Source organism: Streptomyces sp. NPDC005794 (genome assembly GCF_042871445.1).
Taxonomy (GTDB): Bacteria; Actinomycetota; Actinomycetes; order Streptomycetales; family Streptomycetaceae; genus Streptomyces.
The window spans coordinates 1-46,579 of the sequence record NZ_JBIAIN010000035.1 but is presented as its reverse complement, the minus strand read 5'-3'; the positions used below and the strand labels follow the sequence as shown (position 1 = coordinate 46,579).

The window sequence follows — 46,579 nt, the reverse complement described above, 5'->3', positions numbered from 1 at the left end:
AACACCGGGAACGCCTCATACAACTCACGCCCCATACCAACCCGCTGACTACCCTGACCAGTGAAGACCACACCCAGGCGACCCTCGACAACCGAACCCTGAACGACACCCGGCCCACCCGACGCCACGACCTCAAGACCGGCCAAGAAATCGTCCCGCTCCCGGCCGAACACCACCGCACGATGCTCGTGCAGAGCCCGGCCCGACAGCAACGACCAGCCCACATCGACCGGCTCAAGCTCGTCACGCCCGGCCACGTGCTCCCACAGACGGTCTGTCTGCCCTCGCAGTGCCTCAGCGCTGCGGCCCGACACCACCCACGGCACCATCACAGCCGTCGACGGCACATCCACAGGAGACCCGACCACCGCAGGCACCTGCTCCACGATCACATGCGCGTTCGTACCGCTCACACCGAACGACGACACACCCGCACGACGCGGCGTCCCATCCTCCCGGACAACCCACTCACGCGCCTCCGTCAGCAACTCGACAGCACCCGCCGACCAGTCCACATGCGAACTCGGCTCATCCACATGCAAGGTCCGAGGCAACACACCAGCCCGCATCGCCATCACCATCTTGATGACACCCGCGACACCAGCCGCCGCCTGCGTATGACCGATGTTCGACTTGATCGACCCCAGCCACAACGGCTGCTCAACAGAACGCTCCTGACCGTACGTGGCAAGCAACGCCTGCGCCTCGATCGGATCACCCAACGTCGTACCCGTACCATGCGCCTCCACCGCGTCAACGTCACCGGCCGACAGACCGGCACTGGCGAGAGCGGCACGAATCACACGCTGCTGCGACGGACCATTCGGAGCCGTCAGACCATTGCTCGCACCGTCCTGGTTGACGGCAGAGCCGCGGACCACGGCCAGGACGTCGTGACCATTGCGACGCGCATCCGACAACCGCTCCAGCAACAACAGACCAACACCCTCACCCCACCCCGTACCATCCGCAGCCTCCGCGAACGCCTTGCACCGACCATCCACCGCAAGCCCACGCTGACGACTGAACTCCACGAACGTGTCGGGCGTCGACATGACCGTGACGCCACCCGCAAGGGCGAGGTCGCACTCGCCCTGCCGGAGGGCCTGGGCGGCCAAGTGCATGGCCACGAGGGACGACGAGCAGGCCGTGTCCACCGTCACCGCCGGGCCTTCGAGCCCGAAGGAGTAGGACAGACGGCCGGAGACGACGCTCGCCGCGTTGCCGGTGCCGAGGTATCCCTCACCCCGGTCGGGGGCGGTGCGCAGGACGTCCTCGTAGTCCTGACCGTTGGTGCCGGAGAAGACGCCGGTTCGGCTGCCGCGCAGGGCGACCGGGTCGATGCCCGCCCGCTCGAAGGCTTCCCAGGCGGTCTCCAGGAGGAGTCGCTGCTGCGGGTCCATCGCCAGGGCCTCGCGGGGCGAGATCCCGAAGAAGTCCGCGTCGAAGTCGGCCATGTCGTGCAGGAAGCCGCCCTCGCGAACGTAGCTCGTCCCCGGGTGGTCGGGGTCGGGGTGGTAGAGGGATTCCACGTCCCAGCCGCGGTCCTCCGGCATGTTCCCGAGGGCGTCCCTGGCGTCGCCGAGGAGCTGCCACAGGTCTTCGGGAGAGCGGACGCCGCCGGGGAAGCGGCAACTCATCGAGACGATCGCGATCGTGTTCCCGTCGGCGTCGGAATCGGTTCCGGCGGTGTCCGTGGAGCTCGCCATGACCGACCCGGCCGCCGCGACGTCGCCGTCCGGGGTGAGTCCTCCGAGGAGTTCACCGCGCAGATATCCGGCGAGCGCCGCCGGGGTCGGGTGGTCGAAGATGAGCGTCGCCGGGAGGCGGAGTCCGCTTGCCGCGCCGATGAGGTTGCGCAGTTCGACTGCGGTGAGCGAGTCGAAACCGAGGTCCTTGAAGGGACGGCTCGCGTCCACGGGCTTGGTGGCGGGATAGGCGAGGACGGTCGCCACGCGATCGCGAACGAGGTCGACGAGTTCCCGCTCGCGCTCCGCCGCCGGAAGCGCCGCGAGCCGCTCCGCTAGGGAGGACGAGGGATCAGTGGCCGGCTTCGTCGCCCGCGCTTGCCCGGGGCCCCCGGCCGTGGCCGCAGTGCTGTTATCGAGGCCGGTGGCGGTGCCAGTGAGCTGGTCGAAGAGGTGGCAGGGGCGTACCAGGGCGTGGCTCGGTGCGTACTGGTCCCATTCGACGTCGGCGAGGGTGACCGCTGCCGTGCTCGCGGACTGAGCCGTGTCCCCTTGCGCCGCGGCCGCGAGCACGGTGGCCATCGCGGCGACGGCCAGGCCGGGCTCCATGGGCGGCATGCCGCTGTCGCGCACCCTCTGTTCCACCACGCCACTGTCGACGGCCATGCCGCCGCCGGCCCACGGCCCCCAGGCCAGGGACACCGCGGGCAGCCCGAGCGACCTGCGGTGCTCGGCGAACGCGTTCAGGAAGGCGTTCGCCGCCGCATAGTTGCCCTGTCCGCCGATGCCGAGCGAGCCGGCGACAGAGGAGAAGAGCACGAAGTCCGTCAGGTGTTCGCTGTCACGGGTCAGCTCGTGAAGGTTCAGGGCCGCCCGGACCTTGGGCCGGAACACGGTGGCGAACCGTTCGGCCGTCAGACCGTCGAGCACCCCGTCGTCAAGCACACCGGCGGTGTGGAACACACCGGTCAGCGGCGCGTCTGCGGGGATTCCGGCCAGAAGTCCCGCCAAGGCCTCGCGGTCCGCCGCGTCGCAGGCCGCGACGGTCACCCGTACACCCGACCCCTCCAACTCCGCGCGGAGTTCGGACGCGCCGGGAGCGTCAGGGCCGCGGCGGCTCGTCAGGACGAGATGCTCGGCGCCCGTACGCGCCAGCCAGCGCGCCACGTGTGCGCCCAGCGCGCCCGTGCCGCCGGTAACCAGGATCGTGCCCCGCGCGGACCACTCCCCCACCGGCCTTTCGTCGAACGCAGCGCGGACCAGTCGCCGTACGAACACGCCGGACCCGCGCACCGCCATCTGGTCCTCACCGGACGCCGATGCGGAAACTGGTGCCGCGCCCAGGATATCGGCGAGCCGCAGCCGCGCCCGCTCGTCCGGTGTCCCGGGCAGGTCCACCAGGCCGCCCCAGCGCTGGGGCTGCTCCAGGGCGGCGACCCGGCCCATGCCCCACACCGCGGCCTGCGCCGGCGACGTCAGGCGATCCGAGCGGCCCGTGGCCACGGCACCGCACGTTGCGGCCCACAGGGGCGCTGCCACATCCGCGTCGCCCAGGGCCTGGAGGAGGGCGAGTACCCCTTCGACCCCGGCGGACAGGGCCGGGTCCGACACGCCTGCGGAGTCGTCAAGGGCCAGGAGCGAAAGGACGCCCAGGGGCCGACCGTGGTCCGCGTCGCGCCCGCGCAGCTCGCGGGCGAGGGCGTCGCGGTGTGCTTCGGACCGGTTCACCGTGATCCGGACGACGCGTGCACCGCGCTCCTCCAGGCCAGCGACGGCCGCATCGATCCACGGATACGTCGTGGCGGCCTCCGGGTCGTTCTCCGAGAGTTTCTCGGGGACCACCACCCACCACGTGCCGTCGAAGGCCGCCGGGGCGAGGCCCGTCAGCGGCTTCCACGACTCCCGATACAGCCAGCGCCCGACCGTGGAGGTCTCGCGCCGCTGACGTCGCCACGACGAGAGAACCGGCAGCACCTCCCCCAGCGCCCCACCCTCAGCACCCAACTCGGCACTGAGCGACTCCAGGTCCTCCCGCTCCACCGCTTCCCAGAAGCGGGCCTCCACCTCGTCAACAGCGAACCCGCCCGCCTGCATCACGGGCAACGGGGCCGACTCGAGCCAGTAAGGCTCACGCTGAAAGGCGTACGTGGGCAGCTCCACACGGGTACGCGCCTCGGCCGGGGCAAACAACGGCGCCCAGTCGACCCCCACACCACGCACATGCGCCCTCGCCAAGGCAGCCAGGAAGCTGTCCGCCTCGGGACGGTCCTTGCGCAGAGCCCCGATCAGCCCCGCCTGGACAGCCGAGTCGGTGAACGTGTCATGCGCCATCGCCGTCAACACGGAATCCGGGCCCAGCTCCAACAGCGTGGTCACACCAAAGCCGGTCAGCGCACCCAAGCCGTCATGGAAGCGGACAGCCTCACGGACATGCCCGACCCAGTACCCCGGGTCCTGAAGCTCAGCTACGTCCGCCAGCTCACCGGTGACGTTGGAGACCACCGACAAGACCGGCACCCCATACGACAAACCCTCCGCGACCTCACGGAAATCATCCAGCACAGGATCCATCAACGGCGAGTGGAAAGCATGCGACACCCTCAACCACCGCACCTTCCGACCCCCACCACGCAAGACCTCCTCCAGGCCCTCCAGAACCACACGATCACCGGAAAGCACCACCTGAGAAGGCCCGTTCACAGCCGCCACACCCACACGATCCGACAACCCCTCAAGCAACGGCAGCACATCGGCCTCCACCGCCTGAACCGCCAACATCCCCCCACCCTCAGGCAACGCCTGCATCAACCGACCACGCGCAACCACCAGCCGAACCGCATCCTCCAACGACCACAGACCGGCCACAAACGCCGCAACCAACTCACCGACCGAATGCCCACCCACAACATCCGGCCTCACCCCAAACCACTCCCCAAGCCGATACAACGCCACCTCGACAGCGAACAACGCAGGCTGCGCAAACTCCGTCCGCTCCAACACCCCCGCATCCCCACCGAACATCACGTCCTTCAAAGGACGGTCAAGGAGGGCGTCCAGATGCGCACACACCTCATCCAACGCATCCGCGAACACCGGGAACGCCTCATACAACTCACGCCCCATACCAACCCGCTGACTACCCTGACCAGTGAAAACGATCCCGAGACGACCCTCCGCCACCGACCCCGCGACCACCCCAGGCCCACCCGACGCCAGCGACTCCAAACCGGTCAGGAAATCTCCACGCTCCCGGCCGAACACCACCGCACGATGCTCATGCAGAGCCCGGCCCGACAGCAACGACCAGCCCACATCAACGGGTTGAAAAGCCGATCCCCCGGCCACGTGATTCCGCAGCCTCTCGGCCTGCGCCCGCAGCGCCTCAGCACTCCGGCCCGACACCACCCACGGCACCATCACAGCCGTCGACGGCACATCCACAGGAGACCCGACCACCGCAGGCACCTGCTCCACGATCACATGCGCGTTCGTACCGCTCACACCGAACGACGACACACCCGCACGACGCGGCGTCCCATCCTCCCGGACAACCCACTCACGCGCCTCCGTCAACAACTCGACAGCACCCGCCGACCAGTCCACATGCGAACTCGGCTCATCCACATGCAAGGTCCGAGGCAACACACCAGCCCGCATCGCCATCACCATCTTGATGACACCCGCGACACCAGCCGCCGCCTGCGTATGACCGATGTTCGACTTGATCGACCCCAGCCACAACGGCTCCCCAGCAGAGCGCTCCTGACCGTACGTGGCAAGCAACGCCTGCGCCTCGATCGGATCACCCAACGTCGTACCCGTACCATGCGCCTCCACCGCATCGACGTCACCGGCCGACATTCCGGCACTGGCAAGAGCGGCACGAATCACCCGCTGCTGCGACGGACCATTCGGAGCCGTCAGACCATTGCTCGCACCGTCCTGGTTGACGGCCGAGCCGCGGACCACGGCCAGGACGTCGTGACCATTGCGACGCGCATCCGACAACCGCTCCAGCAACAACAGACCAACACCCTCACCCCACCCCGTACCATCCGCAGCCTCCGCGAACGCCTTGCACCGACCATCCACCGCAAGCCCACGCTGACGACTGAACTGCACGAAGGTGTCCGGTGACGCCATGACCGTGACGCCGCCCGCGAGTGCCATGTCGCACTCGCCCTGGCGCAGCGACTGCGCCGCCAGATGCAGGGCGACCAGGGACGCCGAGCAAGCCGTGTCGACCGTGACGGCGGGGCCTTCGAGGCCGAACGCGTACGACAGGCGGCCCGACATGACGCTCACGGCGTTGCCGGTGAGGACGTGGCTCTCGATGTCCTGTGGGACGGTGGACATGCGGGGGATGTAGTCGTCGCCGTTGGAGCCGACGAAAACACCCGCGCGGGCGCCGCGCTGGGTCGTCGGGTCGATGCCCGCGCGCTCGAACAGCTCCCAGGAGGCTTCCAGGAGGAGCCGCTGCTGCGGGTCCATCGCCAGGGCCTCGCGCGGCGAGATCCCGAAGAAGTCCGCGTCGAACTCGTCGGCGCCGTGCAGGAAACCGCCCTCGCGCACGTACGACTTGCCCGCGCTGTCGGGATCGGGGTCGTACAGCTCGGCAAGGTCCCAGCCGCGTTCGGCGGGGAAGTCGCCCATGGCGTCGCGGCCATCGGCGACCAGGCGCCACAGCTCCTCGGGTGAGCCGACGCCACCGGGGAACCGGCAGCTCATCGACACGATCGCGATGGGATCGTCGTCGTCCGCCGCGGCGGCCGGCGCGGGCGCGGCGGCGTCGGCGGTGACGCCGAACGCCTCCTGCGCCAAGTGGGCGGCGAGCAAGTCGGCGTTGGGGTAGTCGAACACCAGCGAGGGCGGCAGGCGCAGGCCCGTGGCCGCCTTGACGCGGTTGCGCAGTTCCACGGCGGTGAGCGAGTCGAAGCCCAGTTCGCGGAACGCACGGGCCGAGTCGATCGCCTCCGGCGTGGCGTGGCCGAGGACGGCGGCGGCCTGGGCTCGTACGAAGGCGACCAGAACGGCGGTGCGTTCCGCGGCAGGCAGCGGGGCGAGCCGCCGCATCCAGTCGGGACCGGTGACGGTGGCGGCGCCGGAGGTGTCCGTGGGACTGGCCGCGGGGCCGGCGGTCAGCTCCCGCACTTCGGGGATGGACGTGAAGAGCGGGTTGGGGCGGGCCGCGACGAAGCCGGGCAGGAAGGTGTCCCAGTCGAGGGCGGCGATGACCACGTTGGCGTCGCCGCGCTCGACGGCGTCGCGCAGGGCGGCCACGGCAGGCTCGGGCGGCATCGGGGGCATGCCGTCGCGCCGGGCCCGTTCGGACCGTACGGCGGTGTCGGCGAGGCCTGCGCCGTCCCAGGTTCCCCAGGCGATGGATGTCGCGGGCAGGCCGTCGGCGTGGCGCTGTTCGGCGAGGGCGTCGAGGTAGGCGTTGGCCGCGGCATAGTTCGCCTGGCCCGCGCTGCCGAGGGCCCCGGATGCCGACGAGTACAGGACGAACGCGTCCAGCTTCAGGTCGCGGGTGAGCTCGTGGAGGGCTGCGGCCGCCGGGGACTTGGGGCGCAGGACGCCGTCGAGACGGTCGAGGGTCAGACCGTCGAGGACTCCGTCGTCCAGGACACCCGCGGTGTGGACGACGGCCGTGAGGGGTGCTTCGGCGGGGATGTCGTCGAGGACCCTGGCCAGCGACGCGCGGTCCGCCACGTCGCACGCGACGATGGTCACGCGTGTGCCCGACTCCTCCAACTCCGCGCGGAGTTCGGGCGCGCCGGGCGCTTCGAGGCCGCGGCGGCTGGTCAGGACGAGGTGCGCGGCGCCCTCGCGGGCCAGCAGGCGCGCCACGTGCCCGCCGAGCGCGCCCGTGCCGCCGGTGACGAGAACCGTGCCGCGCGGCGTCCATCGAGCCTGCCGGGCCGGGTCGGCGCCCGCCGCCTCGCCCCTCAGGAGACGGCGTACGAAGACGCCGGAGCCGCGGACGGCGAGCTGGTCCTCCGCGCCGGGTCCCGCCGGTGCGTTCTCGGCGGGACCCGCCAGGATGGCGGTGAGGCGAGCGCCCGCGCGTTTGTCGTGGGTGGAGGGTACGTCGACGAGGCCGCCCCAGCGGTCGGGGTGTTCGAGTGCGACGGCCCGCCCGAGGCCCCACAGGTGGGCCTGGACGGGGTGGTCGAGGCGGTCGCTGCGTCCCGTCGACACGGCCCCCTGGGTGAGGGCCCAGAGCCGGGCGTCGGTACCGGTGTCGCCGAGCGCCTGCACCAGCGCCACCGTGGCCGCGAGCCCCGCAGGCACGGCTTCGTGGCCGTCCAGGGGTGCCTCGTCGAGGCCGAGCAGGGAGATGACGCCGGCGAGAGGGGTTGCGGGCGTCCCGGCGGCCTCCGTCACCCCCCGCAGCCGGTCCACCAGCGCCTCCCTGGTCGACTCTCCCGCGCCCAGGCGCAGGGGGACGGCCTCGGCGCCGGACTCGGTCAGGGCTTCATCGACCCCCGTGGCCCACGGGTGGTCTCCAGCGCTGTCGGGCAGGACGACGAGCCACCGGCCCGACAGACGCGCCGCCGGCAGTCGGCCGGCCGGGAGCGGCTGCCAGGCGATCCGGTAGCGCCAGCTGTCGATGACGGCACGCTCGCGCCGCTGCCGCCACCACGCGGACAGACCGGGCAGCACCTCGCTGAGCGCGCCCTGCGCCACGTCCCCGAGCGTGGACATCAGCTCGTCGACGTCCTCGCGTTCCACGGCCTCCCAGAACCGCGCCTCGTCCGCGTCGGGGGCGGCGGCCGTCGGCGCGCCGGCGGGGGCCCGGTCCTCGGTCAGCCAGAAGTGGGTGCGCTGGAAGGGGTACGTGGGCAGGTCGACGACGGTCCGGCCGGGCAGGAGCGCCTGCCAGTCGAGTTCGGCGCCGTGGGCGTGGGCGTCGGCGAGCGAGGCGGTCAGCCGCTCGGCTCCGCCTTCGTCGCGGCGCAAGGAGCCGAGCGTGACGGCCGGACTGTCGGTCGCGTCGATGGTCGCCTGGACCGGGACGGTGAGCACCGGATGCGGGCTCATCTCTATGAACAGACCGTGGCCTTCGGCCAGCAGGCCGCGGGTGGCCTGTTCGAAGAGGACCGTCCGGCGCAGGTTGCGGTACCAGTAGTCGGCGTCCATGAGGACGTCCTCAGCCAGCCAGTCGCCGACGAGGGTGGAGTACAGCGGGACGTCGGGCGAGCGGGGCGCTACCGGGGCGAGGACCCGCGCCAGGTGCTCCTCGATTGCTTCGACGTGGGCGGAGTGCGAGGCGTAGTCGACCGGGACGGTACGGGCGCGAATGTCGCGGGCCACGCAGAGCGCGACCAGTTCCTCCAGCGCCTTCGTGGCGCCGGAGACCACCACGTGCGCGGGGCCGTTGACCGCGGCGACCGAAAGATCGTCGCCCCACTGGGCCAGCATGGGCCGCACCTGTTCCTCGGGCAGCGGCAGGGACACCATGCCGCCGCGGCCGGAGAGTTCGAGGATGGCCTGGCTGCGCAGCGCCACCACCCAGGCCGCGTCCTCCAGGGACAGCGCACCGGCGACGCACGCGGCGGCTATCTCACCCTGGCTGTGGCCGACCACGGCGGCGGGCTCCACACCCGCCGCCCGCCAGACGGCGGCCAGTGACACCATCACAGCGAACAGCACGGGCTGGACGACGTCCACCCGGTCGAAGTGCTCGCCGCTCAGCTCGGCGAAGAGGTCCCAGTCCACGAACGGGCCGAGGGCGTCGGCGCACTCGTGCATGCGGGCGGCGAACACCGGTGATTCGCCGAGGAGTTCGTGGGCCATGCCCGCCCACTGCGAGCCCTGCCCGGGGAAGACGAACACGGGCCGGACCGTGCCGTCCGTGGTGCGTCCCGTCACCACGTTCCTGGCGGTCGTATCGCCCTGTGCCAGCTGTTCGAGCCCGGTGAGGATCTCCTCGCGGTCCCGGCCGATGACCACGCCCCGGTGTGCGAAGCGTGAGCGCGCCACGGCCAGCGACCAGGCGACGTCACCCACGCCCAAGTCCTCCTGGGCGCACAGGAGTTCATGCAGTCGCGTGGCCTGGGCCCGCAGTGCTGTCTCGCCCTTCGCCGACAGGGCCACCGGGACGACACCTGGGGCGACCGACGGCGTGACGGTTCCGGAGGACTCACCCGCGAAGGTTCCGGAAGGCCCGTCGTCAGCCGCGTCGACGCCTGCCTCACCGGGCGGCTGCTCGATGATGACGTGGGCGTTCGTACCGCTCATGCCGAACGACGAGACGCCCGCGCGGCGCGGTGCGCCGTCCGCGCGCTCGGGCCACGCGCGTGCCTCGGTGAGCAGTTCGACGGAGCCCGCCGACCAGTCGACGTGGCTGCTCGGTTCGTCCACGTTGAGGGTCTTCGGCAGGACGCCCCTGTCGATCGCCTGGACCATCTTGATGACGCCGGCGACTCCGGCCGCCGCCTGTGTGTGGCCGACGTTGGACTTGAGCGAGCCGAGCCAGAGCGGTTCGTGGCCCGCGGGCCCTCCGGGGCGGTCCTTGCCGTACGTGGCGATGAGGGCCTGCGCCTCGATCGGGTCGCCCAGCGTGGTGCCCGTACCGTGCGCCTCGACGGCGTCGACGTCGGCGGGCGACAGGCCCGCGTCCGCCAGGGCCGCTCGGATGACGCGCTGCTGGGAGGGGCCGTTGGGGGCGGTGAGACCGTTGCTGGCGCCGTCCTGATTGACGGCGGAGCCCCGTACGACGGCCAGAACGCGGTGGCCGTTGCGGCGCGCGTCGGAGAGGCGCTCGAGGACGAGCATGCCGACGCCCTCGCCCCACGCCGTGCCGTCGGCTGCCTGCGCGAAGGGCTTGCAGCGGCCGTCGGGCGCCAGGCCGCGCTGGCGGCTGAAAGCCAGGAATGAGCCCGGCGACGCCATGACCACGACGCCGCCCGCGAGGGCGAGGGCGCATTCGCCCTGCCGCAGCGCCTGGACGGCCAGGTGCAGGGCGACCAGCGACGACGAGCAGGCCGTGTCGACCGTCATCGTCGGGCCCTGAAGGCCGAGGGTGTAGGCGATGCGCCCGGAGGCGACGCTGGCGGCGGTGCCGGTGACGAGGTAGCCCTCCAGGCCGTCGCCGGCGTCGCCGAGGCGGGGGCCGTACTCCTGGGTCTCGGCGCCGACGAAGACGCCGGTGCCCGAGTCGCGCAGGGCGGCGGGGTCGATGCCGGCGCGCTCCAGGGCCTCCCAGGAGGTCTCGAGGAGCAGGCGCTGCTGCGGGTCGGTGGCGAGTGCTTCGCGGGGCGAGAGGCCGAAGAAGTCCGCGTCGAAGTCGCCCGCGTCGTGCAGGAAGCCGCCCTCGCGGACGTAGCTGGTGCCGGGCCGGTCGGGGTCGGTGTCGTAGAGGGCCGACAGGTCCCAGCCGCGGTCGTCGGGGAAGCCGGAGATGGCGTCCACGCCGTCGTCGACCAGCTGCCACAGCTCTTCGGGGGTCTGTACGCCACCGGGCAGCCGGCAGCTCATGGCGACGATGGCGATGGGCTCGTCGTCGGCGCGGCGGGCAGCGGCGGGGACGGGCGCGGTGTCGGCGCCGTCGAAGAGCTCGGCACGCAGATGGCGGGCGAGCGCGTCGGTGCTCGGGTAGTCGAAGACGGCGGTGACGGGCAGTCCGAGGCCGGTGGACCGCTGGAGGCGGCGGTGCAGTTCCACGGCGGTCAGGGAGTCGAGCCCCAGCTCCAGGAAGGGCCGTGACAGATCTCCGGGGCGTCGGTCGCCGTCGGGACCGCCGAGGACCGCGGCCACCTCCTGCGCCACCACGGCACGCAGACGCCGTTCCTGTTCGGCGCGTGGACGGGCTTCGAGGGCGGCCCGCAGGTTCTCGGGACCGGACCGGGACTCCGCGTCGGGCCGGACCTCCGAATCAGGCCGGGCTTCCGAGTTCGGCCGGCTCTCCACGTGAGGCCGGGCCTCCGGATGAGAATGGGCTGCGAATTCCTCGAAATCGCTCAATTTTCCACTCCGTAGCACCGGCCATGATGGCTTTCAGGATTTCCATGACTGCACTTCGGGTAAATTCCCTGACGCGCACCAGAGTTCCTGAACGCCCCGCAGAGAAATCTGCCCACAATACCGCCGCAGGCTAGCAGCGGGCCGCTGAGCACCCCTACCCCTAAGCAGCCCCTATGGGGCCCGCTCAGCGGGCAGATATAGGGGTGTCCCGGATTACTGCCCGCCTCTAGGGTCGGGATCGTGGAAAACGCTGTACGGGTTGAGAATCTGGTGAAACAGTACGCGTCCGACGCGCGCCGCGTGGTCGACGGCCTGAGCTTCGATGTGTACCGGGGCGAGGTGTTCGGCCTGCTCGGTCCCAATGGCGCGGGGAAAAGCACCACGGTGGGCATGATGACCACCCGGGTGCGGCCGACCTCGGGCAGCGTCGTGATCGACGGTGTGGACGTGGTCGCACGGCCGAGGGAGGCGAAGCGCTTGCTGGCCGTGGTGCCGCAGCGCAACAACCTCGACCGGTCGTTGTCGGTGCGGCAGAACCTGCTGTTCCACGCCACCTACCACGGCATGCCGCGCGCCGAGCGGCGGAAGCGGGCCGATGAGCTCCTGGAACAGATGGGCCTTGCGGACTACCGCAAGGCCAAGGCCGACGACATGTCCGGCGGGCAGGTGCAGCGCGTGATGATCGCCCGGGCGCTGATGCACCGGCCGAACGTGCTGTTCCTCGACGAGCCCGCGACCGGGCTCGATCCGCAGGCCCGTCTCTTCGTGCACGAGCGGGTCGCCGAGCTCGCCGAGCGCGGCGTTACCGTGGTCGTCACCACGCACGACATGGAAGAGGCCGCCAAGCTCTGCGACCGCGTCGGCATCGTGGACCGGGGCGCCCTGCTCGCGCTGGACACCCCGGAAGGCCTGGGCAAACTGCTGCCCGCGCACTCGACACTCGCCCTCACCGTGCAGTCGTCGCAGGGCGCGGCGCCCGTGGCGAAGCTGTTCTCCGGCCTTCCGGGGGTGCGCCAGGTGGACGAGGTGGACCCGGAGAACCCGCCCGCGGACGGCGGTTTCCGCTTCCGTATCTACACGGACACCGAGCCGGTGGCGGCGCTGCGCCCCGCACTCACGGCGCTGGCCGCCGAGGACCACCACGTGACGGATGTCGGCGTCGGAAAGGTGTCCTTGGAAGACGTCTTTCTCCACCTCACCGGAAAGAACCTGCGATGACTGCGACGACTTCGCGAGCCCCGGTATCGCCGGCCGGACGGCAACGGCAGATACACACCTTCGGCGCCATCCTGTGGCGCGACGTCTTTGTCGCTCTACGCCAGTTCCCGACGTTCATCGGGCAGGCCATCATCCAGCCGTTCTTCACCCTGTTCGTGTTCGGTGTGCTGCTGAGCGACGCCGGCTACGTGGACGGTGACTACAGCGCCGTCCTGCTGCCCGGAGTGCTCGCCCTGAACGGATTCCTCGGCGGCATGCAGAACACTGCGTTGCCACTCGTGGTCGACTTCTCCTACACGCGCGAGATCGAGGACCGGCTGCTTTCGCCCGTCTCGCTGCGTCTGGTGGCCGTCGAGAAGATTCTTTTCGGCGGGCTGTATGGCTTCGTGGCGTCGCTGATGATGACGCCGGTCGGCATGGTCCTCCTCGACCTGTCGTGGCCGATCAGCAAAACCGTGCCGGCTCTCGGCATCGCCGGGCTCGGCGCCCTCGCGGGCGCCTCGATCGGCCTGTGCCTCGGCACGTCGGTCAGCAGCGACAAGGTGGACGTGATGTTCACCCTCGTCCTGATGCCGTTGCTGTTCACAGGGTCGACGCAGTTCCCGCTGGGCGCCCTGGACGAGGTGCGCTGGTTCCAGGTGATCTGCGGCGCCAACCCGCTGTCGTACGCGAGTGAGGGGATGCGTGCCGTGACGTCCCCCGCTGTGGAACACGTGCCGCTGGCCGTCGCCCTGACCGTACTCGTCGGCGCCATCTGTCTCTTCGCCGCCATCGGTATCCGCGGGTTCCTGCGGCGCGCACAGTCCTGAGCCCTGGTCCACGGGCCGCGTACGCGCAGGGGCCCCGGAGTGGCTGCTCCGGGGCCCTTTCCGTATGCCCCTCTCGCCCGTCCGTCGTACGACCTCGGCGAGGTCAGTCCTCGGGCAGATCGATCGGTGCGAGTTCGGAGAACTGGTCACCGGGGCCGGGGTTCAACGGCATGGTGGCGCCGCCGAGGTGGGCCTGGACGCCCCAGACGGCGTTGAGTCCCGTCGTCACCGCGCCCTCGGCGAAGCCCGCGGTCCAGGAGACGTCGTCACCGGCGAGGAAGAAGCCGCGCTGGCCTCGTGTCAGGTCCTGCTGCATGAAGTGGGTGAACAGTCGTCGCTGGTAGCGGTAGTGGCCCGGCAGGTTCGCCTTGAACGCGCCTTGGAAGTGGGGGTCGGTCTCCCAGGTCACCGTGCGCGGGGGCGCGATGACGCGGGAGCGGACGTCCACGCCGGGATAGATGTCGGCGAGAACGTCGAGGACGCCGTCCAGGCGCTCCTCGGGGGACAGTGGGGCCATCTTCAGTGAGTCGTCGTTCCAGGTGTACGACAGGCACATCACGCCGGGGCGGTCCGGTCCCTCGTCGAAGAGGTAGACGCCGCGCGGCATGCGGTCGGTGAGGGTCGTACTCATCACCTCGCGGCCGGTGCGCGGGTCGCGCTCGCGCCAGAAGGGGCGGTCGACGAGGACGAACAGCTTGGACGAACCCATGTAGTGGCTGCGCTCCACCGCCGTCCACACGGGCGTGGGCAGCAGCGCCTGGTCGCAGCGGACGTTGGTGACCAGCGTCCGCTTGTGCGGGGTGAAGACGGCGACCGGGAAGGCACGGGCCGTGCCGTCCTGTTCGTGGACGACGATGCCGCGGGTGCTGCGCTCGATGCGTGCGACGCCGCCCCGGGGGCCGCCGCGGTGCAAGGATTCCAGGGAGGTGCCCGCGGGCCAGTGTGCGAGATCGTCGGGCGTGTGGGACCAGAGGCGCAGCGGCAGCTGCTGGGAGCCGCCGACGACGAGCTGGTGGTCGTCCTCGGCGCCGGTGTAGACGACCCGCAGGATCTCCAGCATGGAGTTGGGGAAGTCGGTGTCCCAGCCACCCGCGCCGAACCCGACCTGGCCGAAGATCTCCCGGTACTTGAAGGACTGGAAGGAGGGTGAGCTCGCGATGAAGCCGTAGAAGGACTGGTCGTCCAGAGCGCGCACCAGCGGGTTCCAGATGGCCTTGATGGCGGCGGTGTCCCGGCGGCGGATCGCGTCGTCCATGGCGAACAGTTCAGCGTGTTCCCGCAGGGTCTTGTCCCACGCCATGCCGACTTCCTGGTAGATGCCGGGGAGTTCGTCGGAACGCCGGGCGTAGTGCCGTGCGCCGTTCAGGGCGACGACGGTGCTGCCGCTCGCGGGGGTCAGTGGGTTGGGGAAGGGCCGTGTGGTGAGGCCGACCAGGTCCAGGTAGTGCCGCAGCGCCGTGGCAGACGCGGGGAAGCGCATGGCCCCGAGCTCGGCCACCGCGTCGGGTCCGCCGTCGAAGTTCGCCGAGCGCATGCGCCCACCGACCTGGCCGGCTTCGTAGACCGTGGGGCGCAACCCGAGGCGCATGAGTTCGTAGGCGGTGACGAGGCCCGATACCCCGGCGCCGATCACCGCGACCGGTGTCGCGAACTCCGCTGCGGGGATTTCGCCGAGTCCGTGTGGGCTCGACAGCCATTCGTCGTACGCGAAGGGAAAGTCCGGGCCCAGCATCGTTATGGAATCTGTGGTCCCGAGACGCGAACTGCCGTTGAGGGCGACCAACGGATACTCCTCTGACCGTCGTGGGGGCCGGCCCGGCGGTACGTAGCAGACAGACGGCCGTGGTGAGCCGGGCTCGGGCAGCAGGAGAAGGGGTCCGCGATCAGCACGTCCGGGCCTCGCCTCAGGGGAGCCGGCCTGGCCGCGAATCGCCTCCGATATACGGCACGTCTGATGTTGCCCTTGATTATGGCGACGGTTGGCGGGGGTGGAGAAACCCCTCATCGTCCCCTTACGCCTCCTACTCGCTCCCGGCCCGGTTTCTCGTGCGCGGGCGTGCAGGAAGGCGATCTTCAGGTGGCTGAAAATCGGTTGGCGGACTCACGAGACCGTTCACAAGTGAACTTATGTACGAGTGAGGAAAATTCGCGCGACACGCAATGGATACTTTAGTAGTGGGACCTCGATCCTGAAGACTGTACGCAAATCAGGCGAAGACTTGAAATGATCTATGGTGTCCGCACCGCGCACCCCGCACCGTTCCCGGGTGTTCAAGGCCACGCACCATTCACTGTGAAGGGAAGGGTTCATGCATCCAGGGCCGGACCGCCGGAGGTTCGCTGTGCATGACCACTGTCCGGGCGGTGCGCCCGGTGCGGCCCGGCCGGATCCCATGGCTCTGGAGATCCGGGACACGGCGGACGAGACGGCGCGGACGTGCGCCCCGTATACGGCGGACCAGGAGCGCGTGCTGCGCATCGAGCCACACGCGTGTGTCGCAGTGGTGTCCGAGGACAGTTCGTCGGACAGGTTCCTGGCCCGGCTCCTCGACGACAGAGCGGGCCGTTCCGTGTCCGTCTACGGCACGGACACGGCCACCGACCCCGCGGCCGTGCGACGGCTCGTCGGGGTCGGGTTCGATGACCTGTCCACGGCCGAGGAGCCCGTCCATGAAGTCCTGATGGCGGCCGGGAGACACCGAGGTCTGTCCCAGGAGGCCGCCGCACAGCGCACGACGGACTTGACGGACGTCCTTGACCTGCGGGCCGTCAAGCACGCCCCGCTCTCCGGACTCTCCCCCGGTCAGCGCTCCCGCGCCGCCCTGGGCCGCGCACTGCTGCACGTGCCGAAGCTGCTCCTGCTCCTTCGCCCTCTGGACGACGTGGACAGCGCGTCGGAGAAGATCATCTGTGGGGTGCTGAACCGTTATTCGGCGTCGACGGGGACCGTGGTGTTCTCCACCCGGTCGCGGCAGACCGCACACCACATGGTGGACCGTCTCATTCCGGCCCACGACGGCGAGGTGTGCTTCGGCTGCCGGGCGGCCGGCTCATGACCGGAACGCGAGGCCACGCCGGCCCCGCACCGGCGAGCCGCGCCCGCCCGCAGGAGACGTCCTCTTGCGCCCCTGCCCGCCGCCGCCGGGCTCAGCACGCGGTGTCCGCGAGCAGGTCGTGCGGCAGGTCCTTGCGGCGGGTGACGTTCAACTTCCTGTACACCCGCGTGAGATGCTGCTCCACCGTGCTGACCGTGATGAACAGTTTTCGCGCTATCTCACGGTTGCTGTGCCCGAAGGACGCCAGCGAGGCCACGCGCCGCTCCGCGTCGGTCAGCTCATCCGAGGGGCAGCCCTGCGCGGCCCGCTCGGGCACGCTCGCTTCACCGTCGCTGTACGGGAGCAGCTGCTCGCACAGCGACTCCGCCTGGGCGTCCCGCGCTATGCGCCAGGCCCGCCGCGCCATCATGCGCGCCTGCCCCAGCTCGCCGAGAGCGTGGTGCGAACGGCTGAGTGCACCGAGAACCCGTACCAGCTCCAGTCGGTCCTCGCACTCCTCCAGTTCCTCGATCGCCTCGTGCAGCGCGTGGTGGTGCCGCCGCAGCCCAGCGACCTCGGCGAGTACACGCAGGGTCAGGGCGCGTGTACGGGACTGGCCGGGCCCGCACTTGGCCAGCTGTTCCCTGACGAGACGGTCGGCCTCGGCCTCGCCGCCCGTGCGCAGGTGCATCTCGGCGGCAGCGGATCGCCACGGCACGAGCGCCGGTTGGTCGATGCCCCAGCGCGCCATCAGGTCACCGCACGTGAGGAAGTCGTCGAGCGCCGGCCGCACTCGCCCGGTGGCCGCGTAGAGCTGGCCGCGGGCGTTGATCAGCTCCAGGCCGTAGCGGGTCTCCAGGAGGCCGTCGGGGACGTGGTGGTCCAGGTAGGTCATGGCCTCCTCGTACTGTCCCATCGCGGTGTGCGCGGAGACGAGGGTGGCGAGGACCGAGCCGATGCCGACGCCCCAGCCGAGGGGGGTCATCCACGAGAGCGCGCTGATGCCGTGCCGGACGGCGTCGACGGCGTTGCCCTGTCTCAGCGAGATCTTGGCTCTTATCGCGGACAGCGGCGCCTGCCAGCCGGCGCCACCGAGCTTGGCGGCCTCGCGCAGCAGCGCGTCGCACCAGTGCGCGGCCCGGCCCAGCCGGTCGGAGTAGATGAGGACGGACAGCGAGCAGGTGAGGGCCTCCAGGGTGACGTCGCTCAACGGCGTGCCCTGCAGGACGGTCTCGGCCAGGTCGGCGGCCTGCTGGTCCACGCCGCGGGTCAGCACGGTGGTCAACGCGGTGCCCGCCCGGCTGCGCGGGTCGCTGCCGCGTACGGCAACGGACTCCAACGGAGCTTGAACGCTCGGCCAGTTGTCGGCGTCGACGCGCTGACGCAGGGCAGGGTAGGTGGTGCGCACCGCACCGCCTGCCAGGTACGTGGCGACGGCGGACGAGTCCTCGTAGGCGCCCTGGCACTTGCGGGTGATCTCGGCGGCCTCGTCGAACCGGCCCTGCCACAGAAGGCCCGCGAGGAGCACGGGCACGACCTGCTCCGTGAGCCAGCCCTCGTCGAACGCCTCGCGCAGCGCGCGTAGATGGGGTCCGACGGCGGAAGGGCGTACCCGCCAGACGAAGCGGGTGAGTTCGGCCAGTATCTCGCTGCGCCTGGGCCCTCGGGGGCACACCTCGTAGGCCAGGTGCAGACAGGCGATGGCGAGCGACACGTCCTCTTCGCGCCGGGCCCGGGTGGCCGTCTCCCACAGTACGTCGAGGGATTCGGCATCCGTGGCCTGGCCCGCGGCCACGATGTGGCGGGCGACGACGGGTGCTTCGGCGCCGCCGCGCCGCAGCAGTCCGGCCGCACGCCGGTGCAGGTTGATCCGGTCCTCGCGGGCCAGGTCTTCGAGCACGGTCGTCCGCACCGACGGGTGGCGGAACGCGCCCTCCTGAGTGAGCCCGGCGAGGTCGAGGGTGCGGCGGCTGAGCGCGACGGTGTCGTGGCCGAGGTCGAGCAGGGCTGCGAGCGTCGCGTCGGACGCGGTGTCGTCCAGGATCGCGAGCCCGCGCGCCACCGCGAGGACGGCGTCCTCACCCCGGTGCAGGCAGCTGATCACGGACTGCCGGAAGGCGTCGCCGATGCTGAGGGTGTAAAGAGAGGACAAGGAGGTGTCGGCGCTCGGACCATGGGCAAGGATGTCGTGGGTCAGAGCGCGGACGAGCAGCGGATTGCCGCCGCTGATCCGGTGCACGTCGGGAGCCAGGCGGCGGGCGGTGGCCTCGTCGAGGTGATCGCGCAGCATCTCGGCAGTGGCCCGCTCGCCGATGGTGGTGAGCCGCAGCTGGGTCAGGCGCGGGTGGCGGAGCAACTCGGCGCTGAACTCCGGCCGTTCGGCGTGCGGTCCGGTCCGCAGGCCGAGCACTGTGACGACGGGCTTGGCCCGCAGTTCGTGCAGGACGTGCTGGAGGCACTGCAGGGAAGGGATGTCGGCGTACTGGACGTCGTCGACGAGGATCACCAGCGGCTCGCCCTGGGCCTTGGCCCACAAGGCAGAGGTCAGCGACCGCATGGTGTGGGCACGTACGTGTTCCTCCCGCTCGCAGTCGGGGTCGCGCAGCATCGCGGTGAACCGCGCGTCGTCGAGCAGCTGCTCCACCCGCGTGGCTGCTTCGTCGTTCTGACGCTGCGTGTGGTCGTCATGCAGCAGCAGTTGACCGAAGACCGCCATCGGGGTCCTGCGCTCCGCGCGTGAGCCCGTGGCTCTGAGGACCGTCAGCCCGCGCGCCTCGGCCTGTTCGGCGACGCAGTTCAGTAACTCGCTCTTGCCGGTAGCCACCGGCCCTCTCACCACAGCTACCCGTGAAAGCCGCGCCGCACCGTCCCCCAGAACCTCCTCCAACAGAGCCCATTCATCGACTCGCTCGACCAGGCCCATAGCGCGGTTTCCTCCCCGTAAGAAATTAACGCAAAGTGCACTGGGTGCCCTATTCGCAAAACGTACTCGTCACGCACCCAACCGGAGCCGCCTTGCAGGATACCAAGGTTTATTCCAAATATCCTGGTCGAGGCTCAACAGCACCCGAGCAACAACACAACTATGACTGAATCTTGACGACGAGGTAGCCCCGAAAGAAGTGAGCCCACCCTCCAAATCAATGGTGACTCGCAACGTTCAGCCCTCCCCACTCAGGGGCCGGGTGTGGTAATAGGACCCCCGGAGGATTTCCTCACATCCGGAATTCTTAATTCCAAATGAAAGTGACGCGAAGAGGAACCGGCCACGCGATCGACCATGTCGATCATCCGGCCACCCTGTCCGGAAACGCCCCTGACCACCTACTGGACCAGGGACGCCCCGACGGGCACCCGGGGCCCGCCGGCCACCCTCCGCAGTGGCCCACAGGCCGCTCGTTCCGCCCCACTCGCGCCCGCACGACTCGGCGACGGGAAGCGCCGCTCCCCCTGCGCCATGCCGCCGAGACCGCCGGTACTGCCCCTGCTCCGATGCCGCGACGGCCGATCCGGGGCCGCTTGTGCTGCTGATAAGGGCTCCCGGCAACGGCCGCGACTGCACATCGATGACAATCCTACGGCCATTTGACGGAAAATTCGCCAAGGAGCTCCACGTGTTCAACCGCGACCGGTGACAACTCGACGTGGTCGCAAGCGGAGCCGTCCCGCACGACTGGGCGTTCACAGGACGTGACCGGGGGAACGCAACACCGCAAGGTGCGAGGTGCATCACATTGTTACGCCACTGTTTCACCTCTGCCCCATTCGTGCCGTATGAAAAAACCTCAAATCCCAGCGCCATGCGATTCGTAACTAGAAGGCACAGGTGCCGGCCATGGACGTACGCGCCCCAGGGGGGCATACGCGAACTGGACGCCCCGCTAGGGGACGCGTAGGGGTAGAGGGAGGCACGTACCACGGATAACGTCCGGCAGGAGGATCCACCGGCTCACGGAAGCAGCGTCAACGCTGGTCGGCGACGGCCACGCCCTCCCCGGGCTCCGAGAGGACTCCCCGCCTGCGGCACAACGGGCGGTCACCCGTGATTCTCCCGAGACGCGGCTCACCTTTCCGGGCGGCGGCCACCCCGGACGACGGGCGCCTCCCCGCCCGACGGCCGGAGTTCCCGTGCACACCAGACAGGTACAGCGCCCGGCGCCGGTCACCACCGGACAGGGCACGCCGATGTGACGCGCACGCGCGCAGACCGTAGAGGACGACGATGGCGAGAACGCACACCGCGGGTTCCGGCACCCCGACACCGCGGCACACGACAGGGAACGCGAACGCGGCACCGTACGGGAGCGTGCCCCGATGACCGTGACGGGCCCCGGCGCCGACGGGGTCGACACCTCGGGTCACGCCCTCGGCGGCCCCGAGGGCTTCGGGGAGGGGAAGCGCACCACCGTCACGGTGATCATCCCCACCTTCAACGAGGCTGCGAACGTTGAGGAGTTGCTCAGACAGCTCGCCGCCGCCGTGCCCGCGCATCTGGACTGCGAGGCCCTGTTCGTCGACGACAGCAGCGACGACACCCCGGCCGCGATCGAACGCGCCGCTCTCACCTGCCCGTTCCCGGTGAACGTCATCCACCGCGAGGTGCCCGAAGGCGGGCTGAGCGGAGCCGTCGTCGAGGGCCTGAAGGCCGCGACGTCGGAGTGGATCGTCGTCATGGACGCCGACCTCCAGCATCCGCCGTCCCTGATGCCCGAGCTGGTCGAGACGGGGCGCCGCACGCAGGCCGACCTCGTCGTCGCCAGCCGGTACGCGGGCGGCGGCAGCCACGCCGGGCTGTCCGGCCGCTACCGCGTCATGGTCTCCCGCACCTCGACCCTGGTGACGAAAGGGCTCTTCCGATCGGCGCTGCGCGGCATCAGCGACCCGATGAGCGGCTTCTTCGCCATCCGCCGCGGCATCGTGCACGCCCAGGCCGACATCCTCAAGCCCCTGGGTTACAAGATCCTGCTGGAGCTGGCCATCCGCTGCCGCCCCCGCACGGTCGCCGAGGTGCCGTTCTCCTTCCAGGAGCGATACGCGGGCGAGTCCAAGTCGACCGTCCGCGAGGGACTGCGCTTCCTCGCCCACCTGGTCTCGCTGCGCACCGCCACCCCGGCGGCCCGGATGGTGGTCTTCGGCCTCATCGGTCTGACCGGCTTCCTGCCGAACCTGTGCGGTCTCGCCGCGCTCACGGCCACGGGGATGCACTATCTGCCCGCCGAGGTGCTCGCCAACCAGTTCGGGGTGCTGTGGAACTTCGTCCTCATCGACGTACTCCTCTTCCGTGACCGGCGCGGGAACCGGCACTGGGCCGACCGCCTCGGACGGTTCGCACTGCTCGCCAACGCCGACCTGGTCCTGCGCATCCCGCTGATCGCGCTGCTCGTCGACGGCGCGGGCATGGAGGCCCTCCCCGCCACCGCCCTGGCCCTGCTCACGACGTTCGTCCTCCGCTTCATCGCCACCGAGCTTCTGGTCTACCTCCCCGGGCGCGGCCGGACCAAGCACGTGGACACCCCGCTGCCGCTGGAGAAGGAGGGCACTCCGTGAGCCTCGGGGCGCGCCCCGACGGCACGGACAGCGGCGCGCCGGCGCAGACGGACGACCGTGGCCTTGACCGACGGCGCGTCCGTGCACGAAGTATCCCGGTGGCTCGGACATCGCTCGACAGAGGTCGCCGTGGACCGGTACGGCCGCCTCACGCAGGACGGTCAGGAGCGCTGCCGTCAGGTCGTCGAGGCGGCCGTCGGCCCCTACATGCTCAGGTCAGCACATGCTCAGGTCAGCCCGAGCGACCGCAGGACGCGGCGCTGAGCCGGTGCTGAGTCGACGGGCCAGTAGACGTAGCAGACCCCTCCCGTGCCGCTCCTGACCTGCCCGTTCGCGTCGTAGCGCTTCGTGCGGAGCCAGATGTTCTCCCACTCACGCCGCCGGTAGACACGGCGCACCGCGTCGTTGGACGGCGAGGCGGGGTCGTTGGCGATCACGTCGCCGTCGGCCGTGAAGCCGATGACTGTCATCAGGTGGCCGGCTGTTCCGTACCCCGCGCCGGTCAGCTCGCCCTTGAGGAAGGACTGGGACGTGATGACCGGGACGCCCGCGCCGATCAGCGCCTCCAGGTCGGTCAGCGACCCGAGCCGGGTGACGACGGCGTTCATGTCTTTGTACGTCGCGGCGTAGGCGGCGTTGAAGGGCCAGTTGCCACAGCCCTCGTACTGATGGTCGAAGGTGTAGCGGGCCGCGTGGCAGACCTGCGGGTCGGCGAGGCCGGGCTTGACCCAGGCCAGGTCCTCCGGGGTGGGCTTGCGGCCCCAGTACTCGATGATCATCTGCGAGGAGGTGGGGCTGCACCAGGCCTCGCCCCCGTTGTCGTACTCCGGGTACTCCCCTTCATGGATGTTCTGCGAGTAGCGCGGCACCGTCAGCTCACGGGCGGTGCCGGGCGCCGCGGCCGGGACGGTGAAGCGGTCAGGGATGTCCGAGGCCATGGCGCCGGCCCGGTGGACCGTGGGCGTGAGGCGGGTGCCGGGGGTGCGGTGGAGGGTGAGCCTCAGGCGGTAGGACACCAGCCGCAGTCCGCTCGCCGCGTCGTCCACGGAGAGGGTGTCGGTCCAGACCGTGCTCCTGTCGTCGGTCTGGTCGTCCACGGAGGTGCGGCGGATGTCCGTGTCACCGGCGGCCCAGCGGCCCATCACGTACCAGGGCGTGTCCGTGCCGTCCGAGTAGCTGCCACGCAGCTCGATCTGGATCCAGGTGCCCTGAGGGGTGTGGGCGTTCCAGGACGCGATCACCTCGGTGGCGGGGACGGCCGAGCGGTGGACCGGGGAGGTCCAGGTCGCGTACTCCCAGGCACTGGTGGTGCCGGTGTGCGGGTCGGTGTAGTCGGTGCGTCCGGCGGGGGTGGAGATCACCAGGCCCGGCCGGGGGCCGGCGACGGCGCGGGTCCCGGCCGACGAGCCGCAGCGCCAGTCGGAAGAGGTGGTCCAGAAACGATTGTCCACGAGTGAGGCTGCCGCCGGGGATGAGTCGGTTCGGGAGGAGTCGGCGCTCGCCGGGGCGGCGGAGGCCGCGGTTCCCACTCCTGCCGCTGCCGCGATCGCGGCGGTGAGCACGGTTCTGCGTGAAGTCGGTCTGGTCATGGGCGAGACCCCCGGTCGTTGAGCGGAATGGGACTGCGGGTGCCGATCGGTGCGCCAACTATCGCGGGTCGGGGCCGGGTCCGGCCAGTGATTCGCCCCGTGCCGCAGCACCAATATTGGTCTGCTCCACTGACATGACCTGGACAGGGTCGTGCCAAGCCCGCAGGACTCGTAGGGTGGGGACCATGAACGACCTGGCGGACCACGCTCGCCGGCTGCTCTCCCTCGCCCCGTCCTGCGGACCGGTGCGGCTGATCGCCGTCGACGGCCACGCGGGGTCCGGCAAGAGCACCTTCGCCGGCCGCCTGGCCACGGCCCTCGGCGACGCCCCCGTGCTGCACCTGGACGACCTGGCCACACACGAGGAGCTGTTCGCCTGGACGAACCGGCTCCGGGCGCAGGTCCTGGATCCGCTCTCACAGGGAGAGCCCGCGCGGTACGCCCCGTACGACTGGACGGCCCGGCGCTTCGGGCCACCGAGAACACTGGACCCCGCCCCCGTGATGCTGATCGAGGGGGTGGGCGCGGGCCGCGCCGCGACGCGGCCGTTCCTCGCGGGGCTGCTGTGGATCGAGGGGGACAGCGAGGCGTCCTGGGAGCGGGGCAGGCATCGCGACGGCCCCGGGCTGTCCGACTTCTGGGACAGCTGGACCGTCGCGGAGCGGCGGCATTTCGCCGAAGACCCCTCGCTTCCCTTCGCGGATGCGGTGATACGGCGGGTGCCCACGGGGTACGCGTGGCTGGAAGGGCCTCGACCGACAGCGGTGGCGAGTCGGATCGTCACGGACAGTGAAGCCTGAGGGTTGCCGTACCCACCGGCAGGGAGCAGTCCCGTAGGCGCCCAACTCGGCTTGACCGAGGGGCCGTACAGGTCTTACGTTCTCAATGTGCGGCTTTTCGGAGCCCCCGCAGACGCGAAGCCCCCGGTTGTTCCCCCGTGATCGGGGGCTTCGTTCTGCCCTCTCGCCCCGGCGCGCGGAGCCCTTCACTCACCCTCGGTCACCGCCCCCCGATGCGCCGGTTACGCACTTAACCGCTCACTCCCTGTACAGGTACGATGCCTCTCGGGTGTGGTCAATTCCCGTCTCCGGCACGGTGATTAGGTGTGCCGCGCTGGGCATGCTGTGCGGGCGGGACATTCTGGGGGCACGGTTTGTGGGGGACCTGATGGACATCGGCACGCCGGGCGCGCAGGCCCCGGCCGACCTTGCCTGGCTTCGCGGAGTGGACGCCTACACCATGGGCGCGTATCCGCAGGCCGAGGAAGAGTTCAGAACCGCGGTACGTCTCGATCCCGGCATGGCGGACGGCTGGCTGGGGCTGCACGCGCTGCGGATCGACACCACCACCGCGCTGTTACGCATGTTCCGCCATCGCGACCGCTTCGGCGAGCAGCGCACCCGCCATCACCGCACGCTCAACTCGTGGTACTGGCTGGGGTGGTGGGTGCAGCCGGTGCTCGAGAGCCCGCGCGATCTGCTTCTCGCGCATGCCTCGCACTGGCTGGACGGCCGCCATGTGCCGGAACTGGACCGGGCGTTGGCGGGACTGCCGCCGATCGACGCCGATCCCCAGGTGCGCTTCCTGCATGCCTGCCGCTCGTACCTGGTCAAGGACTGGGAGCAGCTCGTACGCACCACGGAGCGGCTCGTCGACGATCCGCTGCTCGGCATCGAGGCCGGGCTCTTCGGTGGGATGGCGCGGGTGCGCCTGGAGATGTACGGGCAGGCGGAACCTCTCCTGTCCGCCGCGCTGATGCGCTGTCGCAGCGAACAGCCGCAGCGCAAGGAACTGCGCTACTGGCTGGCGCGGGCCCACGAGGGCACGGGGCGCAGCGCGGCGGCCCTGCCGCTGTACCGGGCGGTGCACCGCGTGGACCCGGCGTTCATGGACACCTCGGCCAGGCTCGCGGCGATCTCCGAGGGAGACGGTTACGACGAGGCCGCCGATCTCGCCGCGGTCACGCTGGCCGGCTTCGGTTCGGACGGCTCGGGCGTGGAGGCCCGGACGGACGGCGACATGGCGCTCGGCACCGACCTGGTGGAGGGCCGTGAGCCCTGGCTCGGCGGCGACCCGGAGATCCCGCCCGGTGCCGTGGTACCACCGTCCGGGCCCGGCGGTAACGGGGCACGGGCGAAGCTGGGTGCGACGCGGGCAGCCGTCTTCCCGGCGGGGCCGAGCGACCCGGTGATGCTTGCGGAGGCCTTGGCCGAACTCGAGCGCATGGTCGGACTCGAACCGGTGAAGCGCCAGGTCAAGGCCCTGTCCGCACAGCTGAACATGGCGCGTCTGCGAGCCGATCAGGGACTTCCGGTGCAGCCCCCGAAGCGCCACTTCGTGTTCTCCGGCCCTTCCGGGACGGGCAAGACCACGGTGGCCCGCATCCTGGGCCGGGTGTTCTACGCACTCGGCCTGCTCGGCGGCGACCACTTGGTGGAAGCCCAACGGTCGGACCTGGTGGGCGAGTTCCTCGGGCAGACCGCCGTGAAGGCCAACGAGCTGATCGATTCGGCGCTCGGCGGAGTGCTGTTCGTGGACGAGGCGTACAGCCTCGCCAACTCGGGGTACAGCAAGGGCGATGCGTACGGCGACGAGGCCCTGCAGGTCCTCCTCAAACGGGCTGAGGACAACAGGAACCACCTGGTCGTCATCCTCGCCGGCTATCCGGAGGGCATGGACCGGCTCCTCTCCACCAACCCGGGACTCTCCTCACGCTTCACCACGCGGGTCGACTTCCCGAGTTACCGTCCCCTCGAACTCACCGCGATCGGCGGGGTGCTGGCCTCCGAGAACGGCGACGTATGGGACGAGGAGTCCCTGGACGAGCTGCGCAGCATCAGCGGTCATGTGGTCGACCAGGGCTGGATCGACGAGCTGGGCAACGGCCGTTTCCTGCGTACCCTGTACGAGAAGAGCTGTGCTTACCGCGATCTGCGGCTGTCCGGTTACGCCGCCGCGCCGACCCGGGACGACCTGGCCACGCTGCGGCTGCCGGATCTGATGCAGGCGTACGGCGAGGTGCTGTCGGGGCGGGGCCCGATCGGCCGCGGGACACAGGAGCCCGGAGGCCTTTAGGGCGTGGTGCCGCAGGACGGCCCCGGCGGGACCGTCCTGCGGCGGCGTCAGCCGAGAGGAGCCATGACCGTCGGCGTCTCCACCGTGCGGCGGGGCACCGAGACGCGGTGGGCCGGGTCGCGGACCTCCCCCACGAGCATCTCCAGGACGTCCTCCATGGCGACCAGACCGAGCACCTTGCCCGACGCGTCGGCGACCTGGGCGAGATGCGTGGCCGCACGGCGCATGACCGTCAGGGCGTCGTCCAGGGGGAGTTCCGCCCGTACGGTCGCCATCGGGCGCCAGATCTGCTGCGGAACGGCCCGCTCGCCGTCCTCCAGCTCCAGGACGTCCTTGACGTGCAGATAGCCCATGAACGGGCCGCCGCCCTCCGCGCAGACGGGAAAGCGTGAGAAGCCGGTCCGTACGGTCAGCTCCTCGACGCTGCGCGGGGTGACGGAGGGGTCCACCGTGACCAGGGACGCCCGGTCGAGCAGCACGTCGGTGACGGGCCTGCTGCCCAGTTCGAGGGCGTCCCCGAGGCGATCCCGCGCCTCGGGTTCCAGCAGGCCTGCCATGCCCGCGTCCTCCACCAGACGGTTCAGCTGTTCGCTGGTGAAGACGGCCTCGACCTCGTCCTTCGGCTCGACCTTGAAGAGCCGAAGGACGAGCGTGGCGCATGCCCCGAGCGCGGAGGTGACGGGCCGGCAGAGCCGGGCGAAGCCGACCAGGCCGGGGCTGAGCCACATCGCGGTCTTCTCGGGGGCGGCCATGGCCAGGTTCTTCGGGACCATCTCGCCGATGACGAGGTGGAGGAAGACCACGGAGACGAGGGCGACCGCGAAGCCGAGCGGATGCACGAGCCCTTCGGGCAGGTGCGCCGCCTGGAAGACCGGTTCCAGGAGGTGGGCGACGGTCGGCTCCGCCACGGCGCCGAGCGTGAGGGAGCAGATGGTGATGCCGAACTGTGCGGCGGCCATCATCTGCGGCAGGTTCTCCAGGCCGTACAGGACCTGTCTGGCGCGGCTCGACCCACCTGCCGCGAGGGGTTCGACCTGACTGCGCCGTACGGAGACGAGCGCGAATTCGGCGCCGACGAAGAAGCCGTTCGCCAGCACGAGGAGACCGGCGAAGACCAGCTGTACGAGGCTCATCGCACGGCCTCCAGCAGTTCCTGGGTGAGCCGTTCCGGCTGTTCGTGCCGCTGCGGCCGGCCCGCCGGAGCCGACGGTATGTCCGCCAGACGGACGAAGCGGACCTGTTCGGCACGGTAGTGACCGACCTGGCGGACGGCGATCCGCCAGCCGGGCAGCTCGGTCCGGTCACCGGGTGCGGGGATGCGTCCCAGCAGATCGGCGACCAGCCCCGCCACTGTCTCGTACGGCCCGTCGGGCACGTCGAGGCCTATCCCCCGCAGGGTCAGCACCCGGGTGCTGCCCTCCACGTCCCAGCCGGAGCGTCCGTCGTCGGCGACGACGGGCGTCAGCTCGGGGCGGTCGGCGCCCTCCACGTCGTGCTCGTCCCGTACCTCGCCGACGAGTTCCTCGATGATGTCCTCGAGGGTGACGACACCGGCGGTGCCGCCGTACTCGTCGACCACGACGGCGATCGGCTGCTCGCTGCGCAGCCGCTGGAGCAGCTGTTCGACGGGCAGGGACTCGGGCACCAGGAGAGGCGGCACGGCGATCCGGCTCACCGGGGTGCGCAGCCGGTCCGGGGAGGGGACGGCCAGGGCGTCCTTGAGGTGGACCATGCCGACGACCTCGTCGATGCGGTCGCGGTAGACGGGAAACCGGGACAGGCCGGTGGCCCGCGTGAGATTGAGGACGTCCGCCGCGGTCGCGGACGCCTGCAGCGCGCTGACCTTCACCCGCGGGGTCATGACGTGCTGCGCGGTGAGACCGGCGAGGGACAGGGTCCGCACGAAGAGATCGGCGGTGTCCTGCTCCAGGGTGCCGGCCTCGGCGGAGTGCCGGGCCAGGGAGACGAGTTCGCCCGGGCTCCTGGCGGAGGCGAGTTCTTCGGTGGGTTCGACGCCCAGCAGCCGGACCAGCCGGTTGGCGACGGCGTTCAGAGCGGTGATCACCGGTCGCAGGAGGGTCGAGAAGAGGTGCTGGGGCCCGGCGACGAACCGGGCGACCTGGAGCGGCCGGGAGACCGCCCAGTTCTTCGGTACGAGCTCGCCGATCACCATCTGGACGGCGGAGGCGAACAGCATGCCGATCACGACGCTCACCCCGGGAACGGCCCCTCGGGGCAGTCCGGTGGCGGTGAGCGGTCCGGCGAGCAGCTGGGCGAGCGCCGGTTCGGCGAGCATGCCGACGACCAGCGAGGTGATGGTGATGCCGAGCTGGGTGCCGGAGAGCTGGAACGAGAGTTCGCGCAGGGCGGCGACGACGGTACGGGCCCGGCGGTCGCCTTCGGCGGCGGCGCGTTCGGCGTCCTGCCGTTCCACCGTGACGAGCCCGAATTCGGCTGCCACGAAGAACCCGTTGGCGAGGATGAGAAGGAATGCCGCGAGAAGCAGCAAGAGGGGGGTGGTCATGCCGCCGCCTCCGGAGAGAGGGCGGCGCAGGTACTACCGGACGATCCGTCCATTGCTGGAGGGAGTCACTCCTTGGGTCGCAGGAAATGCCCCGCAGGCCTTGAGGGCCTTCTGGTGCGGGGCGGGGCGCACCCGGTGCGCCACCGGTCCCAGAATAATCGGGATCGGGCCGTACGGGGCAGAGGGCTCAGCTGTTCTCCGTGGCGTCGTTCACTCCGCTGCCGTGGAATTCGGCGAGAGCGCGGAGTGTCCGGGCGTCGCTGATGGCCCGTTCTCTGGCGATTCCGGGCTGGATGCCGAGTGCGGGCATGCTGGTGCCGTCGCTGAGATCGAGGAAGACCCACGGGTCACCGGCGCGCAGATTGACGCGCAGAATCTGCGCCCAGGCGAGTCGGCGGGTGCGGGTGATGTTGACGACCGTGACCCCCGCCTCGTCGACGGTGATGCGGGGCCTGCTGAGCAGGGCGAGGACGCCGAAGAACAGCAGGGCCACGAAGACGAAGCTGGTCCGTTCCCCCGCGCTGAGGTTCTCCAGGATCATCGCGACCGCGGTGATGACGACGAACATCGCCGCCCCCACGGCCAGCAGGACCACTCGGGTGAGAGTGGGCCTGAAGGTGGCCGGAAGGGCAGGGAGTCCGGGCGGCCGGGGCGCGGGGTCGGACATGGCGGCGCTGTCGTCCTTAAGGTGTGCTGTGGTCCGGCTCAGGGGTCTGGGTCCGGCTGGGGCCTGCTGTCAGAGGCGGCAGGCGTGGATGGCCGTCGTGAGGATGGCGCGCGCACCCAGCTCGTACAGATCGTCCATGATCCGCTGGGCCTCCTTGGCCGCGACCATGGAGCGTACGGCGACCCAGCCCTCGTGGTGCAGCGGGGAGATGGTGGGCGACTCCAGGCCCGGGGTGAGGGCTACGGCGCGCTCCAGGTGCTCGACGCGGCAGTCGTAGTCCATCATCACGTACGAGCGGGCGACCAGGACGCCCTGCAGACGGCGCAGGAACTGCTGCACCTTGGGGTCCTCCGCGTCAGCTCCCCTGCGGCGGATCACGACGGCTTCCGACGTCATGATCGGCTCGCCGATGACCTCGAGTCCGGCGTTGCGCAGGCTGGTGCCGGTCTCGACGACGTCGGCGATGACCTGGGCGACACCGAGCTCGATGGCGGTCTCGACCGCGCCGTCGAGGTGGACGACGGCGGCCTTGACGCCGACGTCGGCGAGGTGTGCCGCGACGATGCCCTCGTAGGACGTGGCGATCGTCATGCCGTCGAAGTCCTGGGGGCCGGTGGCCGTGCCGGGCTTGGTGGCGTAACGGAAGGTCGAACGCGCGAAGCCGAGCTGGAGGATCTCCTCGGCGTCGGCACCGGAGTCCAGCAGCAGGTCGCGGCCGGTGATGCCGATGTCGAGGCGGCCCGAGCTGACGTAGATCGCGATGTCGCGCGGCCGCAGGTAGAAGAACTCGACCTCGTTGGTCGGGTCGACCAGGACGAGTTCCTTGGACTCTTTGCGCTGCTGGTAGCCGGCCTCATGGAGCATCGCCATCGCAGGTCCGGAGAGTGAACCCTTGTTGGGAACGGCGATGCGCAGCATGAGGTCGGGTTTCCTTTGTGCGGAGGGATGGTGCGGAGGGATCTTCGGGAGATGCGCGGGTGGCTCAGAGGTGGGCGTAGACGTCGTCGAGGGAGATTCCGCGGGCGACCATCATCACCTGGACGTGGTAGAGCAGCTGCGAGATCTCCTCGGCGGCGGCTTCCTTGCCCTCGTATTCGGCGGCCATCCAGACCTCGGCGGCCTCCTCGACGACCTTCTTGCCGATGGCATGCACTCCCTTGTCCACCAGCTCGGCGGTGCGGGAGGTGGAGGGGTCGCCGTCGGCGGCCTTGAGCTGCAGCTCGGCGAAGAGCTCTTCGAAGGTTTTGTTCGCCATGATGGTCCTTAGAATACGGGGTCGTGGAGCGCCGCTCAGCGCCAGGGTTCGCTGACGGTGCGCAGTGTGGCGGCGGTCGCCACGGCGGCGGTGACCGCTTCGTGCCCCTTGTCCTCGTTGGAGCCTTCGAGTCCGGCCCGGTCCAGAGCCTGTTCCTCGTTGTCACAGGTGAGCACACCGAAGCCGACGGGGACTCCGGTGTCGACCGTGACCTGGGTGAGGCCGTTGGTCACGCCCTGGGACACGTATTCGAAGTGGGGAGTGCCTCCGCGGATGATCACCCCGAGGGCGACGATCGCGTCGTAGCCGCGGCCGGCGAGCACCTTGGCCACCACGGGGAGCTCGAAGCTGCCGGGGACCCGGAGCAGGGTCGGCTCGTCGATGCCCAGGTCACGCAGGGCACGCAGGGCCCCGTCGACGAGTCCGTCCATGACCTTCTCGTGCCACTGGGCAGCGATCACCGCAACCCTCAGGTCTCCGCAGTTGCGTACGGACAGTTCGGGTGCGCCCTTGCCGCTCATGTCTCTCCTGTGTGTTCGTCGGTGCTTACTGGTTGCCGCAGGCCGACGCGGGGGCGTCGAGCCAGGGCAGGTCGTGTCCCATCCGGTCCCGCTTGGTGCGCAGGTACCGCAGGTTGTGCTCACCGGCCTGTATGGGCATGGGTTCACGCCCGGTGATCTCGAGCCCGTGCCGTACGAGCGCGGCGGTCTTGTCCGGGTTGTTGGTCATCAGGCGCAGGGTGCGCACGCCGAGGTCCCGCAGGATCCGGGCGCCCGCCGCGTAGTCCCGGGCGTCGGCCGGCAGCCCGAGTTCGAGGTTGGCGTCGAGGGTGTCGGAGCCGAGCTCCTGGAGTTCGTACGCGCGCAGCTTGGACAGCAGCCCGATGCCGCGGCCCTCGTGCCCGCGCAGGTAGACGATGATCCCGCGGCCCTCGGCGGTGACGCGTTCCATGGAGGCGTGCAGCTGGGGACCGCAGTCGCAGCGCTGGGACTGGAAGATGTCGCCGGTCAGGCATTCGGAGTGGACCCGGACGAGGACGTCCTGGCCGTCTCCGATGTCACCGTGGACGAGTGCCACGTGCTCGACGCCATCGGTGACGGAGCGGTAGCCGTACGCGGTGAACAGGCCGAAGGCGGTGGGCAGCCGGACCTCGGCCTCGCGGCGCACGGTGGGCTCGGAGCTGCGGCGGTAGGCGATCAGGTCCTCGATGGAGATGATCGTGAGGCCGTGCTTGCGGGCGAACGGGACGAGTTCGGGCAGCCGCAGCATCACGCCGTCCTCGCCCGCGATCTCGACGATGGCGCCGGCGGGACGCAGCCCGGCGAGCCTGGCCAGGTCGACGGCGGCCTCGGTGTGGCCGTTGCGGACGAGTACGCCGCCGGCGCGGGCGCGGAGCGGGAAGACGTGGCCGGGGCGTACGAAGTCGCCGGGGCCGGCCCTGCCGCCCGCCAGCATCCGGAGCGTGGTGGCGCGGTCGGCCGCGGAGATCCCGGTGGTCACGCCGTGCTCCGTGGAGGCGTCCACGGAGACGGTGAAGGCCGTCTTCATCGACTCGGTGTTGTGCGTGACCATCTGCGGTAGTTCGAGACGATCAAGCTCGTCGTCCTCCATGGGCGCGCAGATCAGACCGCGGCACTCGCTCATCATGAAGGCGATGATCTCGGGGGTCGCCTTCTCGGCGGCGATGACGAGGTCGCCCTCGTTCTCCCGGTCCTCGTCGTCGACGACCACGACGGGCCGTCCTGCGGCGATGTCCCGGACGGCCTGCTCGACGGGGTCGAGCGTGAGGTCCTCGAGGGTGCGGTCGTGCAACCAGGTGGGCTGGGCAGTCATACCGTGGCTCCTTCCAGAGCGGGTGTCCGCGTACGCAGCCACCAGTCGCGCATGCCCCACAGGACGAGGGCGCCGTAGACGACGTAGATGAAGCCGGAGAAGGCGAGTCCGCTGTGGAAGTTGAGCGGTACGCCCACGAGGTCGACGAGCAGCCAGGCGAACCAGAACTCGACCATGCCGCGCGCCTGGGCGATCATCGCCACGAGCGTGCCGGCGAAGATGTAGGCATCCGCCCACGGGCTCCAGGAGAGCGACGGGAAGGCGGTGAACAGCCCGCCGACGGCGAGCGTACCGAGCACGGCGCCGCCCACCAGGTACCCGCGCTCGCGCCAGGTGGCGAAGCGTACGGCGATGGACCCGTCCTGCGCCTGCTGCCTGCCGCGGGTCCACTGCTGCCAGCCCCAGACGGCGACGGCGATGACGATCAGCTGCTTGCCGACGCTGCCCGCCTGCTGCACGGAGACGTTGGCTGCCACCAGGACGACACCGGACAGGAGCTGGGCCGGCCAGGTCCAGACCGAGCGGAGCCAGCCGAGGGTCAGGGCGATCAGGCCGATCGTGTTGCCGATCATGTCCGACCAGATGATGTGCTGCCCGAAGGCGGTGAACGCCTCCGAGTTCAGCCAGTCCAGGGCGCTCATGCGACGGGCTCCCCGGATTCCGGCGCGGCGCCGTGGCCGAGCAGCCGTTCGACGTACTTCGCGAGGACGTCGACCTCGAGGTTGACCGGGTCGCCGGGCTCCTTGATGCCGAGCGTGGTCAGCGCGAGGGTGGTGGGGATGAGGCTGATGGTGAAGTAGTCGGGGCCCGCCTCGACGACGGTCAGGCTCACGCCGTCGACGGTGATCGAGCCCTTCTCCACCACGTAGCGGGTCAGCCCGGCGGGCAGGGAGATCTTGACGATCTCCCAGTTCTCGGAGATCCGGCGCTCGACGATGCGGCCTGTGCCGTCCACGTGCCCCTGGACGATGTGCCCGCCGAGGCGGCCGCCCAGAGCCATCGGGCGCTCCAGGTTGACCCGGGAGCCTGCCTCGAGGGCGCCGAGGCTGGAGCGGTCCAGTGTCTCGGCCATGACGTCGGCGGTGAACTCGTTCTCCCCGAGGTCCACGACGGTGAGGCAGACGCCGTTGACGGCGATGGAGTCGCCGTGCTTGGCGCCCTCGGTCACGACGGGGCCGCGAAGTCGGAAGCGGGAGGCGTCGTCGAGCTTCTCGACGGCGGTGACCTCACCCAGTTCTTCGACAATTCCGGTGAACACTCAGTTTCCCTTCCGAGCAGGGACGGGGACGGCGGTGATGCGCAGATCGGGGCCGATACGGACGGTCTCGGTCACGTCGAGGCGCAACGCCTGGGAGATGGTGGAGATTCCGGCGTCGGCAAGGGCTGCCGGGCCCGCGCCGAGGAGGACCGGGGCGAGATAGCCGACGACGGTGTCGACCGCTCCCGCCGCGACGAAGGAACCGGCCAGGACCGGCCCGCCTTCGAGGAGTACGGAACGGATGCCCCGGCCGTGGAGGGCAGCGAGCAGGGCGCCGATGTCCAGGCCGGGCCCGGTGGCGGCGCGCGGCAGGCGCAGCACGGCGTCCTCGGGGAGGTGGCTCGCGTCGGCGTCGTCGGCGACCGCGATCAGGGTGGGCGCGGTCCCGTCGAGGACCCGGGCTCCGGGCCGGACGGCGGTGGCGCCGGTGTCGACGACCACCCGGAGCGGCTGGCCGGCGCCCTTGATGCCGCGTACGCCCAGCTGGGGGTCGTCGGCGCGGGCGGTGCCGGAGCCGACCACCACGGCGTCCGCCTCGGCACGCAGCCGGTGGACGTCGGCGCGGGCCTCGGGGGAGGTGATCCAGCGGCTGGTGGCGTCGGCGGCGGCGATCCGGCCGTCGAGGGCCGCCGCGTACTTCCACAGGACGTACGGACGGCCCAGGCGGACCGAGGTCAGCCAGGCGGTGTTGCCGGTCTCCGCCTCGTCGGCGAGGAGGCCCTGCTCCACCTGGACGCCTGCGGCGCGCAGGGTGTCGGCACCGCCCGTGGCCTGCGGGTTCGGGTCGCCCACCGCGTAGACGACACGGCGGACGCCGGCCTCGACGAGTGCCTGGGCACACGGGCCGGTGCGTCCGGTGTGGTTACAGGGTTCGAGGGTGACGAAGGCGGTGCCGCCCCGGGCCCGCTCACCGGCCTCGCGCAGGGCGTGGATCTCGGCGTGCGGCCCTCCGGCGCGCTGGTGGAAGCCTTCACCGGCCTGTTCCCCGGCGGCGTCGAGGACGACGCATCCGACGACCGGATTCGGGCTGGTGGAGCCGAGTCCGCGGGCTGCGAGCGTGATCGCCCGCCGCATGGCGGTTCTTTCGGCTGCGGTGGCCACCGGGTCCTCCTGCCTCTTCGGGCACGGACTCCGGGGCCTGTCGATGACGACAGATGAAGCGGAACGCAACAGGGGAACGCCGAAAACCGGCTGCACGGACGAGGTGATCCGGAGCATCCCGAAAACCCGTCCGCCGACGGCGGCGTACCTGTGACAACCCGCCGCGCACTGCCTCCCATCCGGACTTTCACCGTCGGTCCAGGAATCTCACCTGGTCAACCGGCCGCTGGATGCGGACGGGTCGCGGACTATAACCGCCGGCTCGGAATTACACCGACCCCGGAGTGCGCTGCTGCTGGTACAGCACTCATTCTGCCACGTCTGGCTACGGTCCATGCGGGTGACTTCTGTGGGACAGCTCACAGAGCGTGTGCGCGGGCGGTGGGAACAGTGATCACGGGCGGGCCTGGCGGAGGCTGCCCCCAGCCCCGAACCGGCTCCGGGCCCGGCGTCGCGAAGTTAACCGGCCAATACTTGTCGCGCCCATGACATGTCACTGCTTCTGCGGGACCGTCCAGAACAGGCCCGGTCCCGCGTCCCGCCGCGTGCGCGGACCTCAGCCGCACCCCCACACGAACGCGGCACAAAGGAGTGACATGCGGCTCGCACCGAAACTCTCCTGTATCACCGCCCTGGCCGTCGCGGCCGTTGCCGGTGTCTCCACCGCCGCAAGCGCGATGGACCTCGCAGCATCCCAGAAGGTGGACGGCTCCATCACCGTCGCGGGCTCCACCTGCACCTGGGAAGACGCCACCGCCAGCGCGGACCCGCCCTCGGCCCTGACCGTCGACCACTCCAGCGTCAACAGCGGCGTGAGCTGCACCGGTGGCGCGAGCGCCTCCCTCAACAGCGACGCGACGCTCACCTTCGACGACGAGGCCGGGACCGCGACGTCCGACCTCATCGACATCACGGTGAACCAGAGCATCGTCTCCTGCTCCTACAAGGCCCCGAACGTCACATGGAGCCGCGACGGTTCGACCCGGACCTACCAGAACCAGACGTTCACCGCGTCGAAGAGCTCGGGCAGCTTCCTCTGCCCGTCCTCAGTCACCCTCGACCCAGGCGCCGCTTCCCTGAGCTTCCACTGACCCGGCCCGCCCCGATACGGGCTTCCGGTCCGACCTGGACCGCAGCGCACGCCGGGCGGCGTGGCGGATGATCCGCCGCGAGGAGAACGTGGACGAGTAGGTTCCGTGCACACGGAGGCCCTCACCGGGCGCCGGTTCGGCGCCCGGTGGGGCCTCCCTCGTACGTTGCTCAGCCGGCGACGAGCCCGACGAACCCAGCCCAGGCGGTGGGCCCCACGGTCAGCACCGGGCCATCGGACTGCTTCGAGTCCCGGATGTGTACGCGGGCGGCTTTCGCAGCGACTTCAACGCACTCGCCGCCGTCGCCGGTGCTGTAGCTGCTCTTACGCCAGGCGACCTCGATGCATTCGCCACCTTCAGCCCCGCTGTAGCTGCTCTTGAACCAAGCCAGCCCTTGCGTGACAAGAGCGTCAGTGGTCTTCATAGCTCTCCCAGCAACTTCTCGATGAACACCAGAGACTCCTGCGGAGTCAGAGCCTGCGAACGGATGATCCCATAGCGTGCCGCCACGGAGCGCACCTCGTCGCGATCGGTCAGCAGGATGCTGCGTCCCTGCACCTCCAAGTAGGCAATTTGCTCGCCACTCCTGCGCGTAATCAAGGTGAACGGCCCATCCAGCCCGGCGTTGTCGTCGCGCACCGTCGGCATGACCTGAATTTCGACGCTCCGCTGACGCCCCACAAGCAGAATCTGCTCAAGCACGCCCCGCAGCACCACCTTCCCTCCGAACGGCCTCCGCAGCACCGCCTCCTCGATCACGAAGCTCGTCAGGGGTGCGGGCCAGCGATTCAGAACCTCCTGCCGAGCAATGCGTGACAACACGCGCTGCTCGATGGTGTCTTGATCCAGTAGCGGCCGTCTCATCGCGAGGAGGGCGCGGGTGTACTCCTCAGTTTGCAAAAGTCCAGGTACTGCGCTCACGGCATACAGGAAGAGTTCCAGCGCCTCAGCCTCCAGCCGCGCAGCGTCCCGGAAGAACGCCGGGTACTGCGACCGGGCCAGCTCCTCCTTCAGCGCCACCAGCAGCCCACCGGCGTCCAGCACCCGGTCCGCCTTATCCACGAACTCCGGCTGCGGGATGCGCCGCCCCTGCTCGAACGAGGCCACCGACTGCGCCGCGTACCCCACCAGCTTGCCGAACTCCTCTCGCGTGAACCCCGCCCGCACCCGCAGAAGCTTCAACTGCCGCCCGAACGCGACCGCCACGCCGTTCTCCGGTTTGCCCTCCGGCTGCGCCCCCGACGGGGCCACCGCCCCCGCGCCCATGGCCGCCTCGTCCTGCGTCATCGCCACCCACCTGTCCCACGTGCCTACACGCCTCGGCCCCTCACGTACAACCAGCCTCTGAGGGAGGGCTCTTCGAGGTTCCGCCACACCGACGACACCGGCCCCGGAAGGCAGCGCCCGCTCCGGCTCGTCCCACTCGGGCACCGTAACGACCCGCTCTCCCGCACGCACTCCATTCCGCCCGCGTTCCATCGAAGGAGTGGCCCGACGCTCGACGCCCGAGAGCCGAGCTTCGAGCACCGGACTTGGCTCGTTCACTCGTTGGAGGGACGCGATCACGGGTGCGGGCCGGACGCTTGAGCTTCGGGTTTCGAGGGCCGGGATGCGAGCGTCGAGATCCGAGCGCTGTTGTTCACCCGGTAGGTAAAAGAAGGGTTTTGGGAAAACCTCCCGCCCTCCCTGCCCCGTCACGGCCAGCCGGTATGACTAACGGTGATCAGCTTGCGGCTCACCGTCACCGATGCTTACGGTGCCCCCAACGAATCGACCCCGACGAGGTGCGGAAACACCAGGCCGGGGTCTCACCCCAAGATCGAATCGAGCGATCTCGTGGCTACCGAGCACCTTAGCCCTGCCCTTCGCGCACCCGCATCCTCGCGCCCGTACGCGAAAGCGCGCCCCGGTTACGGCAAGCGAAGCGCACCAGAGCAACGCCCGCCCCGTACCGATGACTTCGCCCTGATGCCGGAGCGCGAGCGGCACATCGCCGGATACGTCGACCGGCTCCCCGACGGCGCGGCCATGGACATCAAGTCGCTGGCCAAGAGCCTCCCGCTATACGGCCAGATGGCCGTTTCCAGCGCGTTGAAGGCCCTCGGAGTGGCGGGGCATCTGCGGCGCGTACGCTGCCTGGCCGGCGAGGGGGACCAAGTCCGCTGGGTCTCCCGGACCTACTGGTCCCGTACGGCCCGCGACAACGAGTGGTGGGACGCGTTCCTGACCACCGAGGGCAGCCACACCATGCCGGAAGCGACACCCGCTCCCCCGCCTACCGACGCCGAAGCTCACGTCGCGTCCCCGACCTCAACACCCGAGCCGCCGACTGCTCCCGCGCCCGCATCGCCCGCCGTGCCCCAGCAGAGCACTTCGGCGGCAGCAGCGGTCGCCCCCTCCCCCGCGTACCTCGCCCTGGCCCAACTCGGCCGCCAGGACACGCGCCTGACACTCTCCGCAGCCGACTGCCGCGCGCTGGAGCCCCTGGCCGCCGACTGGTTCACACGCGGCGTGAACGCCGACTACCTAACCCAGGCCCTCACCGCAGGCCTCCCCGCGCAGGTCGGTTCCCCCGTCGGCCTCGTACGCCGCCGCCTCACCGACAAGCTGCCGCCGCAGGTGACCAGCAGCCCAGCCCCCGCTACGGCCCTCGCCCCGAAGCGCCGCCTTCTCGCGGAGTGCACCGAATGCGGCCGCCCCGGCTCGCCCGAAGCACTCCCCGACGGCCTCTGCCGCCCCTGCCGGAGCACTCCGCCGGAGGCGCCCGCCACTCTCCCCCTGCCGAACGCGACGTGCACGCACTGGTCGGACAGCTCCGCGACCTGACCCGCCTGCCCTGACCCGGCCGGGGCCGGCAAGAACGAGAGCACCGACGCAAGCTCCACGGAACCGACTGGGTCCGAGGCCGCGACCGTCGGCCCTGGGCAGTCCCCAAGTCAACGGACCTCAGGCATACCCGCCTGCTCCTCGTGCGTACAGGCCCTGCAGGCGCCACGTAAAGCCACTCCATGACAGTGCGTCACCTCTGGTCACATTCAGACATGGCGGAGCAACGTTGAGGAATGACCAGCACGCAACCGCCCCTCCCCGTCCGCCCGGTCCGTACCCCTCGCGCCCGATTCCCCTGGCACCATTTCACGATGCGTTTCAGCTCCACTCCGCGCGGCGCCCGCCTCGCACGGCGCCTGACCGGCGAGCGCCTCGACGCCTGGGGCATCCCGTACAGGAGCGATGCGGTCGATTCGTTGCTGCTGATCGTTGCCGAGCTCAGCAGCAACGCAGTACGCCACGGTCACGTATCCGGCCGCGACTTCCGCCTCCGCCTCTCCGCCGAGGGCACGAATATCCGCATCGAGGTGACTGACACCGGGGGCGAACGCCTCCCGGCCCCCACCGACCCGGCCTTGCCCGATCAGGAGGGCGGCCGCGGCCTCCTGTTGGTCGCAGCCTCGCCGACCGCTGGGGCTGGTACCCCTGCGCGGACGGACCGGGAAAGACGGTGTGGGCGGTTCTGGGAGTCTCCCCGTGCTCGTAACAGCAGGATCCAGCCAGTAGGCGATGCCACGTTGCATTCGAAAATCCGTGCGTGTGATGATCCTGCGCATGACCACGGGTGGGGACGGGATACCGGAGCAGCAGCGCAGGCGGTCACGGCTGGCGGACCTGGATGATCTTTCAGGGCCGCCCCCCGAGCGAGCGCCGCATGAGACGTCGGTGGAGGCCGAACAGGACCAGATGCGTACGGCCCGGCGAGAATTTGCAGTTCTGCTGGGTGAGTTCCGGCGGACGGCGGTGCTGGTGCCGCTGGATGAGGCCGGTGACCTGTGGTCGGCAGAGCAGAACGGTGTGCGGTGGATCTGTGCGTTCTCGGACGAGGAGGCGCTGGCCCGGTTCGCGTTGGCCCGTGGGGACGCCGGGCGGGAGTGGACGTACCAGACCGTTCTGGGTGCCAGGTTGCTGGACGTAATGGTGCCTTTGCTGCCGGGTCCTGCGGGGGTTGCGCTGGATGCGGGCAGCTCAAGCGGCGGGATGTTGTTCCCGCCGGTGGCGGGCATTGTGCCGGAGGCGGTTGCGGTTGATCTCGGGGGGATGCAGTGAGCGGGGAGAACGCTGATCTTCAGGTGCCGCCGGAGGCGTTGGCGGAGATCGCGAAGGGGATCGATCTGGCGCATGCGGAGCTGAAGGAGCTCGGGTTCATCGGCCAGGCATCGACGGGCCGGGGCTTTTCGGATCTCGCCTTGTCAGGGCTGGAGTTGGGGCATGGCGGGCTGACGTCGGAGTTCGAGACGTTCTGCGATCGCTGGGAGTGGGGTGTGCGGGCCCTGACGCAGAAGGGGAACGGCTTCGCTCTCGGAGTCGGGTTGTCGGCGGGTTCGTATGCGGAGCAGGAGCAGTACGTCAAGGACTCGATCAAGATCGGCGTGAACTCCCTGAACGGGAATCCGCATGCGACCGAGGACGAGGTCAAGGCGATGAGCTGGGACACGATCAGTACCCAGTCCGCCTACGACAACCCGGACTACAGCCGCGAGTCATGGGACGCCGCCCACGCCGAGGTCAAGCAGACCTGGAGGGACACTACTTATGACGTGGAGGATGCCGCGCTCGACTCGATGGAGCGCAACGGGCTGATGGACCCGGAGGTACGGGCGGCGGCGGATGAACGGCTCAAGGAGCAGTTGGATCCTTCGCAGGAGACGATCGATCAGGCTGAGCAGCCGCGGTGGGGGGAGAGTCGCTGATGGTGGACTGGGGGAAGTGGGGTGCCGCCCTCTACGACGGTGCGGGCAATCTCGTCGACAAGGGCAAGGAGGTCGTCGGCGAGGGCATCGACAAGGGCACGGACATCGTCGGCTCCGGCTTGGAGAAGGTCGGTGCCGATGAGTGGGCGGATGCAGTCGAGGACTGGGGCGATGAGACCGCCTCCTCGCTGGGTGCGGACGTCGGCGAGCAGCAGCTCGGTCAGACCGAGGAAGCGAACGAGCTGATCCATGGCAGGCCGGAGAAGATCAGTGCGGCGGTGAAGAATCTCCGGGACTTCCAGAAGGCGTTCGATCTCGTCGGTGGCGGGATGAAGAAGCTCGATTCCGGTCATTGGAAGGGTGAGGCTGCCGACGTTTTCCGGGCCAAGTTCCAGACGCTGCCCACTGACTGGTTGCGGGCGGCGGATGCGTTCGAGGACGCGGCCAAGGCGTTGGAGACGTTCGCCGGGGCGGTCGCCAGCGCGCAGGGCAAGGCGGGTGAGGCGATCGCTCTCTACAAGGAGGGCAAGCAGGACTACGAGACTGCGGCAGCTGCCTTCAAGGAGAAGGCGGAGGCCTACAACGCGGTCCGCAACACCGACCATCCGCTCCCGCACCCCGGAACGTTCTCCGACCCGGGCGCGGCCAAGCGCCGGCACGCCCAGGAGATCCTCCAGCGCGCCCGGCAGGCGCGCAACGAAGCGGGCGAAGCCGCCAAGGGTGCGATCACGGCCGCGATGGCGCACGCCCCGAAGGAACCCACCGGCCTGGACCGGGCCAAGCAGGAGCTCATCGACTACAGCGTCGGCCAGAGCATCGAGCTGGCCCATGTCGGCGGCGGTGTCATCAAGGCCAGCGCGGGGCTGGTGAACTTCGTCCGCTCGGTCAATCCTCAGGACCCGTACAACCTGACGCACCCGGCCGAGTACTACAAGGGCGTCAACATGACGCTCGCCGGCCTCGTCTCCACCGCCGCCAACCCCGACCGCGCACTGAAGAACGCCTGGGACGCGGCAAAGGGAGACCCCTCCGAGTTCATCGGTCGGCTCCTGCCTGAGCTGGTCGGCACCAAGGGCGGGGGCCTCCTCAAGGGCGGCCTGCGGGCCGGAATGAAGGACCTCCCCGAACGCCCCAAGGGCCCGAACCGCCAAGGCCACGAGGAGAACCCCGACCCCAATGGGCAGCAATGCAGCAAGGTCAAGTGCGCCAATGACCCGATCGACGTCGCGACCGGGCGCATGCTGCTCCCGCAGACCGACATCGTGCTGCCGGGCTCACTGCCCCTGGTCTTCGAGCGCGTCTTCGACTCTTCGCACCGCGCAGGCCGCTGGTTCGGCTCCGGCTGGTCGAGCACGGTCGACCAACGCCTGGAGATCGACGCGGAAGGCGTGGTCTTCAGCTGCAACGAGGGAAGCCTGCTCGCCTACCCGCACCCCGCACCCGGCGTCCCCGTCATGCCCACGCACGGCCGCCGCTGGCCCCTGGACCGAGTGAACGACGGCTACACAATCACCGACCCAGAAACCGGCCAGGTCCGGCACTTCGTCGACCAGCCCTCCGGGGAGCTGGCGCTCTTGGCCCAGATCGACGACCGCAACGGCCGCTGGATCGCCTTCGAGCACGACGAGGCGGGTGCTCCGACATCGATCGTGCACCACGGCGGCTACCACCTGAAACTCACCACACACGAAGGCAGAGTCACCGCCCTGCACCTGGCAGGCGCCGCCCCCGACGGCACCGACCAGGAGATCCTCCGCTACGGCTACACCGACGGCCACCTCACCACAGTCACCAACTCCTCCGGCAAGCCTCTGCGCTTCGACTGCGACGAGCTGGGCCGCATCACCGCGTGGACCGACACCAACGGCAGCCGATACGAATACGTCTACGACGAACACGACCGCTGCGTCTACCAGACCGGCACCAACGGCCACCTCGAAGCCCACTTCACCTGGGACGACACCGACCCCACCACCGGCCTGCGCATGACCTCCATGACGGACAGCCTCGGCCACACCACCCAATACGTGATCAACGACCGCTCCCAGGTCGTCAGCGAAATCGACCCTCTGGGCGCGGTCACCCGCTACGAGCACGACCGCTACCACCGACTGCTCTCCACCACCGACCCACTGGGTCACATCAGCCGGTCCGTGTACGACGAGGCCGGCCGTCCAACCGTGGTGGAGCGGCCGGACGGCCGGCAGACGCGAGCCGAATACGACGTGCTCGGTCTCCCAGTACGCATCATCGGCACTGACGGCAACGTCACACGGCAGAGCTTCGACATGCGCGGCAACCGCACGGCGGTCACCGATTCCACCGGAGCAACGACGTACTACACGTACGACAAAGCGGGCCACCCGCTGCGTGTGACCGACGCCTCGGGCAACAGTTCCGCTATCCGGTGCGACAAGGCTGGGTTGCCCATCTCGATCACCGACCCTCTCGGTGCGATCACTCGCTACAGGCGTGATGCATTCGGCCGCCCGGTGTCAGTTGTGGACGAGCTCGGAGCAGTCACCCGCTTCGAGTGGACGGTGGACGGGAAACTCGCACGCCGCTGGGACGCAGATGGAAGCGAACAGTGCTGGTCCTACGACGGGGAGGGCAATTGCGTCAGCCACACCGATGCCTTGGGCGGAGTCACCGCATTCGAGTACACGGATTTCGACCTACTGGTGGGCCGGACCGACCCGGACGGAGCGCACTATGAGTTCCGCTACGACTCGAACCTCCGACTGACCCAGGTCTCCAATCCGCAGGGCCTGACCTGGAAGTACGCCTACGACCCAGTCGGCCGAATCATTCGTGAGACCGATTTTGACCATCGGACGCTTGTCCACGCGTACGACCCCGCAAGCCGGCTCACGGCCCAGACGAACGGCCTCGGGCAGACCATTCGATTCGAACACAATGACCTGGGCCAGGTAGTTCGCAAGGACATCGAGGGTAGGGTCACCACATTCGAGTATGACGTCTTCGACGAGCTAGCCTTGGCGACCAGTGTCAACGTCACTCTTACGCGCATACGCGACCGTTACGGACTACTCAGGTCTGAAACTGTCAACGGTCGCACGATCACCTTTGAGTACGACGAACTAGGCCGCCGAATTGGGAGGACGACCCCCGCAGGGACCGTCAGCACGTGGACGTACGACTCAGCGGGGCGCCGGGCCTCGCTCACTACGTCGGGGCGCACGCTTTCCTTCGATTACGACGCCGCGGGCCAGGAACTGGCCCGGCATATCGGCGAAAACATCACGCTCAGGCACTCCTTCGACGCCATGGGCCGCCTCACGGACCAACGTGTCAGTGGCGGTGACCGTATCCTTCAACGGCGCGGATACGAGTATCGAAGGGACGGCGGGCTGGTCGGCATCAACGACCGCCTCTCTGGCAGCAGTCGCTTTGACCTCGATTCGGTCGGCCGGGTGACGGCGGTGCACTCAGCACACTGGACCGAGCGGTACACCTACGACAAGGCAGGGAACCAGTGTTCGGCTTCCTGGCCGGATGCGCACCCGGGCCAGGAAGCCGTTGGTCCTCGCAGCTACTCCGGCACTCTGATCCGCCGAGCAGGTGACGTCCGATACGAACACGACGCACAGGGGCGGGTTACCCTGCGTCAGAAAAAACGTGTTTCACGTAAGGCCAACACGTGGCACTACCAATGGGACGCCGAAGACCGACTCGTCTCGTTGACAACACCGGATGGCACTCTATGGCGATACGAGTACGACGCACTAGGTCGTCGTATCGCGAAGCAACGCCTATCCGATGACGGGGAAACCGTACTGGAACAGGTCACCTTCGTCTGGGACGGCATCACATTGTGCGAGGAGGTGAGCCAAGGCGCCGCGATGCCCAACGTGGTCACCCTCACGTGGGATCATGATGATCTCCGTCCTCTTGTCCAAATGGAGCGCATCGCTGCTGCAGATGCTCCGCAGGATACGATCGACGAGCGTTTCTTTGCCATCGTCACCGATCTGGTGGGAAGCCCCAATGAGCTCATCACGGAATCTGGAGAGCTGACTTGGCGCACTCGCCGTACAGCATGGGGAGCCACTGCGTGGAATAAGGACAGTACAGCTTATACGCCACTGCGCTTCCCAGGACAGTACTTCGATCCGGAAAGTTTGCTGCACTACAACTATCTCCGGTACTACGACCCCGATGTTTCCCGCTACATCAGCTCGGACCCGATCGGCTTGGAAGGCGGTCCGAACCCGCGCTGGTACGGACCCAATCCGTACACGTGGATGGATCCACTGGGATTGGCACTGTGTCGAATAAAGCCGAGATTGGAGGATGGCAATCCGAAGCAGGGGTGGCAGCACATCTATGAGCGCCATATCGGCGGTACGGCTGCGGGTGGACACGGCGATCTAATGCCCCCGACTACGACCCGCGCACAGGTAGAAGCAGCGGCGGACAAGATCATCGAAAAAGGCACGCGAGTATCAGACCCGAATCGCACCATTCAGACGCTGGAGAAGCGGATGAAGGTCAATGGAATGCGAGCCGTCTACCGCCTTGTCGTAGATTCTTCGGACGGAAATCGCATTATCACTTTCTTCCCGGTAGGAAAGAGTTACACCCCATGATCAAAATGAAGTTTTCGGTACGCGCTGGACAGGGAGAGCCAAGCGGCTTTGATCTGGGGGATATTTACTGCGAGGGGGATAGCGGCACAGCAAAGTCGGTCGGCCATATTCCCGACCAGGGGATGATGATCTATCTATCTGTCACTCTCCTACTTGACTCCCTCAGGGACCTCATCACAGGAGAGCGGAAAGCTATCTCATTCACAGGTTCCGACACGTCGTTCCGACTGGATTTCAAGCGCGACAAAAAGGGAATCGTATCAGTATCGGCACAGGGTGAATTGATTGGGAAATCCAGCCTGGAGGATCTTGCATATGCAGTCCTCCGTCCGGCTCAAGAGCTCGCTGAGGGCAACCTGTCGCATCTTCCGGTGGGGGACCCCGTGAGAAGTGACTACCTTTCAGCTGTACAGGAGGTTCGCGCGAAATTGGCGTGAGAACAACAAGGGAAGATCGACTGCCCCGTTACCTTTTTTGTGGCCCCGCAATGGGGCGCCTGGCCCCCGGGCCCGGTATGGCTGTGTGCCCCCTGTCGAACGGATGACCTGGGGGGTGTTGCCGCCGGGCT

At 69.4% G+C, this 46,579-nt stretch carries 28 protein-coding genes, 1 pseudogene and 1 riboswitch; of the genes and pseudogenes, 13 read left to right on the top strand and 16 right to left on the bottom strand.

Features of this window, described 5'->3' with window-relative positions:
• On the bottom strand, positions 1 to 11,657 hold an 11,657-nt coding region (locus ACFYQ5_RS35275), incomplete at its 3' end, for a type I polyketide synthase (RefSeq protein ID WP_389203599.1).
• A 270-nt stretch (positions 11,658 to 11,927) separates the two neighbouring features.
• Here ACFYQ5_RS35275 and ACFYQ5_RS35270 point away from each other — a divergent pair.
• Both ACFYQ5_RS35270 and ACFYQ5_RS35265 read left to right on the top strand, forming a co-directional pair.
• Entirely contained in the window at positions 11,928 to 12,875 is a 948-nt protein-coding gene (locus ACFYQ5_RS35270; RefSeq protein WP_389203598.1) for an ABC transporter ATP-binding protein, read from the top strand.
• On the top strand, positions 12,872 to 13,684 hold the full coding sequence (locus tag ACFYQ5_RS35265) for an ABC transporter permease (protein ID WP_389203596.1): 813 nt from the start codon (positions 12,872 to 12,874) through the stop codon (positions 13,682 to 13,684). The genes ACFYQ5_RS35270 and ACFYQ5_RS35265 overlap by 4 nt, the downstream gene beginning before the upstream one ends.
• A 103-nt stretch (positions 13,685 to 13,787) precedes the next feature.
• Here the strand turns inward: ACFYQ5_RS35265 and ACFYQ5_RS35260 are convergent, their stop codons facing one another.
• Positions 13,788 to 15,416 (bottom strand): flavin monoamine oxidase family protein, encoded by a 1,629-nt coding sequence (locus ACFYQ5_RS35260; protein ID WP_389203602.1) that lies wholly within the window; start codon positions 15,414 to 15,416, stop codon positions 13,788 to 13,790.
• Positions 15,417 to 16,077: 661 nt separating this feature from the next.
• On the opposite strand from ACFYQ5_RS35260, the gene ACFYQ5_RS35255 reads away from it, so the two are divergent.
• Complete coding sequence (locus ACFYQ5_RS35255) at positions 16,078 to 16,740, top strand: hypothetical protein (RefSeq protein ID WP_389203594.1); 663 nt, start codon at positions 16,078 to 16,080, stop codon at positions 16,738 to 16,740.
• 91 nt (positions 16,741 to 16,831) lie between these two features.
• Here ACFYQ5_RS35255 and ACFYQ5_RS35250 read toward each other — a convergent pair whose 3' ends face one another.
• The gene (locus ACFYQ5_RS35250) at positions 16,832 to 19,642 is read right to left on the bottom strand and encodes an AAA family ATPase (protein WP_389203593.1); all 2,811 of its coding nucleotides are present in this window, start codon (positions 19,640 to 19,642) and stop codon (positions 16,832 to 16,834) included.
• A 1,391-nt stretch (positions 19,643 to 21,033) separates the two neighbouring features.
• On the opposite strand from ACFYQ5_RS35250, the gene ACFYQ5_RS35245 reads away from it, so the two are divergent.
• Positions 21,034 to 22,266 carry a glycosyltransferase gene (locus tag ACFYQ5_RS35245; protein ID WP_389203592.1) on the top strand — a complete coding sequence of 411 codons (1,233 nt, stop codon included), beginning with the start codon at positions 21,034 to 21,036 and terminating at the stop codon, positions 22,264 to 22,266.
• A gap of 227 nt (positions 22,267 to 22,493) precedes the next feature.
• Here ACFYQ5_RS35245 and ACFYQ5_RS35240 read toward each other — a convergent pair whose 3' ends face one another.
• Positions 22,494 to 23,855: a peptidase C39 family protein gene (locus ACFYQ5_RS35240; RefSeq protein ID WP_389203590.1), complete on the bottom strand. Its 1,362-nt coding sequence runs from the start codon at positions 23,853 to 23,855 to the stop codon at positions 22,494 to 22,496.
• Positions 23,856 to 24,040: 185 nt separating this feature from the next.
• Here ACFYQ5_RS35240 and ACFYQ5_RS35235 point away from each other — a divergent pair, with 185 nt between their 5' ends.
• Both ACFYQ5_RS35235 and ACFYQ5_RS35230 read left to right on the top strand, forming a co-directional pair.
• Positions 24,041 to 24,655 carry a uridine kinase gene (locus ACFYQ5_RS35235; RefSeq protein WP_389203587.1) on the top strand — a complete coding sequence of 205 codons (615 nt, stop codon included), beginning with the start codon at positions 24,041 to 24,043 and terminating at the stop codon, positions 24,653 to 24,655.
• 367 nt (positions 24,656 to 25,022) lie between these two features.
• The gene (locus tag ACFYQ5_RS35230) at positions 25,023 to 26,930 is read left to right on the top strand and encodes an AAA family ATPase (RefSeq protein WP_389203584.1); all 1,908 of its coding nucleotides are present in this window, start codon (positions 25,023 to 25,025) and stop codon (positions 26,928 to 26,930) included.
• A 47-nt stretch (positions 26,931 to 26,977) separates the two neighbouring features.
• Here the strand turns inward: ACFYQ5_RS35230 and ACFYQ5_RS35225 are convergent, their stop codons facing one another.
• The 10 genes from ACFYQ5_RS35225 to ribD form a co-directional block, all read right to left on the bottom strand.
• Positions 26,978 to 28,063: a hemolysin family protein gene (locus ACFYQ5_RS35225; RefSeq protein WP_389203582.1), complete on the bottom strand. Its 1,086-nt coding sequence runs from the start codon at positions 28,061 to 28,063 to the stop codon at positions 26,978 to 26,980.
• Positions 28,060 to 29,454, bottom strand: coding sequence for a hemolysin family protein (locus ACFYQ5_RS35220; protein ID WP_389203579.1), 1,395 nt, complete (start codon positions 29,452 to 29,454; stop codon positions 28,060 to 28,062). Before ACFYQ5_RS35220 ends, ACFYQ5_RS35225 begins: the two co-directional genes overlap by 4 nt.
• 187 nt (positions 29,455 to 29,641) lie before the next feature.
• The gene (locus ACFYQ5_RS35215) at positions 29,642 to 30,121 is read right to left on the bottom strand and encodes a PH domain-containing protein (RefSeq protein WP_389203577.1); all 480 of its coding nucleotides are present in this window, start codon (positions 30,119 to 30,121) and stop codon (positions 29,642 to 29,644) included.
• A 69-nt stretch (positions 30,122 to 30,190) separates the two neighbouring features.
• The gene (hisG, locus tag ACFYQ5_RS35210; RefSeq protein ID WP_389203576.1) at positions 30,191 to 31,039 is read right to left on the bottom strand and encodes an ATP phosphoribosyltransferase; all 849 of its coding nucleotides are present in this window, start codon (positions 31,037 to 31,039) and stop codon (positions 30,191 to 30,193) included.
• A gap of 64 nt (positions 31,040 to 31,103) precedes the next feature.
• Complete coding sequence (locus tag ACFYQ5_RS35205) at positions 31,104 to 31,376, bottom strand: phosphoribosyl-ATP diphosphatase (RefSeq protein WP_031097852.1); 273 nt, start codon at positions 31,374 to 31,376, stop codon at positions 31,104 to 31,106.
• A gap of 35 nt (positions 31,377 to 31,411) precedes the next feature.
• Positions 31,412 to 31,897 (bottom strand): 6,7-dimethyl-8-ribityllumazine synthase, encoded by a 486-nt coding sequence (ribH, locus tag ACFYQ5_RS35200; RefSeq protein WP_359475664.1) that lies wholly within the window; start codon positions 31,895 to 31,897, stop codon positions 31,412 to 31,414.
• Between the two features lie 25 nt (positions 31,898 to 31,922).
• A complete protein-coding gene (locus tag ACFYQ5_RS35195) occupies positions 31,923 to 33,209 on the bottom strand; it encodes a bifunctional 3,4-dihydroxy-2-butanone-4-phosphate synthase/GTP cyclohydrolase II (RefSeq protein WP_389203575.1) in 1,287 nt (428 codons plus the stop codon).
• Positions 33,206 to 33,850, bottom strand: a complete 645-nt coding sequence (locus ACFYQ5_RS35190) for a nicotinamide riboside transporter PnuC (RefSeq protein ID WP_389203574.1) — start codon at positions 33,848 to 33,850, stop codon at positions 33,206 to 33,208. The genes ACFYQ5_RS35195 and ACFYQ5_RS35190 overlap by 4 nt, the downstream gene beginning before the upstream one ends.
• Complete coding sequence (locus ACFYQ5_RS35185) at positions 33,847 to 34,467, bottom strand: riboflavin synthase (RefSeq protein WP_389203572.1); 621 nt, start codon at positions 34,465 to 34,467, stop codon at positions 33,847 to 33,849. Before ACFYQ5_RS35185 ends, ACFYQ5_RS35190 begins: the two co-directional genes overlap by 4 nt.
• Positions 34,468 to 35,568 (bottom strand): bifunctional diaminohydroxyphosphoribosylaminopyrimidine deaminase/5-amino-6-(5-phosphoribosylamino)uracil reductase RibD, encoded by a 1,101-nt coding sequence (gene ribD, locus ACFYQ5_RS35180; RefSeq protein ID WP_389203570.1) that lies wholly within the window; start codon positions 35,566 to 35,568, stop codon positions 34,468 to 34,470. It abuts the gene before it with no gap.
• A gap of 161 nt (positions 35,569 to 35,729) precedes the next feature.
• Positions 35,730 to 35,860, bottom strand: a riboswitch (FMN riboswitch).
• A 304-nt stretch (positions 35,861 to 36,164) separates the two neighbouring features.
• Here ribD and ACFYQ5_RS35175 point away from each other — a divergent pair.
• Positions 36,165 to 36,659 carry a hypothetical protein gene (locus tag ACFYQ5_RS35175; RefSeq protein WP_389203569.1) on the top strand — a complete coding sequence of 165 codons (495 nt, stop codon included), beginning with the start codon at positions 36,165 to 36,167 and terminating at the stop codon, positions 36,657 to 36,659.
• 169 nt (positions 36,660 to 36,828) lie between these two features.
• Here the strand turns inward: ACFYQ5_RS35175 and ACFYQ5_RS35170 are convergent, their stop codons facing one another.
• Positions 36,829 to 37,083 (bottom strand): DUF397 domain-containing protein, encoded by a 255-nt coding sequence (locus tag ACFYQ5_RS35170; RefSeq protein ID WP_389203568.1) that lies wholly within the window; start codon positions 37,081 to 37,083, stop codon positions 36,829 to 36,831.
• Positions 37,080 to 37,946, bottom strand: coding sequence for a helix-turn-helix domain-containing protein (locus ACFYQ5_RS35165; protein WP_389203566.1), 867 nt, complete (start codon positions 37,944 to 37,946; stop codon positions 37,080 to 37,082). The genes ACFYQ5_RS35170 and ACFYQ5_RS35165 overlap by 4 nt, the downstream gene beginning before the upstream one ends.
• Positions 37,947 to 38,627: 681 nt before the next feature.
• Between ACFYQ5_RS35165 and ACFYQ5_RS35160 the strand changes: the two genes are divergently transcribed.
• From ACFYQ5_RS35160 to ACFYQ5_RS35135, 6 genes and pseudogenes are all read left to right on the top strand, one after another.
• Entirely contained in the window at positions 38,628 to 39,485 is an 858-nt protein-coding gene (locus ACFYQ5_RS35160; RefSeq protein ID WP_389203565.1) for a MarR family transcriptional regulator, read from the top strand.
• A gap of 236 nt (positions 39,486 to 39,721) precedes the next feature.
• A pseudogene (locus ACFYQ5_RS35155) lies at positions 39,722 to 40,194 on the top strand (ATP-binding protein).
• A gap of 68 nt (positions 40,195 to 40,262) precedes the next feature.
• Complete coding sequence (locus ACFYQ5_RS35150) at positions 40,263 to 40,757, top strand: SseB family protein (protein ID WP_389203600.1); 495 nt, start codon at positions 40,263 to 40,265, stop codon at positions 40,755 to 40,757.
• Positions 40,754 to 41,401 carry a hypothetical protein gene (locus ACFYQ5_RS35145; protein ID WP_389203562.1) on the top strand — a complete coding sequence of 216 codons (648 nt, stop codon included), beginning with the start codon at positions 40,754 to 40,756 and terminating at the stop codon, positions 41,399 to 41,401. Before ACFYQ5_RS35150 ends, ACFYQ5_RS35145 begins: the two co-directional genes overlap by 4 nt.
• Positions 41,401 to 46,011 (top strand): putative T7SS-secreted protein, encoded by a 4,611-nt coding sequence (locus ACFYQ5_RS35140; RefSeq protein WP_389203560.1) that lies wholly within the window; start codon positions 41,401 to 41,403, stop codon positions 46,009 to 46,011. The genes ACFYQ5_RS35145 and ACFYQ5_RS35140 overlap by 1 nt, the downstream gene beginning before the upstream one ends.
• A complete protein-coding gene (locus ACFYQ5_RS35135; protein ID WP_389203559.1) occupies positions 46,008 to 46,448 on the top strand; it encodes a hypothetical protein in 441 nt (146 codons plus the stop codon). Before ACFYQ5_RS35140 ends, ACFYQ5_RS35135 begins: the two co-directional genes overlap by 4 nt.
• Positions 46,449 to 46,579 lie beyond the last annotated feature (131 nt).

Coding starts and splice junctions, on each gene's coding strand:
- ACFYQ5_RS35265 (WP_389203596.1), top strand. CDS start 12,872: ATGACTGCGACGACTTCGCGAGCCCCGGTATCGCCGGCCGGACGGCAA.
- ACFYQ5_RS35260 (WP_389203602.1), bottom strand. CDS start 15,416: ATGCTGGGCCCGGACTTTCCCTTCGCGTACGACGAATGGCTGTCGAGC.
- ACFYQ5_RS35255 (WP_389203594.1), top strand. CDS start 16,078: ATGGCTCTGGAGATCCGGGACACGGCGGACGAGACGGCGCGGACGTGC.
- ACFYQ5_RS35250 (WP_389203593.1), bottom strand. CDS start 19,642: ATGGGCCTGGTCGAGCGAGTCGATGAATGGGCTCTGTTGGAGGAGGTT.
- ACFYQ5_RS35245 (WP_389203592.1), top strand. CDS start 21,034: ATGACCGTGACGGGCCCCGGCGCCGACGGGGTCGACACCTCGGGTCAC.
- ACFYQ5_RS35240 (WP_389203590.1), bottom strand. CDS start 23,855: ATGACCAGACCGACTTCACGCAGAACCGTGCTCACCGCCGCGATCGCG.
- ACFYQ5_RS35235 (WP_389203587.1), top strand. CDS start 24,041: ATGAACGACCTGGCGGACCACGCTCGCCGGCTGCTCTCCCTCGCCCCG.
- ACFYQ5_RS35230 (WP_389203584.1), top strand. CDS start 25,023: ATGGACATCGGCACGCCGGGCGCGCAGGCCCCGGCCGACCTTGCCTGG.
- ACFYQ5_RS35225 (WP_389203582.1), bottom strand. CDS start 28,063: ATGAGCCTCGTACAGCTGGTCTTCGCCGGTCTCCTCGTGCTGGCGAAC.
- ACFYQ5_RS35220 (WP_389203579.1), bottom strand. CDS start 29,454: ATGACCACCCCCCTCTTGCTGCTTCTCGCGGCATTCCTTCTCATCCTC.
- ACFYQ5_RS35215 (WP_389203577.1), bottom strand. CDS start 30,121: ATGTCCGACCCCGCGCCCCGGCCGCCCGGACTCCCTGCCCTTCCGGCC.
- hisG (WP_389203576.1), bottom strand. CDS start 31,039: ATGCTGCGCATCGCCGTTCCCAACAAGGGTTCACTCTCCGGACCTGCG.
- ACFYQ5_RS35205 (WP_031097852.1), bottom strand. CDS start 31,376: ATGGCGAACAAAACCTTCGAAGAGCTCTTCGCCGAGCTGCAGCTCAAG.
- ribH (WP_359475664.1), bottom strand. CDS start 31,897: ATGAGCGGCAAGGGCGCACCCGAACTGTCCGTACGCAACTGCGGAGAC.
- ACFYQ5_RS35195 (WP_389203575.1), bottom strand. CDS start 33,209: ATGACTGCCCAGCCCACCTGGTTGCACGACCGCACCCTCGAGGACCTC.
- ACFYQ5_RS35190 (WP_389203574.1), bottom strand. CDS start 33,850: ATGAGCGCCCTGGACTGGCTGAACTCGGAGGCGTTCACCGCCTTCGGG.
- ACFYQ5_RS35175 (WP_389203569.1), top strand. CDS start 36,165: ATGCGGCTCGCACCGAAACTCTCCTGTATCACCGCCCTGGCCGTCGCG.
- ACFYQ5_RS35170 (WP_389203568.1), bottom strand. CDS start 37,083: ATGAAGACCACTGACGCTCTTGTCACGCAAGGGCTGGCTTGGTTCAAG.
- ACFYQ5_RS35165 (WP_389203566.1), bottom strand. CDS start 37,946: ATGACGCAGGACGAGGCGGCCATGGGCGCGGGGGCGGTGGCCCCGTCG.
- ACFYQ5_RS35160 (WP_389203565.1), top strand. CDS start 38,628: ATGCCGGAGCGCGAGCGGCACATCGCCGGATACGTCGACCGGCTCCCC.
- ACFYQ5_RS35150 (WP_389203600.1), top strand. CDS start 40,263: ATGACCACGGGTGGGGACGGGATACCGGAGCAGCAGCGCAGGCGGTCA.
- ACFYQ5_RS35140 (WP_389203560.1), top strand. CDS start 41,401: ATGGTGGACTGGGGGAAGTGGGGTGCCGCCCTCTACGACGGTGCGGGC.
- ACFYQ5_RS35135 (WP_389203559.1), top strand. CDS start 46,008: ATGATCAAAATGAAGTTTTCGGTACGCGCTGGACAGGGAGAGCCAAGC.